Here is a 55,534-nt window from a genome sequence, read left to right on the forward strand (position 1 = left end):
GAGATCCTGGAAAAACACCTGTCGGGGCTGCCGCGATGAGCGATGCCTGGACCTTCGTGTGTGCCAGCAACGACCTGCTGCCCGGGGAAATGAAGACCGTCTTCGATGAAGTGACCGGTACGCCCATCGTGGTCTTCAACCTGGACGGCGAGCTGTATGCGCTGGAAGACCAGTGCACGCACGAAGAATTCGAGCTGTCTTCCGGCGAGTTCAATGCCGCCGAAGGCAGCATCGAATGCGTGCTGCACGGTGCCCGCTTCGATGTACGCGACGGACGCGCCCTGTGTGCGCCCGCGTACAGCCCTGCACCGAAGTTCCCGGTAAAGCGGGAGCACGACGCTGTCTGGACGCGGGACGACCGGGACTAATCACTGAGCTGCATCGAACAGGCAGCCTCCCCGAGCGCGAGCCGTCCGAGCTCGCGTGCGGTGAGGCGGTCCAACCCGATCGACTCCAGCGTGCGCCCGCGTCCTGCTGTCGGACCACCGGTTGCCAATGACGCGAGTCGCATCAGCGCATCGATGGTAGGAGTCGGAACACCCAGGCGCTGGCCGAGTGCCGCCCAAGGCGCAAGTACGTAGGGGATGTCCTGACTGAGATAGCGATGCTCCAGCGAAGTGGGCGCCGACTTTTCGACGTTATGGACCGTGCTGTGGGCGGCGAATCCGCTGAGGCTGTCATGGCTCAGGCCGTAATACCGGTTCATGATGCCGAGCGCAGAAGGAAGCGCCAATCCGAGTGCGGCAGCGATCGCACAGCGTTCGTCGTCAACCGCGTGCATCACCTTACCGACCGCGCGCGTCATGCCTTCGCGATAGAACAGGAATCCCTCGACAGTGGACTCGATCCTCCCTGCGTTCATCAACATGGGCGCTGGGTGCATGACGCCGGTGACGCAGGATAGATCCACCGCCAACGCGCTCGACATCCACTCCAGCGGCATGCTGAAAACGCGCTGGACGAGGGCTTTCTCCTGGACATCGGGCATTCTCTGTCCCCCTGCCCACATCATGGCCTTCCGTCCCCTGAGGTTGACGACGTTTCCGCGCACGCGGGCCGCGAACGGCGACGTACTCGTCTCTACGACAAGTCCGGCAGAGACCACGCGCGCAGCGCCAAGAACGAAGAAGTTGCCATTTATGCCGATCAGGCAATGCGACCGCAAATCATGACCAGCGAGCGCTGCGATCAGTCCGTCGTGCGCACTTGCCGGTAGAGCCACGACCACCGTCGTCGAGAATTCGAGCGTCTCGACGAGACACGTCGTAAGGCGCGGCAGGAATCGGCCTGTCACGAGGCCGGTTGCCTGCAGGCCGCCCCCCTTACTGATCGCATCCAGCACGCGGCGATGGTGCGGGTGCGCATGCAGCAGCACATCGAAGCCACGCGCCATGAGGTCGGCCGCCATCGCACATCCACAATGACCCGCTCCGAGGATGGAGATCGTGCTGGCAGATGCAACGGGTCGATCGGGAGAAAACGTCGGCATTGGAACACACTCAGATCGAGGGGTGCTGAGCCTATGCCGTAAGGTGCGGGGAGATTGCGTCGATGTTCGCAGTATTCAGTGCTTTGCCGGCCATCATTCCCGTCATCGCCTGGGTCTATCAAAACCTCGGTTCACGAGAGAAATTCTGATGCCTCGACAGGGTTACTCCCACGCTCAGTCGCGGCGACCCCGCATATCCCCACAAAAGTTCTGACACACGCAATCGCGCGTGACGCCTGCCACGCGCAAGCCCTCCTTCGGAATCGCAGTCCGGCGCTGTGATCGCCTTCCGAACACGCAACCGTAATGCATGCGAATGGTTCGCATTACTGCTACGATTCGCGACAGAGTGCCCATGGATCCGTCCTTCGTGAATGGTAGCCCGCCACGTCTCCCCCCTACCGTCGGCCTTCCGGGTCGTGGAACGGTGGCGTGGGCGGTGCTGATGGTGCTGCTGCTCTGGCAGCTTGTCGGTGCCGATGTGGCCCCGGAGCGCATGGGTGGTCATCGCGCTGCCCTACAGTCGGGCGTCCCGGCACCCCATCCAGGCGTGCCGTTCGACCAGGCCATGAGGGCGACCGAAGCCGAACCGGAACCCGGCCGCAGCACGCCGCCGAGCATGAAGCCGGTCGCCCCCACGGCATTGTTTGCACGTGAGGCAGCCAAAACGCAGGCACCGGTCGAGGCGCTGGCGTTCCACGCGCAACGGCCGCGTCGTCCGCTGGGTCAGGCGCCTCCGCGCGCCACCTGACCGCCGTCGCCCGCGGGCTTCGGCGCAATCCCCCATCTGCACGCCGCCGGCCGTTGGCCAGGCGCAGCCCTGTTGTGACCTGGCGGGTAGCTACCCGCCATTACCGAAGCCCTGCCCATGAATCCGATCAAGAGCCGCAAGCATGCCGCCCCGTTCCGTCGCCTGCCGCTGGCCACCGCCAGTCTGGCCGCGGGGCTTGGCCTGGCCGCCCTGCCCTCGCTTGCCTTCGCCGATGACAACGACGGCGCACGCACGCTGGACAAGGTCGATGTGCACGCCACGCGCGGCTACAAGGCCGACAAAGTCGCCTCGCCGAAGTTCACCCAGTCCCTGCAGGACACGCCGCAGACCATCCAGGTGATCACCGCGGACCTGTTCAACCAGCAGGGCGCCACCACCCTGACCGAAGCGCTGCGCAACAGCCCGGGCGTGGGCACCTTCTTCGTCGGCGAGAACGGCAACACCGCCACCGGTGATGCGCTGTACATGCGGGGCTTCGATACCTCCAGCAGCCTGTTCGTCGACGGCGTGCGCGACCTGGGCTCCATCTCCCGCGATGTCTTCAACACCGAACAGGTGGAGATCACCAAGGGTCCGGCCGGCACCGACAACGGGCGTTCGGCACCGACCGGTGCGATCAACATGGTAAGCAAGCAGGCCACCCTGCATGATGAAGTATCCGGCACCGCCAGCCTGGGCAGTGACCAGCAACGCCGCGCCACCGCCGACTGGAACCAGTCGCTGGGGGCGACCAGTGCGCTGCGCCTGAATGCCGTGTGGCAGGACAGCGACCAGCCCGGCCGCGACCACGTGAACACCTCGCGCTGGGGCATTGCGCCGTCGCTGGCATTCGGCCTGGGGACGGACACCCGTTACGTGCTGAACCTGCTCTACGTGGACCAGGACAACGTACCCGACGGCGGCGTGCCCACCGTTGGCCTGCCCGGCTGGAGCCCGCAACCCACGCTGGAGGCCCTGGCCGGCCGCCCGGTGGATCCGCAGAATTTCTACGGCACGCGCGCGGACCATGACGAGGTCACCGCGAAGATGGCCACGTTCCGCATCGAACACGACTTCAACGACGCCGTGCGCCTGACCAACACCGCGCGCTGGGGCCGCACCGAACAGGATTACCTGCTCACCGCGTTCATGGGCACCGGCACGCGCGGCACCAACGGCGCGCCGAGCGGAAACATCCGCTATACCGACCGCAACGACCTGTCCACGTACACCATCGCCCGCAGCCTGCCCACGTTGAAGGACCAGCGCAACACGTTGCTGACCGACCAGCTCAACCTGCGCGCCGACTTCGCCACCGGCGCCATCGCGCACAACCTCAGCACCGGCGTGGAGTTCACCCGCGAAGAAATGGACAGCTTCGGCCAGGCCGTCACCGCCGGCAGCAGTTGGCCGGCGGCGAATCTGTATGACCCGGACTGGAACGTGGGGGGACTGAGCTGGGCACACAACGGTGCCGATGCGCACGGCAAGACCACCACCTCCTCGGTGTATCTGTTCGACACGCTGCACTTCGGCGAAAGCCTGCTGTTGACGGCTGGCGTGCGCGCGGATCACTACGACACGGAGTACGCCAGCGCCGTGGTCTGCGGTGGCCGCGCGGGCCCCGCCTGTGGCAGCAACCCGGCAGGTACGGTGCTGGGCGTGCCCACCCTGAAAGCCTCGGACACGTTGCTGAACTGGAAGCTCGGCGCGTTGTACAAGGTGGGCGATGCGGCAAGCGTGTACGCGAACTACGCGCTGTCGCAGCAGCCGCCGGGCGGCAGCAATTTCGCCCTCAGCAGTTCGGCCAGCAGCCTGGACAATCCGCGCCTGGATCCGCAGGAAGCGAAGACGTTCGAAGTCGGCAGCAAGTGGGCGTTCCTCGACGATGCGCTGGCATTCAACATGGCGATCTTCCAGACCGATGTGGAGAATGAAATCAACACGCAGGTGCTGGACGATGCGGGCAACCCGACCCAGACCGGCAGCAAGCGCGTGCGGGGCGTTGAACTGTCGGCCGTGGGCCGGCTGACCGACAACTGGTCGCTGTCAGCCGGCTACAGCCATCTGGACACCGAAGTGAAGGAGGGGGCGAACGTTGCAGCCGATGGCACAAGCAACCTGACCTACACACCCGATGATGCCTTCACGGCCTGGAGCACGTATCAGCTCCCGTTCGGCCTGACCGTTGGCGGTGGCCTGCGTTACAGCAGCGCGATGCATCGCGGCACGGACGGGGCGGTGGGCACGCCAGCCTTCACCAAGTCCTACACCGTATATGACGCGGTGCTGTCCTACCCGGTCAGCGACTTCCTGGTGCTGCGCTTGAACGCCTACAACGTGTTCGACAAGCAGTACGTGGCTGCGATCAACAAGAGCGGGTACCGTTACACACCGGGTGCACCGCGCACGTTCCTGCTGAGCGCGGACATCCGTTTCTGAGCCGTCAGGCGCGGGCCGTACGCAGCGGCCCGCGCCCTGCCCCACTGGAGCACTTCCATGCTGCTGCACATCCCCGACGTGCTCACTGCTGAAGAACTGGCCGACCTGCAGGGTCGCCTGCGGTCGGCCGACTGGACCGACGGCCGCGAAACCGTGGGACGGCAGGGCGCGCCGGTGAAGCACAACCAGCAGTTGCCCGACAGCTCGCCGTTGAAGGCGGCGCTGGGCACCATCGTACTGGCCGCGCTGCAGCGCAATCCGCTGTTCTTCGCGGCCGCGTTGCCGTTGAAGATCCTGCCACCCCGCTTCAACCGTTACCACGGCGGCGGCCACTACGGGTTCCACGTAGACGGTGCGGTGATGGCCAACGATGCCGGCGGCTATCTGCGTTCCGACGTGTCGTGCACGCTGTTCCTGTCCGACCCGGACGACTACGACGGCGGCGAACTGGTCATCAGCGACACCTACGGCGAGCACGAGGTGAAGCTGCCCGCAGGCGATCTCATCCTCTATCCGTCCAGCAGCCTGCACCAGGTGAATCCGGTCAGCCGTGGCGAACGCACGGCGTCGTTTTTCTGGGTGCAGAGCATGATCCGCGACGATGCGCAGCGGCGTTTGCTGTGGGAGATGGATACCTCCATCGAGCGGCTGCGGCAAAGCCAAGCCGATTCGGTCGCGGTGCTGCAGTTGAGCGGGGTGTATCACAACCTGTTGCGGCGGTGGAGCGAGGTGTAGGCGGCAACCCCTCGGATCCGCCACTTCAATAATCGTTCTCATTTGCAACGGCGAACGACTCTCACTACAATCACGCCCCGTGCACGCCGGCATCCGTCGGCTGCCCTATCGGGGTCTACCTGCTTGCGTCATCCGCACCGCCACCATCAACTCGGTACCGCCATGCGCGGCCAGCGTCCTGCGCTGGCCAGCCTGCTGGCGTGGGTGGCGATGCTGGCGCTGTTGCTGGGGTCGCTGGCGGTGGTGTCGCACGAAAGCGTGGTTGACGTGCCATCGGCCCTGCTGCAGATGCCGGTGGAAGAACGCGGCGGTGGCGAACTGCCGCTGCACGAGTCGGCGCCGGCGAAACTGCGTCGCGCTGCGCTGGCGGCCGAGGCACCCCGCTCCGCGCCGACGCCCGCAACTGAAGCGGGCTGCCTGCGCGACTGGACGGTATTGATTGCGGCGGCCATCGCAGTGCCCGCCGATTCCCGCGACTGGCGCCACGCCAGTGCGCAGCCGCGCCGTGCCGACGCCCCGGGCCGACGCCAGCAACGTGGGCAGGCGCCTCCGCTGGCCTGATCCACCTTCCGCGTCCGCCGCTCAGGCGAACGCGTTGATGCCGTACCTGCGTCCGTTACCCGCCGCCCGCATCGGGCTGTCCCGTCCTGCACCGCATGCCCTGCGCACCGGTGCGGCGCCTTCCTGCATCTTCTCGAGGTTACCGCCATGGCCCAGCGCCATCGTCTGCGTTCGTCCGTTTCCCGTACCGTTCTGTCCAGCGCCCTGCTGTACGCACTTGCTGCGCCGGCCTTGGCCGACGTCGCCGCGCCGCGCACCCTCGACCAGGTGGTCGTCACCGCATCCGGTTTCGAGCAGAAGATCACCGATGCACCGGCCAGCATCTCGGTCATCACCCGCGAAGAACTGGCCAAGCGTCCCTACATGACGCTGCTGGATGCCGTGCGTGACCTGGAAGGTGTGGACGTGGGCGAGACGCGCGACAAGACGGGCCAAGGCAGCGTCTCGATGCGCGGCATGGGCTCGGATTACACCCTGCTGCTGATCAACGGTCGGCGCCAGAACAACCACGGCGACATCTACCCGAACAACTTCGGTGGCAACCAGTTCAACCACATCCCGCCGCTGGATGCGATCGAACGCATCGAAGTGATCCGCGGCCCGGCCTCGACCCTGTACGGTGCCGATGCGATGGGTGGCGTGATCAATGTGATCACCAAGCGCAACCTGGACAGCTGGCACGGCTCGGCCACCGTCGGTCGCACGTTCGAAACCGATGACCAGTTCGGCGATGACACCACGGTCGACGCGTTCCTCACCGGACCGCTGGTGCCCGGCGTGCTCAACCTCAGCGCACGCGCCAGCTGGTACGACCGCAAGGCATCCAATCCGGTGTACTCGCCGTCCACCGATCCGGCCGGCGTCCAGCACACGCGTCCGCTGGGCTTCGGCGCAGGCGGCAAGACGGTGGACAACACCAACAAGGCGGGCGGTGTCAGTCTGGAGTGGAACGTCTCCGACGCGCAGCGCGTCACGCTGGATTTCGACACTTCGCGCCAGGAGTACGACAACTCGGTCAAGATCAACGACGCCGGCGTCGAGGAATACCCGGTCGGCACGGTGGACGGCATCGCCTCCATCTGGCGCGGCAACACCACCACCTGCATCACCCGCCGCAATTGTGTGCGCGCCGATCCGCGAGTGGGCTACAGCGCCAGCCAGGAGTTCACCCGTGATGCGTGGGCGCTTACCCACGAAGGCGACTGGAGTTTCGGCCGCAGCCTGGTGTCACTGGCCCACGTCGCCACCAACAACGATGGCCGCACGATGCCGTTCACCGTCGACGAACGCCGCCAGCTGCTGCAGATGCTCAACGCCACCGGCGCCTACGCCGGGCAGACAGAGGCACAGCGCCGCGCAACGGCCGAAGCCACCTTCCTGCCACGCCCGAAGCGCACGCTGGAGAGCGCGCAATACACCCTGGATGCCAAGCTGGACATCCCGTTCCAGGCCGCGGGCGAGCACATCGCCGTGGTCGGTGCGCAGGTCATCCGCGGTGAGCTCACCGACGGTGTGTTCGGCATGGAAACCGGCAATCCCGGGCAGACCCAGGACCACAACATGTATTCGGTGTTCGCCGAAGACACCTGGAACATCACCGCGCCATTCGCGCTGACCTACGGCCTGCGCTTCGATGACCACGAAGTGTTCGGCAACCACCTCAGCCCGCGCGTGTACGGCGTCTATACGTTCAACGACGCCTGGACCATGAAGGGCGGCGTCAGTACCGGCTTCAAGACGCCCAAGACCACCCAGCTGTATGACGGCGTCACCGGCTTCGGCGGCCAGGGCACCACGCCGCTGTATGGCAATCCGGATCTGCAGCCGGAAACCAGCACCAGCGCCGAACTGGCGGTGTACTGGCAGCATCCCGCAGGCCACAGCGCCAACGCCACGGTGTTCCACAATAAATTCGACGACAAGATCGCCAACCAGCCGTGCGGCCCGGCGCTGACGCTGGCGTGCAGCAGCACCGGTGAGTTCGGCGAGCTCGGCTATGCCAACAGCAACCGCACGGTGAACATCGATGAGGTGGTCATCCAGGGCGTGGAAGTGGCGGGCCGTTGGGCGATCAGCGAGCGCTTCGCGTTGCGCGCCAACTACACCTACACCGACAGCGAACAGAAGAGCGGTGCGGAAAAAGGCCTGCCGCTGGGCCTGAGTGCCAAGCACATGGCCAACGCCACCTTCGACTGGCAGGCTAGCGAGCGTTTCAACGTGTTCCTGACCGGCGAGATGCGCTCCAAGCGGTACCGGGGCGTCAGCACCCTCAGCGGACAGCCGCAGTACTACAAGGACTACACCGTTTTGCATCTGGGCGCCTCGTTCGAGGCAACGCAGTGGCTGACGGTCAACGCCCGCATCAACAATCTGCTGGACCGCGACTTCACTACCTACCAGGCCACCTTCAACGACCTGGACGGCGACGGCGCATTCGCGGACGGCACCAACGAGGTGCTGTTCGAAGACGACTACAACAACAAGGACAAGGCCCGCAGCGTCTGGGTGAGCCTGAACTTCTCGTTCTGACGACCCGGGTGTGACGGCCACTGGCCGTCACTCCCGGCTAATTGCGAACTATTCTCATCAATGCTGTAATGCCCCGTCTCCTTGAGCCCTACCCTTCCGCGTGAGCCGTTCCGTCTCTACCTCCGTGCAACAGCAGCAGAGCCGCGGTTTCTGGCTGCGGACGCTGCATCAATGGCACTGGATCAGCTCGGCGGTCTGCCTGATCGGCATGCTGCTGTTCGCGATCACCGGCATCACGTTGAACCACGCGGCGAAGATCGAGGCGACTCCGGACGTCCAGCATCGTCAGCTGGCTCTGCCTCCCGCGGTGCTGGACCAGCTCGGCGACCGCGAAGAGGGCAACGCACCGGTGCCGCGCGCAGTACGCCAGTGGCTGGATGGCGAGCTGGGCACCTCCATCGGCGGCCGCGCCGCGGAGTGGTCGCCGGAAGAAATCTACCTGTCACTGCCGCGTCCCGGTGGCGATGCGTGGCTGAGCATCGACCGTGAAAGCGGCGCGGTGGAATTCGAATCCACCTCGCGCGGCGCGGTGTCCTACCTCAACGACCTGCACAAGGGCCGCAACGCGGGCCCTGCCTGGGGCTGGTTCCTGGATCTATTCGCCGTTGCCTGCCTGGTGTTCTGCATCACCGGCCTGTTCCTGCTGCACCTGCATGCGCGGCAGCGGCGCATGACCTGGCCGCTGGTGGGCCTGGGCCTGCTGATTCCGTTGCTGATCGCCCTGCTGTTGATCCACTGACCTTTCCGTCCCCTCCCTGCTGGAGCCGCCCATGCGCGTCACCCTCACCATCGCCCTCAGTGGCCTGCTGGCCACCTCGCCGGCCTACGCAACCACCCTGGACATCACCGTCGAGGTGCCCAAGCTCAACGTTGCCGAATACCACCGGCCTTACGTGGCAGTGTGGCTGGAAGGGGCCGACCAGAAGGTCGCCGCCAACCTGTCGGTGTGGTACCAGCAGACCGGCAACAGCGAAGGCCATGGCACCAAGTGGTTGCCGGACCTGCGCCAGTGGTGGCGCAAGAGCGGGCGCACGTTGGAGGTTCCCGTGGACGGTGTGACCGGCCCGACCCGCCCGGTCGGCACGCATGCGCTCTCGTTCAAGGACAGCCAACCGGCGTTGAAGCAGCTGGCACCGGGCAACTACACCCTGGTGGTGGAGGCAGTGCGCGAAGTCGGCGGCCGCGAGCTGGTCAAAGTGCCGTTCACCTGGCCGGCGAAAACCGCGCAGGCCGGCTCGGCCCAGGGCAGCACCGAACTGGGCAAGGTCACGCTGGCCGTGAAGCCCTGATCCCTTACGTCCTGCGGTCGGTCCCGTTCGCGTAGCAACTGGGCCCGACCCCTACCGCACTTTTTCTTCTTCCGGAGTCACACGCCCATGAAGCGCACGCTCGTTCTCGCCGCCGCCCTGGCCGCCGCCCTTCCCTTCTCTGCCCTTGCCCACAAGGCATGGCTGCTGCCGTCGCAGACCGTCATCGCCGGTACCGACCCGTGGATCACCGTGGACGCTGCGGTGTCCAACGATCTGTTCTACTTCAACCATGTGCCGATCCGCGTGGAATCGGTGGTCGTGACCGCGCCGGATGGCAGCACCGCAGCGCCGCAGAATGGCGCCACCGGCAAGTTCCGCAGCGTGTTCGACGTCGAACTGAAGCAGGCCGGCACCTACCGCATCGCCTCGGTCAACGATGGCCTGTTCGCCACCTATGAACTGAACGGCGAACGCAAGCGCTGGCGCGGCAACGCGGCGACGTTCGCCGAGCTGCCGAAGGAGGCGAAGAACCTGCAGGTCTCCCAGTCGGTGGGCCGCGTGGAAACCTTCGTCACCAACGGCGCACCCAATGCCACGGCGCTGAAGCCGACCAACAAGGGCATTGAGCTGATTGCCGCAGGCCATCCCAACGATCTGTTCGCCGGTGAAGAGGCCACGTTCCGCGTGCTGGTTGACGGCAAGCCGAGCGCTGGCCTGGAGTTCGAGATCGTCCGCGGCGCCACGCGTTACCGGAATGCCCAGGATGAGATCAAGGTCACCAGCGACGCCAAGGGCGAGATCAAGGTGACCTGGCCGGAGGCCGGCATGTACTGGCTGGAAACCGGCACCGAAGACAACAAGACCTCGGTGAAGCAGGCACAGAAGCGCCGCCTGAGCTACGTGGCCACGCTGGAAGTGCTGCCCCAGTAACGTCGATACCGGTGGGTGACGGCCACGCACCGTCACTGCAGAATGGGTTGCCGGGCACCGCCCGGCGCTACCGGAAACACGTACACCGATCCCGATGACCGCTTCCCGCCTCGATACAGCCCGCCTCGGCGGCACCACCATGGGCACCACCTGGAGCGCTTCGCTGGTCGTGCCCGGAACCCGTGACCTGCACGCGCTGCATGCCGGCATCCAGTCCCGGCTGGACCGCGTCGTGGCACAGATGAGCACGTGGGAGACCGGTTCCGATGTGAGTCGCTTCAATCGGGCGGCAGCGGACACGTGGCACCGCATGCCCCCGCAGACACGCACGGTCGTGGACTGCGCCTGCGACATCGCCCGGGCCAGCGACGGTGCATTCGACCCCACGATCGGCCCCTTGGTTGCGTTGTGGGGATTCGGTGCGCACGCTGCGCCGCGCGGCCGCCCGGATGATCGCGCACTGGCCGCCACCCGCGCACGCTGCGGCTGGCAGCAGGTGCAGTGGAACGACGACGCGCTGCTGCAACCCGGTGGGCTGGAGCTGGACCTGTCCGCAATCGCGAAAGGTTTCGGCGTGGATGAGGTCGTGCGTTGGCTGCGCACGCAGGACATCGAAGCGGCGCTGGTCGAGGTGGGCGGCGAGCTGCATGGCTACGGCAGCAAGCCGGACCGCACGCCGTGGCGCGTGCTGGTGGAATCCGCACCGGACGAGGACGCGACCACGCCCACGCCGCCCCGCGTGCTGGCGCTGAGGGATCAGGCCGTAGCGACCTCTGGCGATCGCTGGCACCAGTACCAGTACGATGGCGAGCACATCAGCCACAGTGTCGACCCACGCAGCGGCCAGCCCGTACGCCGCGCGACCGCAGCGGTCACCGTGGTCGCCCCGACAGCCATGCTCGCCGACGCGTGGGCCACCGCGCTGACGGTGCTGGGCGTGGATGCCGGACTGGCCCTCGCCACGCGCCTGCACCTGGCCGCGCGTTTCCTTGAACGCAGTGCGGACGGTCCACGCGAAGAGCTGTCCCCGGCATTTGAAGCCTTGCTGCCATGAACCTGCGTCCGTCGCGTGCGCTGCTCGGCAATGTGCTGGTGATCGGCGCGTTGCTGCTGATCGCCGCCCTGCTGCTGCGCCTGCACGTGGACGACAGCGGGTGGCAGGTTGCCCCGCGCCCGCGTGACTGGCTATGGGCCGTCACCAGCCTGCTGGCCTACGTCGGCCTGTGTGGCGTGCTGTGGTGGCGTACGCGCCCGCGCATCGAGCGCGTGGACCCCAGCCAACGGCCCGTGCTGGTCGTGTGGGCCAGCCAGACCGGCTTTGCCCTGCAGTTGGCCGAACGCACGGCCGATGCCCTGCGCAGTGCCGGGCTTGCCGTCCGCCTGCGCAGCATCGAAGCGCTGGATGCCACGTTGCTAGCGCAAAGCGATCGGGTGTTGTTCGTTGCCAGCACTACCGGCGAGGGTGATCCGCCGGATCACGCCGCGCCCTTTCTGCAGCACATGGACCAGCCCATGCCGAGCCTCGCGCACCTGCAGTACGGCGTGCTCGCGCTGGGGGATCGCAGCTATGACCACTACTGCGCGTTCGGCCATCAATTGGATGGCTGGCTGCGCCGGCACGGTGCACGCGCGATGTTCGATACCGTCGAAGTGAACAATGCCGATCCAGCCAGCCTGCGCCATTGGCAACAGCTGCTCGGCCAGCTGGGGGGTGCACCCACCGAACAACCCGACTGGACCGCCATCGACTACCAGCCATGGACGCTGGTGCAACGCGAACGTCTGAATCCCGGCAGCGTGGGCGGGCCGGTGCACTGGCTGCGCCTGCGGCCTCCTGTCGACCAGGCCGACGTCCGCTGGCAGGCCGGGGACATCGCCGAGATCGGGCCACGGCATGCACCTGCAGTGGTTGATGCCTGGCTGCGGTCGCACGCGCTGGACGGGGACGCGCGGCTGGATGACGGCCAGACCCTGCACCAGCACCTGTCCCGCTCGCACCTGCCCGGCGTGACCGCAGGCGGTGATCTGCCGACCCTGCTTTCCCTCCTGCAGCCATTGCCGCACCGCGAGTATTCCATTGCCTCGGCCGCGCACGAGGACGCCGTCGACCTGGTGCTGCGCCGCCAGGTGCGCGACGACGGCACCCCGGGCATCGGCAGCGGCTGGTTGTGCGACATCGCGCAGCTGGGGGACACGATCGACCTGCGGGTACGCCGCAATCCGAATTTCCATGGCGTTGCCGCAGACGTCCCGTTGATCCTGATCGGCAACGGCACGGGTATTGCCGGCCTGCGTGCGCACCTGCGCGAGCGCGACGCCGCAGGTGCCAGCCGCAACTGGCTGCTGTTCGGTGAACGCAGTGCCGCCCACGATTTCCACTTCCGCACAGAGCTGGAGCAGATGCAGCAGCGCGGCATGCTCGAGCGGTTGGACGCGGTATTCAGCCGTGATGGCGCGCCGCACCGGTACGTGCAGCACCGCTTGCAGGCAGAAGCGCCGCTTCTGCGGCGATGGGTGGACGACGGCGCAACGATCCTGGTCTGCGGCAGCCTGCAGGGCATGGCGCCGGCCGTGGACGCGGTGATTGAAGAAGTGGTGGGGGCAGAACGCAAGGACGCCCTGGTGGTCGCCGGGCGTTACCGACGCGACGTGTACTGACGCAGCGCGACGGACTATCCCGATACCCGGATCGCCAGCAGCTCGCCACCGCCGTGCAACGCGTACCGCGTGCGCTCACCTGCCGCCAACCACGCCGTATCGCCCTGCTGCATCGGGGGCAAACCACCATCCGCGTCGAAAGCCGCCTGGCCGGCAAGCAGGTGGATGGCCCACGCGACCGTGGGCTCGGTGAAGAAATACATCGGCCCCACGATGGGACGGTGCAGTACCTCCGCAGCCAGCAGGCCGCGTCGCCACATCAGGTTGAAATCGTGGGTGACGCCGTCGACCAGCTCGCCGTGCAACGCGTCCTCGCCGGCAAACCGCACCCGTCCATGCGGAGGCAGCACCTCCTGCACGCGACCATCGTCGAAGCGCAGGCGGACCCCATTGCCGTGCAGCAGCACCAGCTCGCGCTCCACGCCCGGGAAGGTCGAGAATGCAGCGTCGCGTTCGATCTCCGCGATCGACAGGCGCAGCGCCCAGTCGTCGCCGGTTGCCGGCAAGCGCAGGATTTCCCGCGTCCACCCCAATCCATTGCGCCAGCGTTCGCGACGATAGTCGACGCTGTGGATGACCTGGGTGGGATGCTGCAGCGTGGTGGCGATGTCCATCCCGATAGTGTGCCGTGTCCTAAGCCAGAAGCGGTAGAGCCAACGGTAGAGCCGACTTCAGTCGGCTGCTTGCCCGCGGGATGACAAAGCAGCCCGCCAGGCGCAGGAGCAGCCGACTGAAGTCGGCTCTACCCTCGCCTGCTTTTGCACCAGACGCAGGAGCAAACACGGTAGAGCCGACTTCAGTCGGCTGCTTATGCCTCGGATGCCGGAGCAGCCGACTGAAGTCGGCTCTACCGCTGGGCCAGCGCGCCGCCGCAATCGGCGTCCAGCAGCTGGGAGCGCTTCAGCCAGTCCTGGTCCGGGTAATACGCGAACACCATCGTGCCGCCGCTCAATGCATCGATCAGTGGCTTGGCGACTTTCAGCCGTACTGCCGGACAGCCGAGGCTGCGGCCGAGACGGCCCTGCATCCGCGCCATCGTCGGATTCACATAGGGCGCGCCGTGGATGACGATGGCACGCTCGCGTGCGTGGTCATTGAAGCCCGGCTCCAAGCCGTCCAGCCGCAGCGAGTAGCCGTTGCCGCCGACATACGTTTCCTGTGCGGTGAAGGCCCCGATGCTGGACATGAAACTCCCTTCCCGGTTCGAGAAGTGCTCGGTACGGTCGGCACCGCTGTTGCGTCCATGTGCCACCCATTCCTCGAACAACAGCCGCTGGCGCCGCAGATCGAACACCCACAAGCGTTGCTGGGTGGACGGTCGCGAGTAGTCGATCACGCCCAAGCGGTCCGGCACCACCCCCAGTTCCGGCCGGCGCAGCGCACAGCGCATTGCGCTGGCCGCCAGTTGCAGCACCTTGCGGTCGGCATTGGGCGCTACCCGGGCCAGGATAGCGCCGAGGTCAGCACTGGCGCCCGGCGATGGCCGGGACTGGGCGTAGGCAGGCATGACGCAGGCCGACAACAGGCCGACGGCAGCCAGCCAGTGACGGCGTGGCGGATTCATCAGAGCAGTGGGGCGCTATCGAACACAGACGTTACAGGGTGGACCCGACCGGCTCGGATTCCAACACCGGCTGCATGCCCGGTTCAGCCGCGCTTGGGCGCACCGCCGGCAACGAGGTCACCAGCAACGTGGTGCCCGGAACCAGCGCCGCGTAGAGGTGGCGGGCAAAATCCGCGGGGAGGGCCATCGGCAGCGACGGCGTCGCCAACAGGTCCGGCGAGGCGTCTGCCGCCGCTTGGCCCAGCAACGGATAGGCCGTCCAGCGGTGCAGGCGCTGGTGGTTGTCCAACGGACTGGGGGTATCGGTGAACCCTTCGCCCATCACGAACAACGTGGTGCCGGCAAACGCGGGCAAGGCGGACGCCTCCAGCGGCGATTCACCGATCAGCACACCGTCGCGCAGCACGTAGACGCGCTGATCGTGCAGGCTGACCAATACGCCGACCTGGCCGACCGGCGCCGCGGCGTCGTTCCAGTACGCGCCCGTCGCGTCGGTGGTGGACACTTCGGGCAAGGCCACGCCACGGCTGCTGACCGGGGCCAGCACCGCGGGATAGGCCAGTGTCATCGGCGAGCTCTTGGCATCGGCGACCACCACGGTATCGCCGCGCTGGGTCGCGCTGAACAGCTTCTGCGCGAAGGCCTGAGGCAGCCGGACACAGCCGTGCGACGCCGGATGCCCGGGCAGCGCCCCGCCGTGCAGCGCGATCCCATCCCAGGTCAGCCGCTGCATGTAGGGCATCGGCGCGCTGTTGTACAGATTGGACCGGTGGTCCTTGTCTTTCTGCAGGATGGTGAAGACCCCGGTCGGGGTCTCGTGGCCTGTCTTGCCCGAACTGACCGTGCTGACGCCGATGGCGATGCCATTGCGGTACACATACGCCCGCTGCTCATCCAGGCTGACCACCAGCACGATGGGGCCGGACGGTGAAATCTCGGGGTGCCAGAGATACTCGCCCGGCTTCAGATCGGTGGGCCCGCGGACCGTGGCCTCGACCGGTGCCGGTGCCGGCTTCTGCGCGAAGGTCGTCGCAGGAACGGCCAACGCGACGGCGCTGGCGAACATCAGGGAACAACGCAGCAGTCGCATCGGTAACGTCATCCAGGGCGTGGGGACTCCACGCTATCGTGTCCGGTCGCCGGAAAAAAGATTGCCCGGCGACACACCATGTGTCGTACCGGGCAACTGTCACATCCGTGTCGACCTCCTGCCGCCCCGCGCATCCTGCGATGGGGGCAGCGTGCTCCGTGCACGGAGGTCGCGATCATCCCTGGTTGTCTATCCCAGCCCCTTCCACAGGTCTGTGATGCCACCCTCCTGGTGCAGTTGACGCCTCCCTGCGCCGGTCGCTGCCGTCACGTCCCGTGACCGGCCCTGATCCACGTCCTGTGGATCGCGACAATCCCCTTGTGTCATCGCCTGGGTACGGAGCGCACCGGTACCGCTCCGGGTACCGGATCCACCGATGACGTCCTGTCACCGAGGGTGATCCGCTGTCGATTCCGTTCGACGATTCCTTTCCCTATGCCTTTCACCTGCGTCAGGTCCTCGACGCGATGAAAAGGCCCGTGCTGCTGCCTGTGCTCGACGATCGCGGCGGCCCGGCTGGGCCCCACCATCGTCAATCCCTGCTGCAGTGCAGTGGCATCTGCGAGGTTGATGTCGATCCGCTCGGCCGCGAAGGCCTGACCGATCCACAGTCCCAGCAACAGTGCCCTTGACACGATCCACCAAGGCACGACGTTGTTCTCCTTGTGATCCGGACCCGCTCCGACCGTCTTCCCGTCGGTTCGAAACAGTGTCCGTCACCACATGTGCACAGCCTATCGTCCACTGACATTTCTAACAGCCAGCTAAATACCCGACGTCGTGTAGGAAAACCCCTACCCCCTTGAGCGCCAGCTGACAGGCCAGTCACGACAAAGGCCGGCGCGTGAGGCCCCGTCATGGCGCTACGTGCGCCCGTGGACAGCAGGGTCGGTAACGGCCGCCCTCACCGCGTCCGCTCCACCGGGCCCCGCGGTCGCCCCATCGCGGCCAGCGTAGAATGGGCGGATCAGTCATTTACAACCGGAGTTCCTGATGGACAGCGCCAAGCTCGGCCACTATGTCGACAAGAAGTGGGATGACGAAATCGTCCCGCAATTGGTGGACTACATCCGCATCCCCAACAAGTCGCCGATGTTCGACGCCAACTGGGTGCAGAACGGCTACATGGAGCAGGCCGTTGTCCTGATGGAAACCTGGGCCCGCGCGCAGGACATCCCCGGCCTGAAGGTCGACGTGGTGCGCCTGGAAGGCCGTACGCCCCTGCTGTTCCTGGAGATCCCGGCCAGTGGCAGCGAGACCGGCGATGACACCATCCTGCTTTACGGCCATCTGGACAAGCAGCCGGAAATGACCGGCTGGGATGATGATCTGGGTCCGTGGATCCCGGTACTGCGCGACGACAAGCTATACGGTCGCGGCGGCGCTGACGATGGCTACGCGATCTTCGGCTCGCTGGCCGCCGTGCTGGCGCTGCAGGCCCAAGGCCTGCCGCATGCCCGTTGCGTGATCCTGATCGAAGCCTGCGAAGAGTCGGGCAGCTACGACCTGCCCGCTTACGTGGACCATCTGGCTGACCGCATCGGCAAGCCGTCGCTGGTGGTCTGCCTGGATTCGGGCTGCGCCAACTATGACCAGCTGTGGTGCACCACCTCGCTGCGTGGCCTGACCGGCGGCAACTTCTCGGTGAAGGTGCTCAACGAAGGCGTGCACTCCGGCGATGCCTCCGGCGTTGTGCCGTCCAGCTTCCGCTTGCTGCGCCAGTTGTTGTCGCGCATCGAAGACCAGGACACCGGCCGCATCCTGATCGACGGCATGCAGGTGGAGATCCCCGCCGAGCGCCTGGAGCAGGCCAAGCGCGCTGCCGACGTCGTGGACACCGCCATCTTCGACAAATTCCCGCTGGTCGATGGGCTGAAGCCGATGAACGACGACCTGACCGAACTGGTGCTCAACCGCACCTGGCGTCCGGCGCTGTCGGTGACCGGTATCGGCGGCATGCCGACGCTGGAATCGGCGGGCAACGTCCTGCGCCCGCATACCGCGGTGAAGCTGTCGCTGCGCCTGCCGCCGACCGCCGATGGCAAGCGCTGCGGCGAGCTGTTGCAGGAAGCCTTGCTGAGCGATCCGCCGAACGGCGCGGAAGTGACCCTGGATCTGGAAAAGGCGTCCAGCGGCTGGAATGCGCCGGCGATGTCGTCGTGGCTGACCCAGGCGATCGACGATGCCAGCCAGACCTTCTTCGGCAAGCCGGCGATGTACATGGGTGAAGGCGGCTCGATCCCGTTCATGGGCATGCTGGGCGAGAAGTTCCCGGGTGCGCAGTTCATGATCACCGGCGTGCTCGGCCCGCATTCCAATGCACACGGTCCGAATGAATTCCTGCATATCCCGATGGGCAAGAAGGTCACCGCCTGCGTGTCCAAGGTGATCAGCGAACACCATGCTGCCAGCCTGCGCGGTGAGACCAGCGGTTCGCCGGTGGCCGCCGACAGCGGTACCCGCCACGGCGACCACGGTTGCTGCTGATCGGTTGCTGCTGATCTGACGCGGAGGTGCCCGCCGGTGGCCGGCACCTCCCGTAGACTGGGCTGACCTTTTTCTCGTTGGAGTCCCGCGCATGGACGGTTTGTTCGGCAGCACCAGTTGGCTCTACATCATCCTGGTCGGTTTCGTCGTCGGATTGCTGGGTCGCTTCTTCATGCCGGGCAACAACCGCATGGGCTGTCTGCTGACCATCGTGCTGGGCATTGTCGGCGCGTTGCTGGCAGGCTGGTTCGGCCAGTACATGGGCTGGTACGCCGCCGGTGAACCCGCCGGTTTCCTGGGCGCCGTGCTGGGTGCCGTTGCCGTACTGGCGCTGCTGCGCCTGGTCAGCGGCGGCCGACGCTGAATCCTCTTTCCTTCTCGATGCTGGTGCCTGCGGGTGCCCGGATGTTTCCTGCATGAACGATCCTGCTTCCCATCCCGAGCGCACGGCGCAGCGTCTGCAGTGGGCGCGCCTGCGCCTGGACGATGCGACGGCTGTGCTGGAGCGCGCTTCGGTCGATGCGGGCATGCGCAGTTACTGGCGCGCCACCGGCCGCACCGGCACCCATATCGTCATGGATTCCCCCCCGGGCCTGGAGGATGTACGGCCGTGGCTGCGCATGCGCGGTCTGCTGGCCGCGCAGGGTCTGCGGGTTCCTGCCGTGCTGGCCGAAGACCTCGAGGCCGGCCTGCTGTTGCTGGAAGACCTGGGCGGCCCCACCCTTGCCAAAGTCATCGCGGCGGACACCGCGGATGCGTGGTTCGAGCGCGCGATGGATCAGTTGCTGGCCCTGCAGCAGATGCAGGTGCCGGATGATTTCGGGCGCTTCGGTGAAGCCCTTCTGCAGCGCGATGCGGGCCTGTTCGACACGTGGTTCCTGCAGCGCCATCTCGGCATCACGCTGGAGGTCGATGACGCGCAGCAGCTGCAGCATGTGCAGCAGTTGCTGATGGACAACGCGCTCGGCCAGGCACAGGTGATGACGCACCGCGATTTCATGCCGCGCAACCTGATGCCCGTCGCCGACGGCCCGGCCGTGCTGGATTTCCAGGACCTGGTACGCGGCCCCATCGCGTACGATCCGGTGAGCCTGTTCAAGGATGCGTTCCTGAGCTGGCCGCTGCCGCAGGTGGATCGCTGGCTGGCACGTTATCACCAGCGCGCGCACGAAGCCGGCCTGCCGGTGCCGACGCGGGAGGTCTTCCTGCGCGACGCCGATTGGTTGGGCATCCAGCGCCACCTTAAATGCCTGGGCATCTTCAGCCGGCTGCGCTACCGCGATGGCAAGGGCCATTATCTGGACGATGCACCGCGTTTCATTGCGTACCTGGACGAAGTGCTGCCGCGTTACCCGGAACTGGCCGGACTGCAGCACCTGTTGGACACGCGCATCAAACCCGCGATGTCAGCGCTGTCCGAGCCGGCGATGGCACGATGAAGGCGCTGATCTTCGCGGCGGGTCTGGGCGAGCGCATGCGCCCCCTGACCCTGCACACGCCCAAGCCGCTGCTCAGCGTCGGTGGCAAACCGCTGATCGTGTGGCACCTGGAGCGGCTGGCGGCGCTCGGCATCCGCGACGTCGTGGTCAATATTTCATGGCTCGCCGAGGCCTTCGCGCCGACCCTGGGCGATGGCAGCCAGTGGGGCGTGCAACTGCACTTCGTCAACGAAGGCGACACGCCGTTGGAGACTGGCGGCGGCATCTTCAATGCCCTGCCCATACTGGGTGACACGCCGTTCCTCGTGGTCAACGGTGACATCTGGACGGATTTCGATTTCGCCACGCTGCCACGCGAACCGGCGGGCCAGGCGCACCTGGTGATGGTGGACAACCCGGCGCAGCATCCGAGCGGCGATTACCGCCTTGATGCCACCGGCGTGCTGCACCATGACCGCGCCGGCGAGTGCCTGACCTACGCCGGCATCGGCGTCTACCGCCCATCGATCGTGGACGACTGGCAGCAGGTGATCGGTACCGCACCGGGCAGCGAGCGCACGCCGCCGCGCTTCAGCGTGGTGCCGCTGCAGAAGCATTTCATGGCGCAGGGACGGGTCAGCGGGCAGCACCATCGCGGCCGGTGGACCGACGTGGGCACGGTGGAGCGCCTGCGTGCGCTGGATGCGGAGTTGGGTCGGTCGAACGGGTGAGACCCCCTCGCGGGTGGCTTGGAGCCGCATCTGGGTTTGGGCCGGGCGGTGGGGCTGGGCGGGGGACGCGCACAAGTACGTCCATGTAGCGCTCGTTTCGCGCCATCCATGGCGCTCAACGCCCCCGCCCAGCCCCACCGCCCGGCCCTGACAGGTTCCGGGTGCCGCCAGCCGCGTATGAAAAAAGAAGAAAAGCGGTAGCGCCGACCCATGGTCGGCGAGCGCAGCGGGCTGTTGGCGGAAACATTCCGCCGAGCACGGCTCGGCGCTACCGCGGACCTCGTTGACCCGTCTGGTGGAGGGAGCCCCTGAGTCAGGGGCGGGCGCGAAGCGGCGGGGTGTGGGTGCTGGTGAGACGGGGCCCGTGGTTTGCGAAGCAAAGCGTGGGAGCGGCAGCGCGAATGCGATGACGTGGCCCCCCCGGCCAAAGCCTCAATACCGCGGGCGGCCGTCTTCCAGCACTTGCCGCAGGAACGGCACGGTGATGCGCCGCTTGGCCGCCAGTGATTCCCGGTCCAGCCAGTCCATCAGCGTGATCAGCCCACCCAGCTCACGGCCGGAGTGCGATAGCAGCCAGTCGATGGACGCCTCGTCGATCGACAGCCCGCGGCGCAGCGCGCGGTCCCGCAGCACCGCCGCGCGTCCTTCTTCGTCGAGCGCCTGCAACACCACCCGCACGCACTGGCCCAACCGCGAGCGCAGGTCGGGCAGCACGAGCCCGAGATCGGCCGGTGCCACCTGCGCGGTGTACATCACCGTCGTACCGGCAGCGCGGGCACGGTTGTGGAAATCAAACAACGCCACTTCGTCGTCGCGCGATCCGGCGATCGCATCCAGGCCATCCAGCACGACCAGATCACGCTGCTCCAGGCCTTCCAGTGCAGCGCGCACACGGCCGGTGACGGCTGACAACGGCACATAGGTCGGTGTCCGACCGGCCTGCTCGGCACTGGAACACGTCGCCAGCGCCTGATGGGTCTTGCCGGTGCCGGCCGCCCCTTCCAGATAGACCCAGTCCTGGCTCGCCCCCACCGCGATCGCGCGCAGCTGCGCCAGCGCACCGTCCGGCGCGCCGATGAAGGTTTCCAGCCGTTCGTCCTGCGGGTAATGCAGGGCCAACGGAAGCTGCGGTACCGCGCTCACTTCGTCTCCGGGCCCTTCGGCGTGGTGTCGATGATGATGGTGGGCTTGTCGATGTACGAATCCAGCACGATGGACGGCTTTTCGCCGGCGTACAGCTCACTTTCGCGATAGCGCTGGTGGGCGTAGCGCAGCAGCACGTTGCTCACCGCCGCGACCGGCAGCGCCAGCAACATGCCCAGGAAGCCGAACAGCTGGCCACCGGCCATGACCGCGAAGATCACCGCGACCGGGTGCAGGCCGATCTTGTCGCCGACGATGCGCGGGGTCAGCACGTAGCTTTCCAGCAGCTGGCCTACCGTGAACACCACGCCGACCAGCAGCAGCAGCTTCAGGTCGAAGCCCTGCGACTGCACCAGGGCGGCAACCACCGCCATCAGGATCCCGGTGGTGGCGCCCAGGTAGGGAATGAAACTGATCAGGCCGGCGATGATGCCGATCAACAGACCCAGGTTCAGGCCGACCAGGGTCAGGCCACCGGCATAGATCACGCCGAGCGCGATCATCACCAGGAACTGGCCACGGATGAATGCCCCGAGCACATCGTTGGACTCGCGCGCCAGCTGGGTGATGGTGCCCACATGATTGCGCGGGATGACCGAGCGCACGCGCTCGACCAGCAGGTCCCAGTCACGCAGGAAATAGAACGCCAGGATCGGCAGCAGCAGCAGGTTGACCACCCAGGTCACCATCGCAAAGCCGGAACGCTGCACGTAGCCGAAGAACTGCTTGGCAATCCCACCGGCCTGCTGCCAGTGGCTGCGGATGTAATCCATCACCCGCTCCGAGTCCAGCCACTGCATCACTTCCAGGCCGGTCTTCTGCTCGAACCAGGGAATGCCCTTCTCCATCAGCCAGGCCTGCGCCTGCGGCGCCGAAGCGATCAGCGTGCTGATCTGCCGTTCGATCATCGGCACCAGGATCAACAGCAGCGCGGTGATCACCAGCACCATCGCGACGAACACCAGGATCACGCCGGTATTGCGCGAGCGCCCGGTCGCTTCGATCCGATCCACCAGCGGATCGCCCAGCCAGGCCAACGCCAGGGCCAGTACGAAGGGGGTCAGGATGGGCGCCAGCAGCCACACCACCCAGCCGATCAACAAGGCCACCGCGACGAACTTGACGCGTCGCAGGAAAAGGGCGATTTCCGCCTCGGGGGTGTGGATCATCGCAGGCGGTACTCGGTGCTGGCCGGGGCCGGGTTCTGTTCGTCGCCTTCCAGGGTGATCGCCACCGGCGCGACCGGCACCAGGATGCCGTCTTCGCCCAGCATGCGGTTCAACCCGGCCAGGCCGGTGGTCATTTCAAGATTCAGTTCCAGGCGGCTGCCCACCGCGCGCAGCGGAATGGCATCACGCACCACCGGCACCTGGCGCAGACCGGCTGCCATGCGCATGTAATCGTCCGCACTGTCGATGCCGGTCACCACGATGCGGTAGGTCCCGGCCTGGCCGGTTGCGGCACCGGCCTTGGCATAGCGACGCACCAGTGCGTCGGCGGCACCGTCGGCGCCAGCAGCCATCGCGCGCATCGCGTTCGCATCCTTGGTGGTCCACTTGTTCAGCTCGCGGCCGTTGTCGACGAACACCCAGTCCGCCGTCCAGCCGCCGTCGGCGCGGTACAGCTTGCCGATCAACTGCATGGGCGGGGCGTAGCGTGCCGATGCCCGGGCCACCGCGCCGCTGTCCTGGCGCCAGATCGCACCGACCAGCGCCTGCTCGGCCGTGCTTCCCGCGGGCAGGCCCAGCTTGTAGCCGCGCTCGACCGCACGCGCCAGCACCGGGCGCACCGCATTGGCCTGCGGCACACTGACCAGCCGCGGGCCGCTGCCGTCATCGATGGCCAGCCACAGCACGGGTTTGGGACGCGGCTGCGGCCACACGGGCAAGCCCAGCGCGGCCACCATGGCATCCACATCATCCTCGCGGAAACGGGCCACCAGCAGGGTACGGAAGCTGGGCGCACCGCTCACGCCGGTGCTCTGGTCCTGTTTGTAGTCATAGCTCTGCACGTAATCCTTGGCATTGCGCAGTGCCTGCACCACGCCCGGGCGGGCCGTGATGTTGCGGTCGCCGGACAACTTGCCCAGCACTTCGGCCAAGGCGCGCGACATACCGCCATTGCGGTCCGCGTCGCTTTGGCCACGCACGGGCACCTCGGCCTCGTACGCGCCGCTGGCGGTTGCCACGTCTCCTTCGGTGCGCATGCCGCTCTGCGCCAAGGCAGCAAAGGGCAGGCACGCTGCAAGAAGCAGGGTGAAGAACGTGGTCCTGAGGGGGCTGCGGGGCATCTGGACTTCCATTGGCTCGACGTATCCGGGGAGATTGTTGCCCGAATAGGGTCTTTGCGCCAACGTGGCCTGTTAAAATCGGGATCTCACCCTTGCCAGCGCCGACGCCCGTGACCAACAGCCCGTCCTCCGCCCCTACGCCCCTTACCTACCGCGACGCGGGTGTCGACATCGATGCTGGCAACGAACTGGTCGAGCGCATCAAGCCGCTGGTCAAGCGCAGCTTCCGCCCCGAGGTGATGGGTGGGCTGGGGGGCTTCGGTGCGCTGTTCGACCTGTCCAACAAGTACCGCGAGCCGGTGCTGGTGTCCGGCACGGACGGCGTGGGCACCAAGCTCAAGCTGGCCCAGCAGTTGGGCCGCCACGACACGATCGGCATCGATCTGGTCGCGATGTGCGTGAACGACGTGCTGGTGCAGGGTGCCGAGCCGCTGTTCTTCCTGGATTATTTTGCCACCGGCAAGCTCGACATCGACACCGCCGCAGCGGTGGTGGGCGGCATCGCCAATGGCTGCACCGAGGCCGGTTGCGCCCTGATCGGCGGCGAAACCGCTGAAATGCCCGACATGTATGCCCCGGGCGAGTACGACCTGGCCGGCTTCACCGTGGCGGGCGTGGAAAAGAGCGAGTTGAAAGACGGCGCCAGCGTTGCCGAAGGCGACGTGCTGATCGGCATCGCCTCCTCCGGCCCGCACTCCAACGGCTACTCGCTGGTGCGCCGCATCTATGACCGCGCCGGCCAACCGGCCGATCTGGTGCTGGACGACGGGGTGAAGCTGGTGGATGCGCTGATGGCGCCGACCCGCCTGTACGTGAAGCCGATCCTGGCGCTGCTGAAGACTCACGGCGAAGCGATCCACGGCATGGCCCACGTCACCGGCGGCGGCCTGACCGAGAACATCATCCGCGTGGTGCCCGAAGGCCTTGGCCTGGAGATCGACGCGAAGAGCTGGACCCTGCCGCCGGTGTTCCAGTGGCTGCAGCGCGAAGGCGCGGTGGCCGATGCCGAGATGTGGCGCACCTTCAACTGCGGCATCGGCTTCGTGCTGATCGTGGCGGCGGATCAGGTCGCTGCCGTGGCCGACGCCGCCGCCGCGCAGGGCCTGCAGCACTGGACCATCGGCACGGTCGTGCCGGCCGTGGAAGGCGCCGAGCGCGTGCATATCGGCTGATAGCGGATCCTCAACGGGTAGCGCCGAGCCATGCTCGGCGGACTGCCTGAAACGCCCGCTGCGCTCGCCGAGCATGGCTCGGCGCTACCGGCGCCGGGGCCCCTGCCCCATACGGCCACCAAGGAGACCGCCATGTCCACCATGCCCCTGAGTGCGCAGGACGCTGACCATCTGCGCCTGCTGTCGATCTTTCATTACATCGTGGCCGGAATCACCGCGCTGTGTTCGCTCATCCCGGTGATCCACCTGGTCATGGGCCTGGCCATCGTCACCGGCAAGCTGCCGATGGAAAGCCAGCAAGGCAACGAACCGTTCGACCCGCGCCTGTTTGGCTGGTTCTTCGTTGCGTTCGCCGGTGCGTTCATCGTCGGTGGTCTCACCCTGGCCGGCTTCATCGCCTATGCCGAGCGTTGCCTGGCACAGCGCCGCCGCCACCTGCTGTGCATGGTCGTGGCCGGCATCGCCTGCTGCTTCATGCCCTTCGGGACGGTGCTGGGGGTGTTCACCCTGATCGTCCTGCTGCGCCCGTCGGTCAAGGCCGCGTTCGGCGTTGCTCCCGTTACCCAAGCCTGAGGCCCGGATGTCCGCCACACCTCCCCCGTTGAACGTCCCGCGCGGCTGGACGTCGATGCAGGTCGCCTCGCACCTGCACACCCTGAAAATACTGTTCTATGTGCTGGGCGGACTGGAGCTGATCCTTGCCGCGTTCCTGCTGCTGGCGACGGTGGCCGGCTATGTCAGCGAGCCCCCCGGCAGCGGCCCGGACGCCGCCCCCCTGCTGCTGTTCGTGCTGCTCGGAGCAGGCACGGCCACGTTCGCCGCGCTGGGCGGGTTGAGCATCAAGGCCGCAGGCTGCATGGGCGCACGTCGCCAGCATCGGCTGTGCCTGATCGTCGCCGGCCTGGCCTGCCTGACCGGAGCGCTGGGCATCGCGCTTGCGGCCTATGCGCTATGGGCGCTGTTGCGCCCGGAAGTGGTGGCCAGCTTCGACGGCACCGGCCGCGCGGTCGCCGCATGACCCGGCCTGCCCGCATCGCCGTCCTGGCATCCGGCCGGGGCAGCAACCTGCAGGCCATCCTCGATGCGATCGCACAGGGCGTCCTGCAGGCCGAGGTCGTGGGGGTGTTCTCCGACAAGCCGGACGCCGCCGCCCTTCTGCGCGTTCCTGCGGCACAGCGATGGGCGGCGGCACCCCGTGGGTTCGCAGATCGTGCCGCGTACGAGACCGCCTTGGCCGATGCCGTTGCACGCAGCGCACCGGACTGGATCGTCTGCGCGGGCTACATGCGCATCCTGGGGCCGGCCTTCGTGGCGCGCTTCGATGGGCGACTGGTCAACATCCACCCCTCGTTGCTGCCGTTGTACAAAGGCCTGCAGACCCATGCGCGCGCGCTGGAGGCCGGCGACACGGAGCATGGTGCCAGCGTGCACTTCGTCGTGCCGGAGCTGGATGCAGGCACGGTGCTGGCACAGGCGCGCGTTCCCGTCCACGCCGGCGATACCGCCGAAACGTTGGCCGCGCGGGTGCTGGAGGTCGAGCATCCCCTGCTGATCGCCAGCCTGGTGCTGCTGGCCAGCGGACGCGTAGCTGAACAGGGAGGTCAGCTGCAGCTGGACGGTCACCCCCTTTTCAGCCCGCTGGTCCTAGATTCGTCGGGTGTGCTGCGCTCGCCCCTCTGAGCTGAACACGCGCCACTGACCGTGGCGCTGGCATGCTGCCCCCTTCCCTTTGCCTCTGCCCGGTATGAAGAAGACGACGCTGCACCGACCCGCGCTGTTGCTGTCCGCCCTGTTCTGCATGGCGGCGCTGCCTTCGGCTGCGCAGCAGGCCGCGCCTGCCGTCCCGGCCGAAGCGCCGCCGGTGCCCGGCCTGGCGGCGATGGCGTGGGAGCCCCCGGTACTGGAGCCGTTCACCGCCACCTACCAGGCTCTCTACAAGGGCAAGGAAGCAGGCGATGCCACCATGCGCGTCACCCATGCCAGCGGCACTCAATGGCGGGTGGACATGCAGGTGGTCGGCCGGCGCGGCTTTGCCAGCGTGCTCGGCTTGAATCTGGAACAGAGCACGGTGTTCGAGAACCGCAACGGCCAATACGTGCCGCTGAGCCAGAGCACCGTGCGCAAGGGATTGTTCCTCGGCAAGAAAGTGACCGGCACCTACGACTGGCAGGCCGGGACGGCGCGCTGGCTGGGCGACCTGAAGAAAGAACGCACCCAGCCCATTCCGCTGCAACCCGGCGACCAGAGCGCGCTGCTGCTGAACCTGGCGATCATGCGTGACGCCCGCCCGGGCAGCAGCCTGCACTACCGCTACGTCGATGTCGGCCGCGTGCGCCAGCATGACTACCAGGCCGCCCCTGCCACCGAAAGCGTGCAGGTCGGCGAACTGTCCTACGACGCGCTGCGCGTGTACCGCACCAACGGCGGCAATGACGAAACCATCCTGTGGATCGCAAACGGCGTCCCCACGCCGGTGCGGATCCTGCAACGCAAAGACGGCGAGGACAACATCGACCTGCGCCTGATCGAATACCAAGGAGTCTGAGCATGACCACGTTTCAACGCCCGCTGACCTGGATCGCCGCTGCCGCCCTGTCGGTAGCCAGCCTGCCCGCCATGGCCCTGCAGCCGTTCAAGGCCGATTACCTGGCCAGCTACATGGGCATGCAGGCCAACGGCACCATGACACTGGCCAGTGAAGGCACCGGCAAATGGCGCTACAGCCTCAAGGTGAAGAACCAGCTGGCCGACCTGAGCCAGAGCACCGTGTTCGAGGAAGCCAACGGGCGCCTGCGTCCGCTGAGCAGCCAGGACAGCTCGGTGCTGCTGGTGAAGAAGCGCAACGTGCAGGCCAACTACAACTGGACCAGCAACCAGGCCACGTGGACCGGCGACATCAAGCCCGACCGCGCAGGTCCGGTCGCCTTGAAGGCCGGGGACATGGATGCGCTGCTGATCAACCTGGCGATCGCGCGCGACCTCGCCGCCGGCAAGCCGCTGAACTACCGCATGGTCGACGAAGGCCGCATCAAGCCGATGACCTACCGCGTGGTGGGCAAGGAAGCCGTCACCGTGGCCGGCAAGAGCTACGAAGCGACGAAGGTGTCGCGCGTGGACGGCAACAAGGAACTGATCGCCTGGATCGTGCCGGAGTTCCCGGTGCCGGCGCGGTTGCTGCAGCGTGAGAGCGGCAAGGACGCGCTGGACCTGACCATCAAGGGCATCAACTGAGGCATGGGGAGTGACGGCCGCTGGCCGTCAGTCCCTGTGTGGACGGCCAGCGGCCGTCACTACCCTCATTCCGCCTGGAACACCGTGCGGCAGTCCACGCGGATCTGCTCGCCGGTCTTGCGCCACAGGAAGGTGCGGCACTCGCGGTTGCCTTCCTTGGTTTCTGAAACGCCCACGGCGTAGAACGCCTGCAGGATCTCGTCACGGGTCACCGTGCCGTCGGCGTTCCAGTCCATGTCCTTCTGCTCCACCCCCTTGGTGATGGCGAGGCCGGCAAACCAGGCATACGCCAGGTAGGCCAGCATCAGCAGCACCAAGGCCAGCAGCGCCTTGCGGCGGCGCGTGAACTTGCCGCGCAGGATCATTGCACGCGCCGGATGGTGGCACCGAGCGAAGAAAGCTTCTCTTCGATGTTCTCGTAGCCGCGGTCCAGGTGGTAGATGCGGTCGATGGTCGTATCACCATCGGCCATCAGGCCCGCCAGGATCAGCGAGGCCGACGCGCGCAGGTCGGTCGCCATCACCGGTGCACCGCTCAGCCGCTCGGCACCGCGCACGATCGCCGTGTGGCCTTCGACCTGGATGTCCGCGCCCACACGCAGCAGTTCGTTGACGTGCATGAAGCGGTTTTCGAAGATGGTTTCGTTGATCACGCCCACGCCATCGGCCACGCAGTTGAGCGCCATGAACTGCGCCTGCATGTCGGTCGGGAACGCGGGATACGGCGCGGTCGTCAGGTTCACCGACTTCGGCCGCTGCCCGTGCATGTCCAGGGTGATGGTGTCGGCGGTGGTGCTGATGGTGGCGCCAGCCTCGATCAACTTGGACAGCACCGCTTCCATCGTGTCCGGGCGCGCACGGGTGACCGTCACGCTGCCGCCGGTCATCGCGGCGGCCACCAGGAAGGTGCCGGTTTCGATGCGGTCGGGCAGCACTTCATGGCGCCCGCCATGGAGGCGCTTCACGCCTTCGATGACCAGCCGGGCGGTGCCCAGTCCTTCGATCTTCGCGCCCAGCGCGATCAGGCACTGCGCCAGATCGGTGACTTCCGGCTCCATCGCGCAGTTGTCCAGGACGGTGGTGCCTTCGGCCAGGGTCGCGGCCATCAGCACGTTCTCGGTGCCGGTCACGCTGACCATGTCGAAGGTGAAGTGGCCACCCTTCAGCCGCTTGGCGCTGGCCTTGATGAAGCCGTTTTCGACCACGATTTCCGCACCCAGAGCCTGCAGGCCCTTGATGTGCTGGTCGACGGGACGCGAGCCGATCGCGCAGCCGCCCGGCAGCGACACTTCGGCTTCGCCGAAGCGGGCCAGCAGCGGGCCCAGCACCAGGATCGAGGCGCGCATGGTGCGCACCAGCTCATACGGCGCCACGTGCTGGTTGACCGGACGCGGGTCGACCACGATGGCGCTGCCACGCGACAGCGTGCCCTGGTCGATGGTGACCTTGGCGCCCAATTCGCCCAGCAGCTTCACCGTGGTCACCACGTCGTGCAGGTGCGGCACGTTGGTGATCTCGACCGGTTCGTCGGCCAGCAGGGTCGCGCACAGGATGGGGAGGACGGCGTTTTTGGCGCCGGAGATGCTTACTTCACCGTGCAGCGCTTTGCCGCCGGTCACAACGATCTTGGCCATGTATCAGGGTCTTTTTCGGGTTCAGCCGGCTTCGGCCGGGGTCACGGTCTTCAGTGCCAGCGCATGGATCGCGCCGCCCATCAGATCGCCGAGGGTGGCGTACACCATGCGGTGGCGAGCCAGCGGCATCTTGCCCGCAAAGGCATCGCAGACCACGGTCGCCTCGAAGTGCACGCCATCATCGCCCTGCACGTCGGCACGGGCGCCGGGCAGGCCGGTTTCGATCAGATTGCGGATGGTGTCAGCGTCCAACGGGCTTTCCTAATAAAATGTCGGTTCATTCTACTCTGCTGCGTGGCATCCGAATGGCTGACACCAACCTGCCCCTCCCTCCTGCCGGCCTGCCGGGCAAGGCCCCGGCCGACCCGGCCGCGCTGGTCGCCAGCGGCAAGCGCGTGTTCCAGATAGAACAGGAAGCGCTGCAGGCCGTGGCCGCCGGCCTGGGCGATGCCTTCCAGCAGGCCTGCCAGCACATCCTGACCGGCCGGGGCCGCGTGGTGGCCACCGGCATGGGCAAGTCCGGGCACATCGCGCGCAAGATCGCCGCCACCCTGGCGTCGACCGGCACGCCGGCGTTCTACGTGCACCCCGGCGAAGCCGGCCACGGCGACCTGGGCATGATCACCGAAGCCGACGTGGTGCTGGCGCTGTCTTATTCCGGCGAGTCGGATGAGCTGCTGATGCTGCTGCCCGTACTGAAAAGGCAGGGCAACGTGCTGATTTCCATGACCGGCAAGCCGCAGTCCAGCCTGGCGCGCGCCGCGGACGTGCATCTGGATGTGAGCGTACCGGCAGAAGCCTGCCCGCTGGCGCTGGCACCGACCTCGAGCACCACCGCCTCGTTGGCGATGGGCGATGCGCTGGCGGTTGCGCTGCTGGATGCGCGCGGCTTCACCGCCGATGACTTCGCCCGCTCGCACCCGGCCGGCAGCCTGGGCCGCCGCCTGCTGCTGCACATCACCGATGTCATGCACAGCGGTGACGATCTGCCACGCGTGGACATCGGCGCCAGCCTGAGCGAGGCGCTGGTGGAAATGAGCCGCAAACGGCTCGGCATGACGGCCGTGGTCGATGCGGATGGGGTACTGATCGGCCTGTTCACCGACGGTGACCTGCGCCGCGCGCTGGACAGCGAGTTGGACGTGCGAAGCGCACGGATTGCCGATGTGATGACCCGCAACCCCCGCACCATCAATGCCGATCAGTTGGCGGTAGAGGCCGCACGACTGATGGAAACGCATAAAATCAACGGCTTGATGGTGGTGGATGGCGGCGGGCACGCGGTGGGTGCACTCAACATTCATGACCTGTTGCGGGCCCGGGTGGTTTAACCGAACACGTCCCGCCCCCATTCATTGATTACCGCACGACGAATCCGGATACCCCCCTGACGATGCCCTGGTCCCCCCTGCCCGCTTTCCCCGCCCACCTGCATGCCGTTGCCGGGCGTATCCGGCTGGCCTGCTTTGACGTGGACGGCACGCTCACCGATGGTCAGCTTTACTACGACCGTGAAGGGAATGAGAGCAAGGCATATTTCGTGCAGGACGGGCTGGGACTGAAACTATTGCAGAAGCACGGCATCCATCCGGTGCTGATCACCGCGCGCAACAGCCAGTCGGCGTTGAAGCGTGGGGCGGACCTGGGCATCGACACGCAGATCGCGGTCGGCGACAAGCTGGCCAGCGTGCAGGCGCTGTGCGAACAGCACGGCATCGGGCTGGACCAGGTGGCCTTCATGGGCGATGACCTGCCCGACTTGGCCCCGCTGTGCCACGTCGGCCTGGCGGTCGCGCCGGCCAATGCGCACCCGTGGATCGCCGAGCGCGTGCACTGGCAGACCCGCGCCGAGGGTGGCCGCGGTGCCGCGCGCGAACTGTGCGATGTGCTGCTCGCTGCTCAGGGCCGCGTCGACGCCGTGCTTGCTGGGTTCGGCGCATGAACTGGCGCACCGTGATCGGCGGCGTACTGCTGGTGGTGGCCGTGCTCAGCGGCTGGTCGCTGTTGCGCAACCGCGACAAGGGCCCGCAGGTCACCGTGGACGACGGCACCGTGGACTACGTCCTGCACGACTTCCAGATCGTGGTGCTGGACGACGAGGGCAAGGAATCGACCACGCTGCGCGCGCCGCGGCTTGAGCGCCTGCGCGCCGACCAGACCATGACCATCGCCACCCCGGTGTTCGAAATGCCGGCCAGCGATGGCAACCACTGGACCCTGCGCAGCCAGACCGGCTGGGTCAGCGCCAAGGGCGAAGAGATGCGCCTGCGCGGCGATGTGAGTGGCGACAGTCCCAGCGAGGGGGCGACCCCGCCGACCACGTTCCGCACCACGCACCTCAACGTCTTCCCGAAAGACAACCGCGCCGCCACCGATGCGCTGGTGACCATGACCCGGCCGGGCATGGAACAGAGCGGCGTCGGCTTCGAGCTGGATTCCAAGAACAACACGTATCATTTCCTCAGCCAGTCCAAGGGCCGCTACACGCCCCGGCGCTGATCCCTCTTTTCCTGCCCGGCTGGCCCGGGCACCCCATCCGGCAGAACGGACACGATGAAAATCCACTTTGCAGTTCTTTGCGCGCTCAGCTTGTTGTTCCCGGTGGCCGCCCATGCGAAATCCACCGACCGCAACGAGCCGATGAACATCGACGCCGGCGCCCAGGCCGGCACCCTGACCGGTGACGGCAAGACCATGCTGTCCGGTGGGGTGGTCATCACCCAGGGCTCGCTGGACCTGCGCGCCGCCAATGCGGAAATCCAGATCAGGGGCGGCGAAGCGGTGCGTGCGATCTTCACCGGCAAGCAGGCCACCATGCGCCAGCAGATGGACGACGGCAGCTGGATGGACGCCACCGCCGACCGCATCGACTACGACATCACCGGTGAAATCATCACCCTGACCGGCAACTACAAGGTCACCAGCGCGCGCGGCACCAATGCGGGCCAGCGCATGGTCTACAACACGCGCAGCGGTGAAATGAACAGCGGTGGCGACGGTACCCGCGTGCGCACGGTCATCCAGCCGAAGAACAAGGCACCGGCCGCAGGGAGCAGCAAGTAATGCTCGTTGCCAAAGGCCTGCGCAAAAGCTACAAGCAGCGCGAAGTCGTCAAGGACTTCGGACTTACCCTGGAAGCGGGCGAAGTGGTGGGCCTGCTCGGTCCCAACGGCGCCGGCAAGACCACCTGCTTCTACATGATCGTCGGCCTGGTGGCCGCCGATGCCGGCAGCATCGTGCTGGATGGCAAAGACATCACCAGCGATCCCATGTACACCCGCGCCAAGCAGGGCGTGGGCTACCTGCCGCAGGAACCGTCGGTGTTCCGCAAGCTCACCGTGGCCGACAACATCCGCCTGGTGCTGGAGCTGCGCGATGACCTGGACCGGGCCGGCCGCGAACGCGAACTGGCCAGCCTGCTGGACGAACTGCAGCTCGGCCACGTCGCCGAACAGTTGGGTGCCAGCCTGTCCGGCGGTGAGCGACGTCGTTGCGAAATCGCCCGCGCACTGGCCGCACGGCCCCGCCTGATCCTGCTCGACGAGCCCTTCGCTGGCGTCGATCCGATTTCGGTCGGCGAAATCCAGCGCATCGTGACCCACCTCAAGCAGCGCGGCATCGGCGTACTCATCACCGATCACAATGTCCGCGAAACCTTGGGAATCTGCGACCGCGCGTATATCCTCGCTGAAGGTACGGTGCTCGCCCAAGGTGCGCCTGCGGATCTGCTGGACAACGCGGATGTCCGCCGCGTCTATCTGGGAGACTCCTTCAAGCTCTGAAGGTGGCCGCCGGACCCTCCTCTTTCCGTTGGGCGGTGGCATGAAAACGCGGTTGCAGACATCGGTGGGGCAGCATCTGGTCATGACGCCGCAGTTGCGCCAGGCCATCCGGCTGCTGCAGATGTCGACGACCGAGCTGGATGTCGAAATCGCCGAAGCCGTGGAAACCAACCCGCTGCTGGACTGGGACGACAGCCCGGAGCCGACGCCCGGCAGCGAAGTAGGCAGCAGTGAAGCACCCGCCGGTCAGGACACACCGGCAGACAGTGACGCGCCGCCCGCGGACGCCGGTGGCGATGATGACTGGACGCCCGCAGAAGTGGACTGGAGCGGATCGGGCAGCAGCAGCGGCTCGTTCGATGAAGATGACCTGGGCAGCGCCGCCGAGCGGGTTGCCGATACCGAAACCCTCGCGGATCACCTGCTGTGGCAGCTGCATCTTTCGCCGCTGTCCAGCCGCGACCGCAACATCGGTGCCGCACTGATCGATGCGATCGAAGACGACGGCTACCTGCGGGAAGCATTTTCCGGCATCGCCGAAACGCTGCTGCCCGACATCCATGCGGGCGACGACGAAATCCTGACCGTCCTGCATCAGATCCAGCGCTTTGATCCGGTCGGCGTGGGAGCGCGCACGCTGGGCGAATGCCTGCAGTTGCAGCTGGATGTACTGCCCTCGGACACACCGGCGCTTGCCTTGGCCCGGCGCATCGCCGGCGGCCCGCTGGAGCGCCTGCCGCGCAGCGGCGTAGCCGGCATCGCACAGGAGCTGAAACAACCCGTGGCCGACGTGGACGCGGCGGTGACGCTGCTGCGTTCGCTGGATCCGCGCCCAGGCACTCAGATCGCCGCCGTGGCACAGGACACCTATGTCGTGCCGGATGTCGTCATCTGGCGACAGGCCGGCGTATGGCGCGCCGCGCTGGCCGGTCACGCCGGGCCCAAGGTGGTCATCCACCGGGGCTACGAGAGCCTGATCCGCCGCTGTGGCGAAGCAGATGCCGGGTACCTGAAAGCCCACCTGCAAGAGGCACGCTGGCTGCTGAAGGGGCTGGAGGCGCGCGGCGAGACCCTGCTGCGGGTAGTCGGCAGCCTGCTGCAGCACCAGGCCGGGTTCCTGGAGTTCGGCGCGCAGGCACTGCGCCCGCTCACCCTGCGCGAGATCGCCGGAGAGCTCGGCCTGCACGAATCCACCATCTCGCGCGCCATCGCCCGCAAGCACGTGCGCACGCCACGCGGCACCGTGCCGCTGCGTGCCTTCTTCGCCTCCGGCATCGATACCGACGGCGGCGGGGAGGCGTCCAGTACGGCCATCCAGTCGATGATCCGGAAACTGATCGACGATGAGAACCCGCGCAAGCCGCTTTCTGACGCCAAGCTGGCTGACCTGCTGAAAACCTCGGGTATCCCGGTAGCGCGCAGGACCGTGGCGAAGTATCGTGAAGCCATGAACATTTCCGCCTCGCACGAAAGAGTCAGAATCGCTTGACGCATACCGCGCCCGGCGGAAAGGTTCATTGGCAAATCCAAAAGGAGATACCCGATGCGCATTGAAACGTTTGGCAAAGACGTCGAAGTCACCCCGGCCCTGAAGGAATATGTAGAGACCAAGTTCAAGCGGCCAGGCAACCACTTCGTCGGCGAGCACTGCGAAACTCGGGTCACGTTGAAGCTGCAGAAGAACGAACACCACGTGGATGCGACCGTGAACATTCCGGGGCAGACGCTGCACGCTGAAGCCAATGGCCAGACCATGTATGCGGCCATCGACATCCTGGCCGACAAGGTCGACCGACTGCTGACGTCGGAGAAGGAAAAGAAGCAGCAGAAGAAACAAGCGCACGTCCCCCTGCCGTTGGGCGACAATGACGGCTGATGCCTTCACTTCATCCCGCTCATGCCCCTGACTGATCTGATGGCAGCCGTGCAGACCCAGGTCTGCGCGGCTACCGACCGCGACGGCGTCCTGCTGGCTGCAGCGCACCTGCTGGCCTGCCGACAGGCCAACACCGAACAGATCCACCGCAACCTGCGCGAGCGCGAGGCGCTGGGCAGTACGGCCATCGGCCACGGCATCGCCATTCCACATGGCCGCGCACCCGCACTGGAACGCCCGCGCGGCGCGCTGCTGAAGCTGCTGACGCCCGTGGATTTCGGTGCGGAAGAGCCGGTAGACCTGGTGTTCGCGATCGCGGTGCCGTCTCATTACACCCACCAGCACCTGATGCTGCTGTCCGAGCTGGCCGAACTGTTTTCCGAATCCAGCATCCGCGACGCGTTGCGCAACGCCAAGGACGCAGACGCACTGCGCGCCATCATCGACTTCCCGCCACCGGCGAGCGCCGCATGAATACGAGTATCACCGCACGCGAATTGTTCGACCAGCAACGCGACAGGCTGGCCTTGCGCTGGGTCGCCGGACAGAAAGGCGACAAGCGCGAACTGGAGGCCGGCAACACGGTCTCCCGCCGCCCGTCGCTGGCCGGCTACCTCAATGCGATCTACCCCAACAAAGTGCAGATCCTCGGCACCGAAGAACTGACCTGGCTGGACTCGCTCGATTCCCGGCTGCGGTGGGAGACCATCGAAAAGATCATGCAGTCGCACCCGCTGGCACTGGTGATCACCCGCAACCAGCCCTGCCCGGAAGACCTGCGCGCTGCAGCCGATGAATCCAATACGCCGCTATGGCTTTCGCCCAAGCGCGGGCACGAGCTGCTGAACCACCTGTCGTACCACCTGGCCCGTACGCTGGCACCGCGGGTGATCCTGCATGGCGTTTTCATGGAGATCTATTCCATCGGCGTGCTGATCACCGGTGAAGCCGGGTCCGGCAAGAGCGAGCTGGCGCTTGAACTGCTGAGCCGTGGCCACCGCCTGGTCGCCGACGATGCCCCCGAATTCACCCAGATCGCCCCTGATGTGCTGGACGGCACCTGCCCGGAGCTGCTGCAGGACCTGCTGGAAGTGCGCGGCCTGGGCGTGTTGAACGTGCGCGAGATGTTCGGTGACACGGCGGTAAAGAAGAACAAGTACCTTCGGCTGATCGTCCACCTGACCAAGCCGATGACCGAACCCAGCGCTTACGGATACGAACGCCTGACCGGCGATTCCGGCACCCGCCACGTGCTGGACCTGGATGTGCCGCTGATCACCCTGCCCGTGATGCCCGGACGCAATCTGTCGGTGCTGACCGAGGCCGCCACGCGCCTGCACATCCTGCGCACCAAGGGCATCGACCCCGCCGCGATGTTCATCGCCCGCCATAGCAATCTGCTCGAACGCCGCAGCCCCTGAACCCGGTAGTGACGGCCGCTGGCCGTCAACCCACGGATCACCGCCACCCCGCCAGCCGCCAACACCCCGCCCGCCACCAGTGAGCCCGCCATGAACCGCCCTGCCCCGCCCGCCCCGACCCTGATCATCGTCAGTGGCCTGTCCGGTTCTGGAAAGTCCGTGGCCCTGAAAACCTTCGAAGACCAGGATTACTACTGCTCCGACAACCTGCCCATCGACCTGCTGCCCGGGTTCGTGCGCAGCGTGCTGGCGGTGAAGGGCACCGCGCCGCGGCGCCTGGCGGTAGGCATCGATGTGCGCGGCCAGAGCGACCTCAGCCAGCTCGCGCAGTGGCGCAGCCAGGCCGAAGAAGCCGGGGTGCGTGCACAGCTGCTGTTCTTTGAAGCCAACGACGAAGCGCTGCTGAAACGCTACGCCGACACCCGCCGTCGGCACCCGCTGAGCCAGCTGGGTCTGTCGCTGCCGGAGGCCATCGAGCGCGAACGCGAGCTGACGTCCCCGCTCCGCGACGCCGCCGACGCCATCATCGACACGACCGCGCTCAACGTGCACCAGCTGCGCCGGCGCATCGTGACCGAGTATGCCCTCGGCCATGCCACGCCGTTGTCGCTGCTGTTCGAGTCGTTCGCCTACAAGCGCGGCGTGCCGGCCGAGGCCGACTTCGTGTTCGATGCGCGCGTGCTGCCCAACCCGCACTGGGACCCCGAGCTGCGTCCACTGAGCGGCCGCGAAGGCGGCGTGCGCGATTACCTGGAGGCGCAGCCCGAAGTACAACGCTACGTCGGCCAGCTGACCGACTTCCTCGACACTTGGCTGCCCAAGCTGGGCAACGACACCCGCAGCTACGTCACCGTGGCCTTCGGCTGCACCGGCGGCAAGCACCGCTCGGTGTTCCTCGCCGAACGCCTCGCCCGCCATGCCCGCGAACAAGGCTGGCAGGACGTAGCCACCTACCACCGCGAACTCGACTGAAAAAAGGGGACGGAGGGGATTAAGTCGTTATCGGCGTGCAGTAGCCAATAACGACTTAATCCCCTCCGTCCCCTTTTTTATGAATACGGAACACTGAAGGGCTCTACGACTGCTATCGCAGCTTCATGCCGACCTGTTAACGTTCAGGCATGACCTGTGGCATTCTCCTCGTAACCCACCCTGGCGTCGGATCTGCCCTGCTTGATGTGGCGACCCGGCTGCTGCGGCATCTTCCGTTGAAGACTGAAGCCTTCGACGTGCCGTTCGATGCAGATCTGGACACCTTGCTGCCCCACGCATCGGCTGCCATGCGCCGTGTGGATGGCGGCGATGGGGTGCTGATCCTGACCGACCTGTACGGCGCGAGTCCCAGCAACCTGGCCGCGAAACTGGCCCGGCTGGGGACGCCGGCGCGGCGGGTCGCGGCCTTGAGCCTGCCGATGTTGTTACGAGTGATGAACTATCCGGAACAGGATCTGGATCAATTGCCCGCCACTGCGGCGGCGGGCGCGCGCAATGGAGCGATAGTCGACGATGCTTGAGAAAGAACTCACCGTAACCAACCGCTTGGGCCTGCATGCCCGCGCCACTGCGAAGCTGGTGCAGGAGCTGGCGCCTTTCCGCTGCAACGTGACCATGGCCGCCAAGGGCCGCGAGATCAATGCCAAGAGCATCATGGGCGTGATGCTGCTGGCCGCCGCTCAGGGCACACCGGTGACCATCCGCATCAATGGTGAAGACGAGCAGGCCGCGATGGACGCGGTGGTCTCGCTGTTCGAGCGTCGCTTCGACGAGGACAGCTGAGCATGCCGCGCGCCCGCGCTGGATTGTCCCCCACCGGCCTGCCGCCGGTGCAACGGCTGTCCGGCCATGGCGCGTCCCGTGGTACCGCCCTGGGGCGGGCGCGGGTGCGTCTGGCGCACTCGCTGGACGTTGCCGAAAAGCGCATCGCCCCCCAGCAGGTGGAGAAGGAGCTCAAGCGCCTGCACGCCGCACTGGACGCCGCACGTGCGGAAATGCACGACCTGCGGCAGCGGCTGCAGGGGGCGTTGAACCAGGAAGCCGGCGAGTTCCTCGACCTGCACGCACTGTTGCTGGACGATCCCGAGCTGTTGTTCGGGCTGGACGAACTGATCCGCAGTGGGCCCTACAGCGCCGGGTATGCGCTGCGCCTGCAACGCGACCGGTTGGCCAAGGTCTTCGATGGCATGGACGATGCCTACCTGAAGAGCCGCATGGACGATCTGGACCATGTGATCGGACGCATCCACGCCTTCCTGCAGCCGGTGCTGCCCCCCGCGGTAAAGGGCCTGGCCGGCGAGATCCTGGTCTGCGACAACATCGCACCGTCGGAGATGGCGCAGTTGCAGTCGCAGGGCGTGGTGGCGATCGTCACCGTGGCCGGCAGCGCGCTGTCGCACAGCGCGATCCTGGCACGCAGCCTGCACCTGCCGTTGATCGTCAACGTGCCGGGCCTGCTCAACAAGGTCAGCGACGGCGACGTGCTGATCGTGGACGCCAGCGATGGCACCATCACCGTCAACCCTCGCGCCGAAGACCTGCGCGACTACCGCGTGCGTTTGAAAGAACACGCACGCGAACAGCGCGACCTGGGTCGCCTGCGCAGCAAGCCCAGCCGCACGCTCGACCACGTGGACATCGCGTTGCTGGCCAACGCCGAATCGCTGGAAGACGTGACCCAGGCGCATGCGCTGGGCGCGCAGGGGCTGGGCCTGTACCGCACCGAATTCCTGTTCCTGCAGCGCAACGAACTGCCGGATGAAGAAGAACAGTTCCGCACCTACCGTGATGCGGCGCTGGGCATGGCCGGCCGACTGGTCACCATCCGCACACTGGATCTCGGTGCCGACAAAGCCGACCGCACCGGCCTGACCCTGAGCAACGAGGAAAATCCCGCGCTGGGCCTGCGTGGCGTGCGGCTGTCGCTGGCCCGTCCGCTGGTGGCAGACACCCAGCTGCGCGCGATCCTGCGAGCCAGCGCCTACGGCAAAGTGCGCGTGCTGGTGCCGATGGTGAGCACGCGCGAGGAGCTGCTTGCCGTGCGCCGGCGCATGGCCAAGCTGACCGTGCAGCTTCGCGCCGAAGGCCATGCGATCAGCGAACGGGTGCCGCTGGGCGCGATGATTGAAGTGCCCGCCGCCGCGTTCGCGCTGGAAAGTTTCATCGACCTGGTCGATTTCCTGTCGATCGGCACCAATGATCTGGTGCAGTACCTGCTCGCCGCCGACCGCAACAATGAAGCACTGGGTGAGCTGTATTCGCCGCTGCACCCTGCGGTACTGCGTCTGCTGAAGCTGGTGATCGAGACCGGTCAGCGTTACCGCATCCCGGTGGCGGTCTGTGGTGAGATCGCCGGCGACGCGCGGTTGGCCCCGTTGCTGCTGGCCTTGGGACTTACGGAATTCAGCCTGCACCCCGGCACGCTGCTGGAAGTGCGCCGCGCGATCCGCGAAAGCAACCTCGGCGAACTACGCGAGCGTGCGCCGAAGCTGCTCGCCGCCCGCGACCGCCGCAGCATCGAACGCTGGCTGGAAGCCTGCTGACCGGTGGCGACGGCCGCTGGCCGTCACTCTTTCCTGGCTTCTGCTTTTCACATAGCAGGACCATAATGACGCCCTGACCACCCCTGATGCGGCATCCTCCCCGGGATCGCAGCCTTTCTCTTTCCTGCGGGAGTTCCGATGGCCGAGGCCGTACGCCACGACAAGACCGCGCGCCAACTGCGCCTGCTTTCCGATGCACTGGACAGTGGTCGGCTCGGCCCGGTGCGCCGCCTGGTCAACACGCTGGCGCCGGCCGAGATCGGCAACCTGCTCGAATCGTTGCCGCCCGGCAAGCGCGAGATCGTGTGGGGGCTGGTCGATCCGGAAGACGACGGCGAGGTGCTGGTCCACGTCGGCGACGAAGTGCGCGAGAGCCTGCTCGCCGACATGGACCCGGACGAGATCATCGCTGCGGTCGAAGACCTGGACATCGATGACCTTGCCGACCTGGTCGAAGACCTGCCGGACACCGTCATCGACGAAGTGCTCAAGTCGATGGACCGCGAGAACCGCGAACGCCTCGAACAGGTGCTGTCGTATCCGGAGGACAGCGCCGGCCGCTTGATGAATCCCGACGTGGTCACCGTGCGCGCGGACGTCAACGTCGACGTCGTGCTGCGTTATCTGCGCCTGCGCGGTGAGCTGCCCGATCACACCGATCACCTGTTCGTGGTCAGCCGTCGCCATCAGTACCTGGGACGCCTGTCGCTTGCGGCATTGGTCACCCACGAGGACAACACGCCGATCAACCGGCTGATCGACGACGAACAGCCCGCCATCGACGTCGGCGAAAGCGCGGACGAAGTCGCCCGGCAGTTCTCCGATCATGACTGGGTATCGGCCCCGGTAGTGGACGACAACAACATCCTGCTCGGCCGCATCACCATCGATGACGTGGTCGATATCATCCGCTCGCAGGCCGAACACCAGGCGCTCGGCGCCGCCGGCCTGGACGAAGAAGAAGATCTGTTCTCGCCGATCAAGCGCGCCGTGCGCGGTCGCGTGGTCTGGCTGGGCATCAACCTGTGCACCGCCTTCCTCGCCGCCAGTGTGATCGGCCAGTTCGAACTGACACTGCAGAAAGTGGTCGCGCTGGCCGTGCTGATGCCCATCGTCGCCGGCGTCGGCGGCAATGCGGCGGTGCAGGTGCTCACCCTGATGGTGCGCGGCATCGCGCTCGGCCAGGTCGGCCCCAGCAATGCGAAGATCCTGCTGTGGAAAGAACTGCGGGTCGCCATGATCAACGGCACCCTGATCGGCCTGCTGGTCGGCCTGATCGCCTTCGTCTGGTTCCACAGCTGGCTGCTGTCGATCGTCATCACCCTGGCCCTGATGATCAACTTCTGTGCCGCTGCACTGGCCGGCGTGCTGTTGCCGCTGATGCTCAAGCGCATGAACGTCGACCCGGCCGTGGCCGGTACCGTGGTGGTCACCGCGGTGACCGACGTCATGGGCTTCTTCAGTTTCCTGGGCCTGGCCACCCTCATTCTGCTGCACTGACCGATACCGATATGGCCACTACCGTAAACAATTACTTCCAGGCCGGCTGGCGCGACCAGCAGCACACCTGCGCCTCGTGCGAGTGGAAGGGCAGCTCGCGCACGATGGTGATGGAGCTGGCCGAGGACGTGACCGAGTATGACTGCCCGGTCTGCGAAAACCCGTTGCTGATCGTGGTCCATCCGGATATCGAACAGGTACAGGCCGCTGCGGCGGCAGGCAACGAAGAAGCCCGCGAGCAGCTGGACATCATCGCGAGTTTCCCCCGCCCCGACTGATGCAGCGCACGATGCCCCGGCGGCAGAACAGGATTACGATGGAAGCGATTACATCACTGCCTCCTGGACTCCCATGCGCCGTCTGCTGCTGCGTTGCTCCGCACTTGCCGTCTTCATGATGACCTTCGCCGGTTGCGCCACGGCGCCGGACCCCACCGCCGGGCATTTTGAATCGCGCACGATCACCGTTGACGGTCAGGCGTCGCGCTATCAGGTGTTCGTTCCCTCCGACGCCATCCGCGCGGCCGGCCCCCTGCCGGTAGTGCTGTTCCTGCACGGGTCCGGCGAGCGCGGCCGCGATGGCAGGAAGCAGACCAAGGCAGGCATCGGGCCGTACCTGCGCGAGCATGCGAAGACGTTCCCGGCCTTGGTCGTCCTGCCGCAGGTGCCCAACCGCGAGGAATGGAGTGGCCTCAACAACCGCATCGCCTTGGCTGCGCTGGACGCCAGCGTTGCCGAGTTCGCTGCAGATCCCGCCCGTCAGTACCTGACCGGCATGTCGATGGGCGGCTACGGAAGCTGGAACATCGCACTGGCCGAGCCGACGCGGTTCGCCGCCATCGTGCCGGTATGCGGCGCGGTGCTGGCCCCGCGCGAAGAGCGGGAGAGCCTGTTCGTCGAGGCGGTCGCCCACGAAGCAGACCCCTACACGGCGCTTGCGGCGCGGTTGAAGAACGTGCCGATCTGGATGTTCCATGGCGCCGAGGACGACGTCGTGCCGCCAAGCGACGACCGCAAGCTGCACGCTGCCTTCAAGGCCGTCGGCGCACGCGATGCCCGTTACACCGAATACCCGGACGGCAACCACAACGCGTGGGATGCCACGTACGCCGATGCGGCCATGTGGACCTGGCTGTTCGCGCAGAAGCGCTGAATCCAGGCAAGGACGGCCGCTGGCCGTCAGCCCTCCCCCACCCCACGCCCAACCTTGCACCGACTGCGCCCCGCCCTGGCACCCCGCACGATGGGCCATGAGCAGCGAAAAATTGAACGCAGGCCAACGATCCCTCTGCGGGCACCGTGACGTCCTGACGACCAGCGGCGGGCACTCACTACACGCGCTGTTTTTGATAGCCCACGACCGCTTTGCCACGCAGGGTGAAGGAAGAAGCCGCAGGGGTCTGACATGAAACTCGACACTGTCTGTTGGTGGGCGCCATCCGCGAGGCTGACCCTGCTCCTTGCAGGGCTCATCCTATCTGCACTGGCTAGCGCTGCGCCCACTGAGACGCTTCTTGTCGCCTTCAAACGTGATGTAACGGTTATCTCGTCGAGCGATTCAGAAGACCGTGCCGATCAAATACGACGTGCGTTCCTTCACCACTTCGGTGCCACGCCCGCTGATGCCCAGTCCTCCACCGAACTCCTGAAAGCACGGCTTTACGGGCTGGCGACGGTCGCACATCACGCGCCGGATGAGGGCTCGGCTAAAGAAGCTGCCGCGCTGGCCTCGATACTGCACGGCCGGCAGGCAGCAGATCATCGCGAGATCAGCTACGTCCATCGCATGCTGCTGGCCCAGCGTGATTTCGACGGCGCTTCATACTGGTCCAAGCGCTTCCCCGAGGTTCAACTGACCACCGTGCCGAAGGTGGAGCGGATGTCCGCCCCACAGCGACATAACGCCTACGCGGTCTCTGCAGATGGGTCGCGGCTGCTGGAGCTCCATCTGGACATGCACGCATATAGCGGCGTGTTGATCCTGGGGCATCCTGCCTGCGGTTTCTCACGCAAGGCGGCAGCCTGGATGCGCACGATCGCGCCAGAGCGGCGCCCATCTACCGTGAGGTGGCTGACGCCAGTGGACGGCGACCTGCAATTACCGTTGATAGCGGAGTGGAACGCGTCGCATCAGGATCAGGCTCTCCTTATCGCCCGCCACGAACGGGACTGGCCGTTCGTGCAGGTGTGGGATACACCGCAGTTCTTCATATTCTCAAACGGTACGCTGCAGTTGCATCTCGACGGATGGAACGAGCGGACCGAGCAAGCACTGGTGAGGTGGCTCGACCTGCAGGGCCAGGCCACGCCCGATGAACATATCCGCGAACAGGGGAAACAATCGGGGCAACACGGGGCAACGGACCGAGCCGTTGCCCCGCAGGGTCAACCCAGCAGCGTTTCCAACACCGCCATGCGCACGGCGACGCCGTTGGCGACCTGGCGCAGCACCCACGACTGCGGGCCGTCGGCCACCTCGTCGGTGACCTCCACGCCGCGGTTGATCGGGCCGGGATGCAGCACGGCGGCATCCTTGCCGGCGCGGGCCAGGCGGGCGGCATGCAGACCGTACTGCGCGTGGTACTGCTCCAGTGACGGCACCAGGCCTTCTTCCATGCGCTCGCGCTGCAGGCGCAGCATCATCAGCGCGTCCACGCCCTCCAGCATGGCATCGAAGTCGTCGCCGACCACGCAGCCGTGCAGGGTGTCATCGTCCGGCAGCAGCGACTGCGGACCGCATACCCGGATCTCGCCCACACCCAGCGTGCGCAGCGCATGCAGGTCGGTGCGGGCCACGCGTGAGTGCTTCACGTCGCCCACGATCACTACCTTCATCTTCGCGAAATCACTACCCTTGGCCATGCGCAGGGTCAGCATGTCCAGCAGCCCCTGGGTGGGGTGCGAGCTGCGGCCGTCGCCGGCATTGATCAGCGCGGTGCCTTCGCCCGCCGAGGCAGCCAGTTCGGCCACGGCCCCATCATCGGGGTGGCGCACGACGAAGCCGCGCACGCCCATCGCTTCCAGGTTGCGCAGCGTGTCGGTGGCGGTCTCGCCCTTGCGGGTGGACGACGTGGACGCATCGAAGTTCAGCACATCGGCGCCGAGCCGCTGCGCGGCCAGCTGGAATGAGCTGCGGGTGCGCGTGGACGGCTCGAAGAACAGCGTGCAGACCGCAGACCCGGCCAGCACGGCGCGCTTGTTGCCGACCCGGCCAACGGCGGCGTCGCGGATCTGCCCCGCACGATCCAGCAGCTGCAACAGGGTGTCGCGCGGCAGGCCTTCAAGGGTGAGCAGGTGACGCAGGCGTCCGGAAGAATCGAATTGCGAGGCAGTCATGGGCAGGGGTCGGCAGGTCAGGAAACAGGAATGGCGTCATCCGGGCTGGACAACCAACGGTCGATGATCACGGCAGCGGCCACCGCGTCCAGCGCGGCGGCATCACGGCGACGCTTGCGCCCTTCGCTGCGCTCAACCGCGAAGCGGCGCGCGGCTTCGACCGAACTGGAGCGCTCGTCGATCATCACCACCGGCAGTTTGAAACGTTCCCGCAACTGGCGGGCAAAGCCCTGCGCACGCTTGCGGTTGGGTTGGTCCTTGCCGTCCAGAGTGAGCGGGTCGCCCACCACCAGGCCGTTGGGCGACCATTCTTTGATCAATCGTTCCACCGCCGCCCAGTCCGGTCCGCTGCCGTGTACATCCACCACGGCCACCGCGCGCGCATGCGCAGCGAACGCACTGCCGATGGCTACGCCGATGCGGCGCGAGCCGACGTCAAAGCCCAGCACCGTGCCATCGCGGGGGATGGCGGCCGGCTCAGACATGGCCGCTGTAATCGGTCATCCGGAACATGTCCACGCCGATGCGCGAAGCCGCGCCCTGCCAGCGCTCGTCCAGCGGCGTGCGGAACAGCAGGTCGGCGTCGGCCGGCACGGTGAGCCAGCTGTTGTCCGCCAGCTCGCCTTCCAGCTGCCCTTCGCCCCACCCGGCACAGCCGAGGGTGACCAGGGCATTGGCCGGGCCATCGCCGCGTGCCATCGCTTCCAGGATGTCACGCGAGGTGGTCAGGAACAGGCCATCGCCCACGGGCAGGCTGGACTCCCACGCACGTGCGTCGTCATGGATGACGAAGCCGCGTTCGGGGTGTACCGGGCCGCCGTTGAGCACCACGCGCACGCGCAGCGCCTCATCGTCGGTGGTGATGTCCATCTGGGCCAGCACCTCACCGATGGTGTAGTCCGTGGGCTGGTTCACCAGCACGCCCATGGTGCCGTTTTCATCGTGCTGGCAGATCAGCGCAACGCTACGGGCGAAGGGCGCCTCTGCCAGCGAGGGCAGCGCGACGAGCAGATGATGGGCGAGGGATGTGGAGATCTCAGGCATGGGCCACATTCTACCTGCTGGGCCGTGTGTGGGTGCGTGAGACGGTAGGATGGCGGCCACGCCGCAGCTTGTGAGACCGCGATGCCCACCAGCCCCCCACTGCCCCCGTCCACCCGCAGTGCCATCGTGCTCATTGCGCTGTTGCAGGGGCTGATGCTGTATGTGGCGCAGGAACTGGCCGGGAGTTGGCCGCTGCAGGATATCGGCTCGCGCTACCGCTGGTATGCGTGGGTGCTGACCGTGCCCACCGCCATCGCGCTGACCGCCGTGGACCTGCGTGAGCGCCGACTGTGGCTGCACGCCGCAGTGGCGTCGGTGGTGGTGCTGGGGCTGTCGAGCTGGATCGGCTGGAACCTGCAGGGCGAGACCGGGCTGCGCAGCGAACCCTTGCGCCTGCCGTTCTCGCTGGCGATGGCCATTGCCACGTTCATCAGCCTGCCGTGGTGGCAGTATCGGTTGCAGCATGGGCACTGGCGCGCCAGCTATGACGCGCTGTTCGAACGCGCGTGGCAGAACGGTCTGACGCTGGCCTTGGCCGCGTTGTTCACCCTGCTCACCTGGTTGCTGCTGTGGTTGTGGGCAGCGCTGTTCGGTCTGTTGAACATCACCTTCTTCAAGGAGCTGTTTGGCCAGGATGCCTTCATCGCCTTGGCCACCGGCACGCTGGCCGGCTTCGGCGTACTGATCGGCCGCACCCAGCAGCGCGCAATCCAGATCACCCGTCAGGTGCTGTTCGCCGTATGCCGCGGGTTGCTGCCACTGCTGTCCTTCATCACGGTGATCTTCACCGTCAGCCTGCCCTTCACCGGCCTGGACGCGCTGTGGAATACCCGCTCGGCTGCCTTCCTGTTGATCACCCTGACACTGCTGCTGGTGACCTTCGTCAACGCGGTGTACCAGCATGACAGCGACGCACCGCCCTACCCTGCATGGCTGCGGCGCCTGGTGGAAGCCAGCCTGCTTGCGCTGCCGGTGCTCGCCGCGCTGGCGCTGTATGCAACATCGCTGCGCATCACCCAGTACGGCTGGACGCTGGACCGCTTCTGGGCCGTGTTGATCGCTGTGGTGGTGATCGGTTACGCGCTGGGTTATGGCTGGGCGGCGGTGCATCGGCGCGGGCGCTGGCTGCAGGGGCTGGAGCCGGTCAACCGGGTCATGTGCTGGGTGGTACTCGGCGCAGCCCTGCTGTCGAGCTCGCCCCTGCTGGACCCGGCGCGCATCACCGTCGCCAGCCAGCGCGCGCGTCTGCTGGCCAACCCCGATGGCATCAGCATCGCCGATGCGATGATGCTGCGCTTCGAGGTCGGCCGCCGCGGCGTGCAGGCCCTGCGTGACCTGCAGCAGGAGCCTGCATTTGTTGCCGACGCACGTGCGAGCAGCGTGGTCACCCAGGTGCTGGCCCGCACCGGGCAGTGGGGCACAGGCGAGCCAGCCATCGACGCGGGCATTCGGGATGTCACCGTGCTGCGCAAGCGCCTGCCGCTTGCCAGCGGATCAGCATCCCCGCCGGACAGCTGGTGGCAGGCGCTGCTGGCACGAAAGCTGGAAGCCGGTGACTGCCTGGACGGTGAAAAGCCCTGCGTGATCGTGAGCGCTGACTTCGACAACGACGGCCGACAGGACGTGCTGCTGTGTGCCTTGCCGCATCAGCTGGGCGCGTATTGCCAGTTGCACGCACTGGGCCGCCAGGGCTGGTGGACCGCAGGCAGCTACGCATTTGGTTCCGGTGATACACGCGACGGCAGTGCACAGCTGCATGCCGCCGTGCGCGAGGGCAAGCTGGTTCCACAGGCGCCGCGCTGGCCCGGTCTGGCGGTCGATGGCCGGCCGCCGGTCAGCATCGATAATCTTTCCGAAGAACCGGAGCAGACGCCATGAGCGGCTATTGCCTCATCGCCCCAGGCCATCCCGTGCATGGCCATTACCATGACCACGAGTATGGCTTTCCGCAGCGCGAAGAACGCGAACTGTTCGAACGGCTGGTGCTGGAAATCAACCAAGCTGGGCTGAGCTGGGAAACCATCCTGAAGAAACGCGAAGGATTCCGCCGCGCCTACGACGGGTTCGATGTGGATGTGGTGGCGGCCTACGAACAGCCAGACATCGACCGCCTGCTCGGTGATGCGGGCATCATCCGAAACCGCTTGAAGGTGGCCGCGGCGATCCACAATGCGCAGGTGATCCAAGGGCTGCGTGAGCGCCACGGCAGCTTCGTCGGGTGGCTGGATGCGCATCACCCGCTGGACAAAGCCGAGTGGGTGAAGCTGTTCAAGAAGACGTTCCGCTTCACCGGCGGCGAGATCACCGGCGAGTTCCTGATGAGCCTGGGCTACCTGAAAGGCGCCCACGCCGATGACTGCCCGGTGCAGGCGCGGATACTCGAATTGAAACCCGCGTGGGCGTCCCGGTAACGCCTGCGCCCGGTAGCGCCGAGCCATGCTCGGCGAGCGCAGCGGCCCATCAGACGCCCATCTACCGGCCCCGGCGGTAACGCCTGCGCCCGGTAGCGCCGAGCCACGCTCGGCGAGCGCAGCGGCCGATCAGACGCCCATGTACCTACCGGGGCGATGGTTGAACATCAGCACCAGGCTGAGCACTACCGCGCCGATCGCCGAATACATGACCTGGATCGGCGCCAGCACCGAGAACGACACCAGCATCAGCATGGCATCGAAGCTCATCTGCACCTTGCCAGCACTCCAGCCACGGGTGCGCTGCAGGTAGACCGCCAGAATGCCGATGCCGCCCAGGCTGGCCCGGTGACGGATGAAGAACAGAATGCCCAGCCCCGCCAGCGCGCCGCCTACCAACGCCGAATACAGCGGCGCGATATGCGCGAAATCGGCCCAGCGCGGCAGCAGGTCGGTCAGGATGCCGCAGGCGGTGACGGCCGCGAAGGTCTTCAGGGTGAACTCCCAGCCCATGCGGCGCACGCCCACCCAGTAAAACGGCAGATTGACCAGCACGAACACCAGGCCGAAGTTCCAGCCGGCGGCGTAGTGGATCAGGAAGGCGAGCCCGGCCATGCCACCGATCATCAGCCCGCCCTTGGCAAAGATGGCCAGGCCCAACGACGCCACCAGCGTGGCCAGCACCATGCCCTGCACGTCCTCGGCATACGAATGACGCAGTGATTTGGCATCCAGCGCAGTGCCGGCAACGTCCGGCGGCGGGGTCAGCGGACCGGCAGTGACGAGGTGGCCGTCAGCGTCGTCGCACGGCGCGGGGCCATGGGATTGGAGGGACATGTGCGTGGGGTGTCGCGGTGGGGAGACGTATTAGACACGATCCCGATGACAGTTGCAGTTGAAATCATTCACCGTCGTGATGACCGAGGCGATTCCGACCAGAGACCGGTGATGAAGGCCGCTGGTCGTCAGATCCAGGAATGACGGCCAGTGGCCGTCAGCACCCTCAGTCCTTCGTCACGCGGTTGATCTCAGCCAGGCTGGTCACGCCCTTGCCAGCCTTGATCAACGCGGACTGGCGCAGGTCATTCACGCCGATCGCCTGGGCGGCATCGGCAATCTGCAGCGCGTTGCCGCCAGCCAGGATGATCGTCGAGATCTCGTCGGTCATCGGCATCACCTGATACAGGCCGGTACGGCCCTTGTAGCCTTCCGTGCACTCATCACAGCCGACCGCTTCATACAGCTCGATGCCCGCATCCAACTGTGCCTGGGTGAAACCCTCGGCCAGCAAGGCATGCGCCGGCAGGTCGGTGCGGCGCTTGCAGTTGTTGCACAGGCGACGCGCCAGGCGCTGGGCGATCACCAGCGTGACTGAACTGGTGATGTTGTACGGCGCGATGCCCATGTTCATCAGGCGTGCGATGGTCTGCGGCGCGTCATTGGTATGCAGCGTGGACAGCACCATGTGACCGGTCTGCGCCGCCTTGATCGCAATCTCGGCGGTTTCCAGATCGCGGATTTCGCCGACCATGATGATGTCCGGATCCTGGCGCAGGAACGAACGCAGCGCGGCGGCAAACGTCATGCCGCGCTTGTTGTTCTGCTGCACCTGGTTCACGCCGGGCAGACGGATTTCCACCGGATCTTCGGCCGTGGAGATATTGCGCGTTTCATCGTTCAGGATGCCCAGCGCGGTGTACAGCGACACCGTCTTGCCCGAACCGGTCGGGCCCGTCACCAGCACCATGCCGTACGGCTTGTGGATGGCGTCCAGGAACAGTTTCTGCTGATCGGCCTCATAGCCCAGCTTGTCGATGCCCAGCTTGGCCGCGCTGCCGTCCAGGATACGCAGCACCACCTTTTCACCGAACAGCGTGGGCAGGGTGCTGACGCGGAAGTCGATCTGCTTGGTTTTGCTCAGGTTGAGCTTGATGCGCCCATCCTGCGGCACGCGCTTTTCGGCGATATCCAGCTGCGCCATGACCTTCAGGCGCGCCGCGATGCGCTGGTTCAACTTGACGGGCGCACGGGCCACCATCTTCAGCAGGCCATCGATGCGCAGCCGCACGCGATAGTCATCTTCGTAGGGCTCGAAATGGATATCCGATGCGCCCTTGCGGATCGCATCCACCAGCACCTTGTTGACGAACTTCACCACCGGGGTGTCGTCGCCCTTGGCGTCGATGCCCGAATCGGTCGCTGCCATGTCGTCGTCGGTGCCGATCTCGAGGTTCGCCATGCCCTCGTCGTCGTCGCCCATGGACGAGGTCATCGAATCGTGGCTGGTCTGCCACTGCTCCAGCGCCCGGCGGATCTGGTCGTCGTCCACCAGGATCGACTCCACCACCAGGTTGGTGTGGAACTTGATTTCGTCCAGCGAATGGGTGGGGTTGCTGGTGCCCACGTACAGCTTGCCGCCCCGCTTGAACAGCGGCAGCACGTGATGCTTGCGCAGCAGTTCCTCGCTGACCAGGCTGATCGCGCTTTGGTTGGCGTCGAACACGCTGACATCGAACAGCGGCATGCCGAACTCGAGCGCGTTGGCCGCGGCGAGCTGCGAGGCGGTGACGACCTTGTTCTGGGCGAACCATTGCGGCAGCGGCAACCGCGCAGCGGTCGCCTTGGCCATCGCATCGCGGGCGCCGGCTTCATCCAACGCACCGTCCTGCACCAGACGGCGCGCGATGCCGGTGATACCAACGAGGTTAGCGGTGGCAACTGCGTTCATGCGGCTCCTCACTCCAGACCACCCGGCGCATCCCGCCCCGCATGGCCCTGCATTGTTGGTCCGCTGCCGGCTCCCCCTGCAGCCCTTACATCTTACCTGAGTCGGCCATGTTCCCCTGCACTGCCCCCAGCGGATCACCGCCTCGACCTGTCGGTGGCGCCGACCCACGGTCGGCGAGCGCGATGCGCGGCCTGCGTCACGCACCGCATTCCCGGACAGAACCCGCCGAGCACGGCTCGGCGCTACCCGATTGCCGATCACCCGGTAGCGCCGACCCATGGTCGGCGAGCGCGATGCGCGGCCTGCGTCAGGCACCACACTCCCGGACAGAATCCGCCGAGCACGGCTCGGCGCTACCGGTCCTGTTTCCCCAGCGCAGCCATGTAGGTCAGCAACCGCAGCCGGCCGCTGGCTCGTGCATCCGGCCCCAGCGCATCCCAGTAGCGGTCCGACAGCGCCCGCGCCAATCGCGTGTCACCACTCGCCCACGCAGCGTGCTGCAGCGCGCCGAACAGGTAATACCCCGACCGCGCATCCGCCAACAGCCCCGCGCTATGTGGCCCTTCCAACAACCGCTGCCCGGTCGCCAGCACCTGTGCGTGGTCGTCAGACGCGGCAGCGGACACCAGGGCCAGCGAATCAATCACCGTCGGATCGCGCAGCGGGCAAGGCCGCCACGTCGGCCTCACCCAGAGCGCTTCGCGTTCTTCGGGTGAAAGAAACGGCACGGTCTCCCCCGCCAGGAAGAACACCAGCCCGGCGGTCTCCAGCGGCGTAATCTCCAGCTCGCACCGAGCGCCCAACGTCCGCAGCGCGTCCGCCAGCGCATGGTCGCCACCGCCAGGCAGGTCCGCGCCATGCTGCAGCCGCTGGGACAACAGCTGCGCGGTGGTGCGACGCTGCAGCACCTGCAGATTCAACTGGCTGCCATCCGCGCGTGGAAGTCGCGGCTCCGGCCCACCCCAGTCGCGGGTCAGCGGCCAGGGCGCGGTCATGATGGATTCCACGTCGCCGACATACCCCTGCTGGAAGCGGGCCACTGGGGCGCGCAAGGTCAAAATCGGGTGGTAATCCGAATGGCGCGGCGACGGATACAAAGCCGGGTACGCACGCAGCGCGGCATCTCCCATGGCAAAGGTGTCGCGCAGGTCATCCAGCCCATGTACGCCCACGCGCGCCAGCTCCGCACGCAGCGCCGGCTGGTCGAAGATTCCCGCGTTGAGCTCCGGCAGACGGCCTTTCGGCGTCGCGACGATGATCAGGTCTGAATCATTGGCCAGATACGCGCGCACATCGCTGAAATGATCCACCAGCCCATCCAGTACGGACGACAGCAGCTCCGGCGTGATCTCGTACAACTGCAGCCACTGCACGAACAGCCCACCCTCGTTGAGCTGCCTTGGCACAAACGCATAGAACTCATCGCTGAACAACGACGCCGTGCCGCCCACCCACGGATTGGACGGCTCGGAAATGATCAGGTCGTACCGCTGCCCACTGCCCGCGAAGTGCGCCTTGGCATCATCGATGACGATATGCGAGCGGGGATCGGTATAGGCGCGCGACACACGATCACCGAACAGGCGCGCGCCCTCCACCATCGCCGGCTCGATCTCCACCGTGTCCACACGCCCCACCCGCGGATCGCCGAGCAGCGTGTGCGTGGTAAGGCCGGATCCAAAGCCGATCACCCCCACCCGATCAACGCCATGGCCCAGCGCCAAAGGCAATGCCCCCAGCAACACCATCGTGGACTCATCGCCACTGGGCTCCTGGTCCAGGGTGACCGTCATGCCGGCATCCACCTTGCCGTTGGTGGCAATGGAACGCACCGGACCAGCGCCGCGATCGGTCTCGAATACAGACACGGTGGCGGTCTGGCCATCCTTGAAGAACAGCATCTTCGCGCTGTCATGCAGCCGGGCGCCCCCGTGGCGATACACCGACGAACTGAGGACCAGCGGGTCGAAGCGCACCAGACTGACAGCAGCGACGACGCCGGCAAGACCCAACGCGACCGCAGTGAACGCGCCCGTCCGGGAGCCTGTGCGACGGGTCGCCTTTTCGCGGCTCGCGATGGGCCATAACAGCCACACCCCCAAACCTATATCTGCCACCGCCGCGACCAGCAGTGCGTACTTCAACCCCAACATCGGCATCAGGACATGCACGGCGGCCAGCACACCGACGATCGCACCCAGCGTATTGAACGCATACACCTGCCCGATCACCTTTTCACCGCGCCCCTCGCGCAGCAGCGCCAGCGTCAGCAGTGGCAATGTCATTCCTGCGAAGAACGCCGCCGGGAACATCACCGCCACCGCGATTACCGCACTGGCCACGCTGTACAGACCGTAGCCTTCCGCACTGCGCACGATCACCCGCATCAGCCAGCCGACCCACTCGAAGGCCTGCGCATAGACGAACATCGACGCCAACGCGGCAAGGCCCATCAGCACCTGCACCCAGCCCGCCACGCGTAGGGGAGAGGCCATGCGGTCGGCCCGGTGGCGCAACCACAGCCCACCGAAGGCGATGCCGGCGATAAACGCGGCCAGCATCAGTTCGAACGAATGCAACGTGGTGCCCAAAGCGAGCGACAGCATGCGCACCCAGGTGATTTCGTAGACGAACGAGGTTGCTCCGGTCAGCAGCGCGATGCTGAGCACGGCCAGCACCGGCGCGCTCCGGGTGGTAGCGCGCCCGCTCTCTTCGCCGGATCGCGGGGGTGTTGCTGGATCCTCGGCCTTCGCATTGACTGCGTAACCTGTTCCGCCCCGCGCCAGTGGATAGATCAGCGCGGCCACCAGGATATTCAGCGCCCCGGCCACCATCACCGCACCCGGCAGGCCCAACGCAGGCAGCAGGAGATACGTGGATGCCAGTGCGCCACACGCCGCCCCGATGCTGTTGGCGAAATAAAGCCCCGCCAGCACTTCGCCCTGCGCCTGTGGCTGTGTACGCAGGTAGCCCGCGCTCATCAAAGGAAACGTTGCGCCGAGCAGGATGCATTGGGGCAACACCAGTATCGTCGCCAGCAGCCAGCGCAAGGCAGTGGCGCCCTGCCCTTGCAGTCCCGGCAACAGGTACGTGTATGCCAGGCCGGTGATGCCCTGGAACGTCCAATCGAATACGAGGCCGAGGATGCCGATCAGCAGCTCGATGGCGGCGTAAGCCATCAGGGGGTAACGCCACCCGGTGCTGCGCCGGCTGGCCCACCACGCACCCAGGGCCATGCCGCCCATGAAAAGCATCAGGACGAGCGACTGGGCGTGGGAGGAGTGGCCGAGGAACAGGCCGAGGTACTGACTCCAGATGGACTGGTAGATCAGTCCGGCGAAGCCGGAGAGGATGAAGATGGGGAGGAGATAGATGCTCAGCTGGCGTACAGCGACGGGCATTCGGCTCATGCTCCACATAGAGAGAGGTAGAAGTCTACCAAGCCATTAAAATGACTCCGCCTCGACTCTCAGCGGGGTCCGTCGCGCCTGTTGGAGCAAGCAACATAAAGAGAACGGACCTCACCCGCGACACTCAGACGGTACGTAGCGCTCCAAGCCCTCCTCAAGGCGACACTTCCAACGGATGAGATTATCTGCGGTGACCTCGGGCGTCAGCGAGAGCGTCACTGAACCAGCAACTTTGGACGTCTTTACTGTGAGAACTCCGTCGCTATTGCACTCGATGGATGTCACATTGACTGTTGCACTACCAGAGGAACCAACATTGTTGCAGGCACGCGGGTCAAGTGCAGCACTTGTACCAATGTTCTCAGCAACTGTGACTTTGTGCGCACC

59 protein-coding genes (2 of these 59 cut by a window edge) are annotated in these 55,534 nt (G+C 66.3%); 40 read left to right on the forward strand and 19 right to left on the reverse strand.

The features are described 5' to 3' along the window. On the forward strand, window positions 1-39 hold the end of the coding sequence (locus IFT58_RS03805) for a GNAT family N-acetyltransferase (RefSeq protein ID WP_192093959.1). 501 nt of this gene lie to the left of the window's left edge; only the last 39 of its 540 coding nucleotides appear in the window; its start codon lies beyond the left edge, outside the window; its stop codon occupies window positions 37-39. Beyond that, window positions 36-368, forward strand: a complete 333-nt coding sequence (locus IFT58_RS03810; protein WP_192081471.1) for a non-heme iron oxygenase ferredoxin subunit — start codon at window positions 36-38, stop codon at window positions 366-368. The genes IFT58_RS03805 and IFT58_RS03810 overlap by 4 nt, the downstream gene beginning before the upstream one ends. Here IFT58_RS03810 and IFT58_RS03815 read toward each other — a convergent pair. Beyond that, window positions 365-1,408, reverse strand: a complete 1,044-nt coding sequence (locus IFT58_RS03815; protein ID WP_192093960.1) for an NAD/NADP octopine/nopaline dehydrogenase family protein — start codon at window positions 1,406-1,408, stop codon at window positions 365-367. The genes IFT58_RS03810 and IFT58_RS03815 overlap by 4 nt on opposite strands. Before the next feature lie 526 nt (window positions 1,409-1,934). Here IFT58_RS03815 and IFT58_RS03820 point away from each other — a divergent pair. The 10 genes from IFT58_RS03820 to IFT58_RS03865 all read left to right on the forward strand — a co-directional run bounded on the left by IFT58_RS03820 (window position 1,935) and on the right by IFT58_RS03865 (window position 13,345). Beyond that, on the forward strand, window positions 1,935-2,240 hold the full coding sequence (locus tag IFT58_RS03820) for a hypothetical protein (RefSeq protein ID WP_192093961.1): 306 nt from the start codon (window positions 1,935-1,937) through the stop codon (window positions 2,238-2,240). A gap of 117 nt (window positions 2,241-2,357) precedes the next feature. Beyond that, window positions 2,358-4,682, forward strand: coding sequence for a catecholate siderophore receptor Fiu (locus tag IFT58_RS03825; RefSeq protein WP_192093962.1), 2,325 nt, complete (start codon window positions 2,358-2,360; stop codon window positions 4,680-4,682). Between the two features lie 57 nt (window positions 4,683-4,739). Beyond that, window positions 4,740-5,417 carry a Fe2+-dependent dioxygenase gene (locus tag IFT58_RS03830; protein WP_192093963.1) on the forward strand — a complete coding sequence of 226 codons (678 nt, stop codon included), beginning with the start codon at window positions 4,740-4,742 and terminating at the stop codon, window positions 5,415-5,417. Between the two features lie 162 nt (window positions 5,418-5,579). Further along, window positions 5,580-5,978 carry a hypothetical protein gene (locus IFT58_RS03835; protein ID WP_192093964.1) on the forward strand — a complete coding sequence of 133 codons (399 nt, stop codon included), beginning with the start codon at window positions 5,580-5,582 and terminating at the stop codon, window positions 5,976-5,978. Window positions 5,979-6,125: 147 nt separating this feature from the next. Continuing rightward, complete coding sequence (locus IFT58_RS03840) at window positions 6,126-8,507, forward strand: TonB-dependent receptor (RefSeq protein ID WP_192093965.1); 2,382 nt, start codon at window positions 6,126-6,128, stop codon at window positions 8,505-8,507. Between the two features lie 100 nt (window positions 8,508-8,607). Continuing rightward, the gene (locus IFT58_RS03845; RefSeq protein WP_192093966.1) at window positions 8,608-9,246 is read left to right on the forward strand and encodes a PepSY-associated TM helix domain-containing protein; all 639 of its coding nucleotides are present in this window, start codon (window positions 8,608-8,610) and stop codon (window positions 9,244-9,246) included. Between the two features lie 31 nt (window positions 9,247-9,277). Beyond that, window positions 9,278-9,796 carry a DUF2271 domain-containing protein gene (locus IFT58_RS03850; RefSeq protein ID WP_188326413.1) on the forward strand — a complete coding sequence of 173 codons (519 nt, stop codon included), beginning with the start codon at window positions 9,278-9,280 and terminating at the stop codon, window positions 9,794-9,796. Window positions 9,797-9,883: 87 nt separating this feature from the next. After that, the gene (locus IFT58_RS03855; protein WP_192081479.1) at window positions 9,884-10,687 is read left to right on the forward strand and encodes a DUF4198 domain-containing protein; all 804 of its coding nucleotides are present in this window, start codon (window positions 9,884-9,886) and stop codon (window positions 10,685-10,687) included. Window positions 10,688-10,781: 94 nt separating this feature from the next. Beyond that, window positions 10,782-11,741, forward strand: a complete 960-nt coding sequence (locus IFT58_RS03860) for an FAD:protein FMN transferase (protein ID WP_192093967.1) — start codon at window positions 10,782-10,784, stop codon at window positions 11,739-11,741. Beyond that, window positions 11,738-13,345, forward strand: coding sequence for a flavodoxin domain-containing protein (locus IFT58_RS03865; RefSeq protein WP_192093968.1), 1,608 nt, complete (start codon window positions 11,738-11,740; stop codon window positions 13,343-13,345). Before IFT58_RS03860 ends, IFT58_RS03865 begins: the two co-directional genes overlap by 4 nt. A 14-nt stretch (window positions 13,346-13,359) precedes the next feature. Here the strand turns inward: IFT58_RS03865 and IFT58_RS03870 are convergent, their stop codons facing one another. From IFT58_RS03870 to IFT58_RS03885, 4 genes are all read right to left on the reverse strand, one after another. Next, complete coding sequence (locus tag IFT58_RS03870) at window positions 13,360-13,959, reverse strand: HutD family protein (protein WP_192093969.1); 600 nt, start codon at window positions 13,957-13,959, stop codon at window positions 13,360-13,362. 233 nt (window positions 13,960-14,192) lie between these two features. Next, complete coding sequence (locus IFT58_RS03875) at window positions 14,193-14,852, reverse strand: murein L,D-transpeptidase catalytic domain family protein (RefSeq protein WP_223203037.1); 660 nt, start codon at window positions 14,850-14,852, stop codon at window positions 14,193-14,195. 88 nt (window positions 14,853-14,940) lie between these two features. Then, window positions 14,941-15,999, reverse strand: coding sequence for a L,D-transpeptidase (locus tag IFT58_RS03880; RefSeq protein WP_192093970.1), 1,059 nt, complete (start codon window positions 15,997-15,999; stop codon window positions 14,941-14,943). 323 nt (window positions 16,000-16,322) lie between these two features. Further along, on the reverse strand, window positions 16,323-16,649 hold the full coding sequence (locus IFT58_RS03885) for a helix-hairpin-helix domain-containing protein (protein ID WP_188326406.1): 327 nt from the start codon (window positions 16,647-16,649) through the stop codon (window positions 16,323-16,325). A 343-nt stretch (window positions 16,650-16,992) separates the two neighbouring features. On the opposite strand from IFT58_RS03885, the gene IFT58_RS03890 reads away from it, so the two are divergent. The 4 genes from IFT58_RS03890 (at window position 16,993) to murU (ending at window position 20,635) form a co-directional block, all read left to right on the forward strand. Next, a complete protein-coding gene (locus tag IFT58_RS03890) occupies window positions 16,993-18,486 on the forward strand; it encodes a M20 family metallopeptidase (RefSeq protein ID WP_192081485.1) in 1,494 nt (497 codons plus the stop codon). A 91-nt stretch (window positions 18,487-18,577) separates the two neighbouring features. Further along, on the forward strand, window positions 18,578-18,850 hold the full coding sequence (locus tag IFT58_RS03895; protein ID WP_188326404.1) for a GlsB/YeaQ/YmgE family stress response membrane protein: 273 nt from the start codon (window positions 18,578-18,580) through the stop codon (window positions 18,848-18,850). A gap of 52 nt (window positions 18,851-18,902) precedes the next feature. After that, on the forward strand, window positions 18,903-19,925 hold the full coding sequence (locus IFT58_RS03900; RefSeq protein ID WP_192093971.1) for a phosphotransferase: 1,023 nt from the start codon (window positions 18,903-18,905) through the stop codon (window positions 19,923-19,925). Continuing rightward, window positions 19,922-20,635, forward strand: a complete 714-nt coding sequence (gene murU, locus IFT58_RS03905; RefSeq protein WP_192093972.1) for an N-acetylmuramate alpha-1-phosphate uridylyltransferase MurU — start codon at window positions 19,922-19,924, stop codon at window positions 20,633-20,635. The genes IFT58_RS03900 and murU overlap by 4 nt, the downstream gene beginning before the upstream one ends. A gap of 432 nt (window positions 20,636-21,067) precedes the next feature. On the opposite strand, the gene hda is transcribed toward murU, so the two are convergent. The 3 genes from hda to IFT58_RS03920 are packed head-to-tail and all read right to left on the reverse strand — an operon-like array spanning window position 21,068 to window position 24,080. After that, on the reverse strand, window positions 21,068-21,778 hold the full coding sequence (hda, locus tag IFT58_RS03910; protein WP_192081488.1) for a DnaA regulatory inactivator Hda: 711 nt from the start codon (window positions 21,776-21,778) through the stop codon (window positions 21,068-21,070). After that, window positions 21,775-22,947: an AI-2E family transporter gene (locus tag IFT58_RS03915; RefSeq protein ID WP_188326400.1), complete on the reverse strand. Its 1,173-nt coding sequence runs from the start codon at window positions 22,945-22,947 to the stop codon at window positions 21,775-21,777. The genes hda and IFT58_RS03915 overlap by 4 nt, the downstream gene beginning before the upstream one ends. Next, window positions 22,944-24,080, reverse strand: coding sequence for a DUF2066 domain-containing protein (locus tag IFT58_RS03920; RefSeq protein ID WP_192093973.1), 1,137 nt, complete (start codon window positions 24,078-24,080; stop codon window positions 22,944-22,946). The genes IFT58_RS03915 and IFT58_RS03920 overlap by 4 nt, the downstream gene beginning before the upstream one ends. 98 nt (window positions 24,081-24,178) lie before the next feature. Here IFT58_RS03920 and purM point away from each other — a divergent pair, with 98 nt between their 5' ends. The 6 genes from purM (at window position 24,179) to IFT58_RS03950 (ending at window position 28,471) form a co-directional block, all read left to right on the forward strand. Beyond that, a complete protein-coding gene (gene purM / locus IFT58_RS03925) occupies window positions 24,179-25,240 on the forward strand; it encodes a phosphoribosylformylglycinamidine cyclo-ligase (protein WP_342029532.1) in 1,062 nt (353 codons plus the stop codon). Window positions 25,241-25,372: 132 nt separating this feature from the next. Next, on the forward strand, window positions 25,373-25,813 hold the full coding sequence (locus tag IFT58_RS03930; protein WP_192093974.1) for a hypothetical protein: 441 nt from the start codon (window positions 25,373-25,375) through the stop codon (window positions 25,811-25,813). Window positions 25,814-25,820: 7 nt separating this feature from the next. Beyond that, window positions 25,821-26,258, forward strand: coding sequence for a hypothetical protein (locus IFT58_RS03935; RefSeq protein ID WP_192081491.1), 438 nt, complete (start codon window positions 25,821-25,823; stop codon window positions 26,256-26,258). After that, window positions 26,255-26,920: a phosphoribosylglycinamide formyltransferase gene (purN, locus tag IFT58_RS03940; protein WP_192093975.1), complete on the forward strand. Its 666-nt coding sequence runs from the start codon at window positions 26,255-26,257 to the stop codon at window positions 26,918-26,920. The genes IFT58_RS03935 and purN overlap by 4 nt, the downstream gene beginning before the upstream one ends. 64 nt (window positions 26,921-26,984) lie before the next feature. After that, window positions 26,985-27,785, forward strand: a complete 801-nt coding sequence (locus IFT58_RS03945) for a DUF3108 domain-containing protein (RefSeq protein WP_192093976.1) — start codon at window positions 26,985-26,987, stop codon at window positions 27,783-27,785. 2 nt (window positions 27,786-27,787) lie between these two features. Then, entirely contained in the window at window positions 27,788-28,471 is a 684-nt protein-coding gene (locus IFT58_RS03950) for a DUF3108 domain-containing protein (protein ID WP_192081494.1), read from the forward strand. A 65-nt stretch (window positions 28,472-28,536) separates the two neighbouring features. Here IFT58_RS03950 and IFT58_RS03955 read toward each other — a convergent pair whose 3' ends face one another. The 3 genes from IFT58_RS03955 to IFT58_RS03965 are packed head-to-tail and all read right to left on the reverse strand — an operon-like array spanning window position 28,537 to window position 30,356. Next, complete coding sequence (locus IFT58_RS03955) at window positions 28,537-28,836, reverse strand: EF-hand domain-containing protein (protein ID WP_192081495.1); 300 nt, start codon at window positions 28,834-28,836, stop codon at window positions 28,537-28,539. Beyond that, window positions 28,833-30,104, reverse strand: coding sequence for a UDP-N-acetylglucosamine 1-carboxyvinyltransferase (murA, locus tag IFT58_RS03960; RefSeq protein WP_192093977.1), 1,272 nt, complete (start codon window positions 30,102-30,104; stop codon window positions 28,833-28,835). The genes IFT58_RS03955 and murA overlap by 4 nt, the downstream gene beginning before the upstream one ends. A gap of 21 nt (window positions 30,105-30,125) precedes the next feature. Next, window positions 30,126-30,356 carry a BolA family protein gene (locus IFT58_RS03965; protein WP_012510288.1) on the reverse strand — a complete coding sequence of 77 codons (231 nt, stop codon included), beginning with the start codon at window positions 30,354-30,356 and terminating at the stop codon, window positions 30,126-30,128. 53 nt (window positions 30,357-30,409) lie between these two features. Between IFT58_RS03965 and IFT58_RS03970 the strand changes: the two genes are divergently transcribed. The 16 genes from IFT58_RS03970 to IFT58_RS04045 all read left to right on the forward strand — a co-directional run bounded on the left by IFT58_RS03970 (window position 30,410) and on the right by IFT58_RS04045 (window position 43,371). Continuing rightward, the gene (locus tag IFT58_RS03970; RefSeq protein WP_188326390.1) at window positions 30,410-31,435 is read left to right on the forward strand and encodes a KpsF/GutQ family sugar-phosphate isomerase; all 1,026 of its coding nucleotides are present in this window, start codon (window positions 30,410-30,412) and stop codon (window positions 31,433-31,435) included. Between the two features lie 62 nt (window positions 31,436-31,497). Then, complete coding sequence (locus IFT58_RS03975; RefSeq protein WP_192081498.1) at window positions 31,498-32,046, forward strand: HAD hydrolase family protein; 549 nt, start codon at window positions 31,498-31,500, stop codon at window positions 32,044-32,046. Then, complete coding sequence (gene lptC / locus IFT58_RS03980) at window positions 32,043-32,603, forward strand: LPS export ABC transporter periplasmic protein LptC (protein WP_192081499.1); 561 nt, start codon at window positions 32,043-32,045, stop codon at window positions 32,601-32,603. The genes IFT58_RS03975 and lptC overlap by 4 nt, the downstream gene beginning before the upstream one ends. Window positions 32,604-32,657: 54 nt before the next feature. After that, window positions 32,658-33,167 carry a lipopolysaccharide transport periplasmic protein LptA gene (gene lptA, locus IFT58_RS03985; RefSeq protein ID WP_192081500.1) on the forward strand — a complete coding sequence of 170 codons (510 nt, stop codon included), beginning with the start codon at window positions 32,658-32,660 and terminating at the stop codon, window positions 33,165-33,167. Beyond that, the gene (gene lptB, locus IFT58_RS03990) at window positions 33,167-33,886 is read left to right on the forward strand and encodes an LPS export ABC transporter ATP-binding protein (protein WP_188326386.1); all 720 of its coding nucleotides are present in this window, start codon (window positions 33,167-33,169) and stop codon (window positions 33,884-33,886) included. Before lptA ends, lptB begins: the two co-directional genes overlap by 1 nt. A gap of 40 nt (window positions 33,887-33,926) precedes the next feature. After that, complete coding sequence (locus tag IFT58_RS03995; protein WP_192093978.1) at window positions 33,927-35,375, forward strand: RNA polymerase factor sigma-54; 1,449 nt, start codon at window positions 33,927-33,929, stop codon at window positions 35,373-35,375. A 54-nt stretch (window positions 35,376-35,429) separates the two neighbouring features. Continuing rightward, window positions 35,430-35,762: a ribosome-associated translation inhibitor RaiA gene (gene raiA / locus IFT58_RS04000; RefSeq protein ID WP_192081502.1), complete on the forward strand. Its 333-nt coding sequence runs from the start codon at window positions 35,430-35,432 to the stop codon at window positions 35,760-35,762. A 21-nt stretch (window positions 35,763-35,783) separates the two neighbouring features. Beyond that, window positions 35,784-36,236 carry a PTS sugar transporter subunit IIA gene (locus tag IFT58_RS04005; RefSeq protein WP_192093979.1) on the forward strand — a complete coding sequence of 151 codons (453 nt, stop codon included), beginning with the start codon at window positions 35,784-35,786 and terminating at the stop codon, window positions 36,234-36,236. Next, window positions 36,233-37,183, forward strand: a complete 951-nt coding sequence (gene hprK, locus IFT58_RS04010) for an HPr(Ser) kinase/phosphatase (RefSeq protein ID WP_188326382.1) — start codon at window positions 36,233-36,235, stop codon at window positions 37,181-37,183. Before IFT58_RS04005 ends, hprK begins: the two co-directional genes overlap by 4 nt. A 90-nt stretch (window positions 37,184-37,273) precedes the next feature. Next, the gene (rapZ, locus tag IFT58_RS04015) at window positions 37,274-38,155 is read left to right on the forward strand and encodes an RNase adapter RapZ (protein WP_188326381.1); all 882 of its coding nucleotides are present in this window, start codon (window positions 37,274-37,276) and stop codon (window positions 38,153-38,155) included. A 149-nt stretch (window positions 38,156-38,304) separates the two neighbouring features. Then, window positions 38,305-38,697 (forward strand): PTS fructose IIA subunit family protein, encoded by a 393-nt coding sequence (locus IFT58_RS04020; protein ID WP_188326380.1) that lies wholly within the window; start codon window positions 38,305-38,307, stop codon window positions 38,695-38,697. Then, window positions 38,690-38,959 (forward strand): HPr family phosphocarrier protein, encoded by a 270-nt coding sequence (locus tag IFT58_RS04025; RefSeq protein ID WP_188326379.1) that lies wholly within the window; start codon window positions 38,690-38,692, stop codon window positions 38,957-38,959. Before IFT58_RS04020 ends, IFT58_RS04025 begins: the two co-directional genes overlap by 8 nt. Window positions 38,960-38,961: 2 nt before the next feature. Then, window positions 38,962-40,719, forward strand: coding sequence for a phosphoenolpyruvate--protein phosphotransferase (gene ptsP, locus IFT58_RS04030; protein WP_188326378.1), 1,758 nt, complete (start codon window positions 38,962-38,964; stop codon window positions 40,717-40,719). A gap of 138 nt (window positions 40,720-40,857) precedes the next feature. After that, a complete protein-coding gene (gene mgtE / locus IFT58_RS04035; protein WP_192081503.1) occupies window positions 40,858-42,219 on the forward strand; it encodes a magnesium transporter in 1,362 nt (453 codons plus the stop codon). Between the two features lie 11 nt (window positions 42,220-42,230). Then, window positions 42,231-42,497, forward strand: coding sequence for a hypothetical protein (locus IFT58_RS04040; RefSeq protein WP_192093980.1), 267 nt, complete (start codon window positions 42,231-42,233; stop codon window positions 42,495-42,497). Window positions 42,498-42,570: 73 nt separating this feature from the next. Beyond that, window positions 42,571-43,371, forward strand: a complete 801-nt coding sequence (locus IFT58_RS04045; RefSeq protein ID WP_192093981.1) for a prolyl oligopeptidase family serine peptidase — start codon at window positions 42,571-42,573, stop codon at window positions 43,369-43,371. A gap of 405 nt (window positions 43,372-43,776) precedes the next feature. Here IFT58_RS04045 and IFT58_RS04050 read toward each other — a convergent pair whose 3' ends face one another. The 4 genes from IFT58_RS04050 to IFT58_RS04065 form a co-directional block, all read right to left on the reverse strand. Further along, the gene (locus IFT58_RS04050) at window positions 43,777-44,001 is read right to left on the reverse strand and encodes a hypothetical protein (RefSeq protein ID WP_192093982.1); all 225 of its coding nucleotides are present in this window, start codon (window positions 43,999-44,001) and stop codon (window positions 43,777-43,779) included. Window positions 44,002-44,603: 602 nt separating this feature from the next. Then, window positions 44,604-45,554 carry an aspartate carbamoyltransferase catalytic subunit gene (locus tag IFT58_RS04055; RefSeq protein WP_188326373.1) on the reverse strand — a complete coding sequence of 317 codons (951 nt, stop codon included), beginning with the start codon at window positions 45,552-45,554 and terminating at the stop codon, window positions 44,604-44,606. Between the two features lie 17 nt (window positions 45,555-45,571). Next, window positions 45,572-46,039 carry a Holliday junction resolvase RuvX gene (gene ruvX / locus IFT58_RS04060; protein ID WP_188326372.1) on the reverse strand — a complete coding sequence of 156 codons (468 nt, stop codon included), beginning with the start codon at window positions 46,037-46,039 and terminating at the stop codon, window positions 45,572-45,574. Beyond that, window positions 46,032-46,598 (reverse strand): YqgE/AlgH family protein, encoded by a 567-nt coding sequence (locus IFT58_RS04065; RefSeq protein WP_188326371.1) that lies wholly within the window; start codon window positions 46,596-46,598, stop codon window positions 46,032-46,034. The genes ruvX and IFT58_RS04065 overlap by 8 nt, the downstream gene beginning before the upstream one ends. 81 nt (window positions 46,599-46,679) lie before the next feature. Between IFT58_RS04065 and IFT58_RS04070 the strand changes: the two genes are divergently transcribed. Together IFT58_RS04070 and IFT58_RS04075 are read left to right on the forward strand one after the other, a co-directional pair. Beyond that, window positions 46,680-48,476: a DUF4153 domain-containing protein gene (locus tag IFT58_RS04070; protein ID WP_192093983.1), complete on the forward strand. Its 1,797-nt coding sequence runs from the start codon at window positions 46,680-46,682 to the stop codon at window positions 48,474-48,476. After that, complete coding sequence (locus IFT58_RS04075) at window positions 48,473-49,009, forward strand: DNA-3-methyladenine glycosylase I (protein ID WP_188326369.1); 537 nt, start codon at window positions 48,473-48,475, stop codon at window positions 49,007-49,009. Before IFT58_RS04070 ends, IFT58_RS04075 begins: the two co-directional genes overlap by 4 nt. Window positions 49,010-49,138: 129 nt before the next feature. Here IFT58_RS04075 and IFT58_RS04080 read toward each other — a convergent pair whose 3' ends face one another. The 4 genes from IFT58_RS04080 to IFT58_RS18910 all read right to left on the reverse strand — a co-directional run. Then, entirely contained in the window at window positions 49,139-49,846 is a 708-nt protein-coding gene (locus IFT58_RS04080; protein ID WP_192093984.1) for a YitT family protein, read from the reverse strand. Window positions 49,847-50,012: 166 nt separating this feature from the next. Continuing rightward, window positions 50,013-51,737: a type IV-A pilus assembly ATPase PilB gene (pilB, locus tag IFT58_RS04085; RefSeq protein ID WP_192081509.1), complete on the reverse strand. Its 1,725-nt coding sequence runs from the start codon at window positions 51,735-51,737 to the stop codon at window positions 50,013-50,015. Window positions 51,738-52,090: 353 nt separating this feature from the next. Beyond that, entirely contained in the window at window positions 52,091-55,147 is a 3,057-nt protein-coding gene (locus IFT58_RS04090) for a fused MFS/spermidine synthase (protein ID WP_192093985.1), read from the reverse strand. A 111-nt stretch (window positions 55,148-55,258) separates the two neighbouring features. Further along, window positions 55,259-55,534: the 3' portion of a pilin gene (locus IFT58_RS18910; RefSeq protein WP_192081511.1), read on the reverse strand. The gene runs 132 nt beyond the window's last position; 276 of the gene's 408 nt are visible here — the last part of the coding sequence; its start codon lies off the right edge, out of view — the gene reads right to left on this strand; its stop codon occupies window positions 55,259-55,261.

The organism is Stenotrophomonas sp. CFBP 13718 (genome assembly GCF_014842145.1).
Classification (GTDB): Bacteria; Pseudomonadota; Gammaproteobacteria; order Xanthomonadales; family Xanthomonadaceae; genus Stenotrophomonas.

Bases quoted from the DNA above. Each gene is read 5' to 3' on its own strand.
- IFT58_RS03810 (WP_192081471.1), top strand. From the start codon at position 36: ATGAGCGATGCCTGGACCTTCGTGTGTGCCAGCAACGACCTGCTGCCC.
- IFT58_RS03815 (WP_192093960.1), bottom strand. From the start codon at position 1,408: ATGGCGGCCGACCTCATGGCGCGTGGCTTCGATGTGCTGCTGCATGCG.
- IFT58_RS03820 (WP_192093961.1), top strand. From the start codon at position 1,935: ATGGTGCTGCTGCTCTGGCAGCTTGTCGGTGCCGATGTGGCCCCGGAG.
- IFT58_RS03825 (WP_192093962.1), top strand. From the start codon at position 2,358: ATGAATCCGATCAAGAGCCGCAAGCATGCCGCCCCGTTCCGTCGCCTG.
- IFT58_RS03830 (WP_192093963.1), top strand. From the start codon at position 4,740: ATGCTGCTGCACATCCCCGACGTGCTCACTGCTGAAGAACTGGCCGAC.
- IFT58_RS03835 (WP_192093964.1), top strand. From the start codon at position 5,580: ATGCGCGGCCAGCGTCCTGCGCTGGCCAGCCTGCTGGCGTGGGTGGCG.
- IFT58_RS03840 (WP_192093965.1), top strand. From the start codon at position 6,126: ATGGCCCAGCGCCATCGTCTGCGTTCGTCCGTTTCCCGTACCGTTCTG.
- IFT58_RS03850 (WP_188326413.1), top strand. From the start codon at position 9,278: ATGCGCGTCACCCTCACCATCGCCCTCAGTGGCCTGCTGGCCACCTCG.
- IFT58_RS03855 (WP_192081479.1), top strand. From the start codon at position 9,884: ATGAAGCGCACGCTCGTTCTCGCCGCCGCCCTGGCCGCCGCCCTTCCC.
- IFT58_RS03860 (WP_192093967.1), top strand. From the start codon at position 10,782: ATGACCGCTTCCCGCCTCGATACAGCCCGCCTCGGCGGCACCACCATG.
- IFT58_RS03865 (WP_192093968.1), top strand. From the start codon at position 11,738: ATGAACCTGCGTCCGTCGCGTGCGCTGCTCGGCAATGTGCTGGTGATC.
- IFT58_RS03870 (WP_192093969.1), bottom strand. From the start codon at position 13,959: ATGGACATCGCCACCACGCTGCAGCATCCCACCCAGGTCATCCACAGC.
- IFT58_RS03875 (WP_223203037.1), bottom strand. From the start codon at position 14,852: ATGCCTGCCTACGCCCAGTCCCGGCCATCGCCGGGCGCCAGTGCTGAC.
- IFT58_RS03880 (WP_192093970.1), bottom strand. From the start codon at position 15,999: ATGCGACTGCTGCGTTGTTCCCTGATGTTCGCCAGCGCCGTCGCGTTG.
- IFT58_RS03890 (WP_192081485.1), top strand. From the start codon at position 16,993: ATGGACAGCGCCAAGCTCGGCCACTATGTCGACAAGAAGTGGGATGAC.
- IFT58_RS03895 (WP_188326404.1), top strand. From the start codon at position 18,578: ATGGACGGTTTGTTCGGCAGCACCAGTTGGCTCTACATCATCCTGGTC.
- IFT58_RS03900 (WP_192093971.1), top strand. From the start codon at position 18,903: ATGAACGATCCTGCTTCCCATCCCGAGCGCACGGCGCAGCGTCTGCAG.
- murU (WP_192093972.1), top strand. From the start codon at position 19,922: ATGAAGGCGCTGATCTTCGCGGCGGGTCTGGGCGAGCGCATGCGCCCC.
- IFT58_RS03915 (WP_188326400.1), bottom strand. From the start codon at position 22,947: ATGATCCACACCCCCGAGGCGGAAATCGCCCTTTTCCTGCGACGCGTC.
- IFT58_RS03920 (WP_192093973.1), bottom strand. From the start codon at position 24,080: ATGGAAGTCCAGATGCCCCGCAGCCCCCTCAGGACCACGTTCTTCACC.
- IFT58_RS03930 (WP_192093974.1), top strand. From the start codon at position 25,373: ATGTCCACCATGCCCCTGAGTGCGCAGGACGCTGACCATCTGCGCCTG.
- IFT58_RS03935 (WP_192081491.1), top strand. From the start codon at position 25,821: ATGTCCGCCACACCTCCCCCGTTGAACGTCCCGCGCGGCTGGACGTCG.
- purN (WP_192093975.1), top strand. From the start codon at position 26,255: ATGACCCGGCCTGCCCGCATCGCCGTCCTGGCATCCGGCCGGGGCAGC.
- IFT58_RS03945 (WP_192093976.1), top strand. From the start codon at position 26,985: ATGAAGAAGACGACGCTGCACCGACCCGCGCTGTTGCTGTCCGCCCTG.
- IFT58_RS03950 (WP_192081494.1), top strand. From the start codon at position 27,788: ATGACCACGTTTCAACGCCCGCTGACCTGGATCGCCGCTGCCGCCCTG.
- IFT58_RS03955 (WP_192081495.1), bottom strand. From the start codon at position 28,836: ATGATCCTGCGCGGCAAGTTCACGCGCCGCCGCAAGGCGCTGCTGGCC.
- murA (WP_192093977.1), bottom strand. From the start codon at position 30,104: ATGGCCAAGATCGTTGTGACCGGCGGCAAAGCGCTGCACGGTGAAGTA.
- IFT58_RS03970 (WP_188326390.1), top strand. From the start codon at position 30,410: ATGGCTGACACCAACCTGCCCCTCCCTCCTGCCGGCCTGCCGGGCAAG.
- IFT58_RS03975 (WP_192081498.1), top strand. From the start codon at position 31,498: ATGCCCTGGTCCCCCCTGCCCGCTTTCCCCGCCCACCTGCATGCCGTT.
- lptC (WP_192081499.1), top strand. From the start codon at position 32,043: ATGAACTGGCGCACCGTGATCGGCGGCGTACTGCTGGTGGTGGCCGTG.
- lptA (WP_192081500.1), top strand. From the start codon at position 32,658: ATGAAAATCCACTTTGCAGTTCTTTGCGCGCTCAGCTTGTTGTTCCCG.
- lptB (WP_188326386.1), top strand. From the start codon at position 33,167: ATGCTCGTTGCCAAAGGCCTGCGCAAAAGCTACAAGCAGCGCGAAGTC.
- IFT58_RS03995 (WP_192093978.1), top strand. From the start codon at position 33,927: ATGAAAACGCGGTTGCAGACATCGGTGGGGCAGCATCTGGTCATGACG.
- raiA (WP_192081502.1), top strand. From the start codon at position 35,430: ATGCGCATTGAAACGTTTGGCAAAGACGTCGAAGTCACCCCGGCCCTG.
- IFT58_RS04005 (WP_192093979.1), top strand. From the start codon at position 35,784: ATGCCCCTGACTGATCTGATGGCAGCCGTGCAGACCCAGGTCTGCGCG.
- hprK (WP_188326382.1), top strand. From the start codon at position 36,233: ATGAATACGAGTATCACCGCACGCGAATTGTTCGACCAGCAACGCGAC.
- rapZ (WP_188326381.1), top strand. From the start codon at position 37,274: ATGAACCGCCCTGCCCCGCCCGCCCCGACCCTGATCATCGTCAGTGGC.
- IFT58_RS04020 (WP_188326380.1), top strand. From the start codon at position 38,305: ATGACCTGTGGCATTCTCCTCGTAACCCACCCTGGCGTCGGATCTGCC.
- IFT58_RS04025 (WP_188326379.1), top strand. From the start codon at position 38,690: ATGCTTGAGAAAGAACTCACCGTAACCAACCGCTTGGGCCTGCATGCC.
- ptsP (WP_188326378.1), top strand. From the start codon at position 38,962: ATGCCGCGCGCCCGCGCTGGATTGTCCCCCACCGGCCTGCCGCCGGTG.
- mgtE (WP_192081503.1), top strand. From the start codon at position 40,858: ATGGCCGAGGCCGTACGCCACGACAAGACCGCGCGCCAACTGCGCCTG.
- IFT58_RS04040 (WP_192093980.1), top strand. From the start codon at position 42,231: ATGGCCACTACCGTAAACAATTACTTCCAGGCCGGCTGGCGCGACCAG.
- IFT58_RS04045 (WP_192093981.1), top strand. From the start codon at position 42,571: ATGCGCCGTCTGCTGCTGCGTTGCTCCGCACTTGCCGTCTTCATGATG.
- IFT58_RS04050 (WP_192093982.1), bottom strand. From the start codon at position 44,001: ATGGACGTAGCTGATCTCGCGATGATCTGCTGCCTGCCGGCCGTGCAG.
- IFT58_RS04055 (WP_188326373.1), bottom strand. From the start codon at position 45,554: ATGACTGCCTCGCAATTCGATTCTTCCGGACGCCTGCGTCACCTGCTC.
- ruvX (WP_188326372.1), bottom strand. From the start codon at position 46,039: ATGTCTGAGCCGGCCGCCATCCCCCGCGATGGCACGGTGCTGGGCTTT.
- IFT58_RS04065 (WP_188326371.1), bottom strand. From the start codon at position 46,598: ATGCCTGAGATCTCCACATCCCTCGCCCATCATCTGCTCGTCGCGCTG.
- IFT58_RS04070 (WP_192093983.1), top strand. From the start codon at position 46,680: ATGCCCACCAGCCCCCCACTGCCCCCGTCCACCCGCAGTGCCATCGTG.
- IFT58_RS04075 (WP_188326369.1), top strand. From the start codon at position 48,473: ATGAGCGGCTATTGCCTCATCGCCCCAGGCCATCCCGTGCATGGCCAT.
- IFT58_RS04080 (WP_192093984.1), bottom strand. From the start codon at position 49,846: ATGTCCCTCCAATCCCATGGCCCCGCGCCGTGCGACGACGCTGACGGC.
- pilB (WP_192081509.1), bottom strand. From the start codon at position 51,737: ATGAACGCAGTTGCCACCGCTAACCTCGTTGGTATCACCGGCATCGCG.
- IFT58_RS04090 (WP_192093985.1), bottom strand. From the start codon at position 55,147: ATGAGCCGAATGCCCGTCGCTGTACGCCAGCTGAGCATCTATCTCCTC.